Below are 57,671 nucleotides of genomic sequence, written 5' to 3'. Positions count from 1 at the left end.
AGCAGGGATTGCTTTTCCTTCGGATACAGCAAGCTTTGCTTGTTCTGCAAAATCAATCGCTTCTTCGATGACTTTTTCCATATCCATATACCTATAAGTAGCAAGTCGACCAAGGAAAGACACATTTGTGGTCTGTTTGGCTTTTTCAAGGTACATACTTAAAAGATCCATATCACTTTTCAGTCTCTTAGGATAATAGGGGATATCATTCTCTGACGTCTCTTTACTGAATTCATAGAAAACAGATGTTTTTTCATGCTCTTCCCAAGGTGCAAAGTGTTTATGCTCATGGACTCTGGTGTATTTCTTATCTATACCTGGGTAATTTATAACTGCATTACCCAAAAAGTCACCTTCGTGTGTTTCTTTTTCCCAGTATACGGTTCGATATCCTAATGAACCAAGTTCGAAATTAAAGAACGCATCCAGCGGACCGGTATAAACCATGTGGTCATACTCTTGCTCCATCCCTTCTGAGTACTTACAGCCAAGTTCCACGCTGATATTATCGTGCTGGAGTATATTCTCAACAACACTTGTATATCCGTGCCTAGGTATACCCTGATATTTTTTATTATAGTAGTTATCATTATAATTAAATCTGACAGGTAACCTTTTTAATATAGATGCAGGAAGGTATTTAGGCTCAGTTCCCCACTGTTTGATGGTATAGAATTTAAAGAAAGCTTCATAGAGCTCCTTACCGAGCATCTTGAGTGCCTGTTCTTCAAAATTCTGAGGTTCTATAATAGAGCTATCCCCCAACTGTTTAATAAACTCTTCAGCTTGAGATGGGCTCATAGCTTTATTAAAAAACTGATTAATAGTGTGCAGATTTATCGGCATGCTATAGACGCGCTCATTCACGCAGGCCTTAACTCTATTAATGAAAGGAACGAACTCACCAAATCTATTTACATAGTCCCAAACAAGTTCGTTTGATGTATTAAAAATATGTGGGCCATATACGTGCACCATTACATTGGTATCTGAATCTCGTTCAGTATGACAATTACCTGCAACATGATTTCGTTCATCAATGACCTTAACCTGATGCCCAGATTCGGCCATTTCACGGGCAAACACTGCACCAGAGAAACCAGCACCAATTACTAAAAACTTCTTATGACTAGCCATACCACTCACCACTAAATATAATTTGATTTTTTAATGTAAATAAACATTAATATAGTAACTAAAAATTCCGCACTAAGCGTGGTTAGTGCTGCACCGTTTGCACCGAAGTAATAACAAAAAGGATAAACAACCAACAAGGCTAAAATAGCACCCGATAATATAATGCGATTAAATGGCTGAACTTTCCCTTTGGCTATCATTACCTGCGTTCCCAAAACATTTGAGATACCCACAACCAAAGGTACAATTGATAAAATTTCTAAAACAGGCACTGCTGCCAAAAATGCTTCTCCAGCTAATAGAAGCACTAAATATTCAGATAGCAGGAATAAACTGAGGCTAGCACTTCCTCCTATCCCGATAACTAACATTAAAGAAATTTTTAAAAGCTTACCTGCCTCTGCTTCATTTGAATTTTGCAAGTGACTCATGCGAGGAAAAATAGCTGCTGCGAATGGCCGCAGAAGAGACTGTGCTGCAGTTCTAAAGCGCTCCGCAAGCTTATAAAAACCGACGGCTTCATGCCCTGCAACGACCCCAAGCAAGAAAGGCACACAATTGGTATACAACGCAATCCACACTTTTGAAAGAAATAAAGATGTGCCTTGCCTTAGTACTTGGTATACCGAGCTAAAAGATGGTTTAACCCAGATGACTATCTTTTTCTTATAAAAATAAGCAAACGTGAATATACCTGCAATAACACCTGAAACCGACTGAATGAACAGTGCCAATTTAGCGTCTTGTGGGCCAGAGACAAGTATAAAAACAGGGAGAATAAGGACACAACGAGAGGCCACCTGAATTACTGCCAGTGCTTTTAAATTCTCCAACCCCTGTAATAGCCACTGAGGAAACAACAATTGGCCTACCAAGCTTATGCTAGCCACCAACAAATATTGCGCATCTATGCTTTCCCAGTTAACAAAAGCACCAAGAGCAGCAACAATGATAAAAGATATCCCAAGCAACAAGAGCTGCGCAAAAAATGTGGACCAGAAAATACTGCTATATTGACTTTTGGAGTCTCGAGCAACAGCAACATCCCGAGTTGCTGACCATGAAAATGCATAATCAACCAAGATGGTCAAAAATTGAACAACCACTTGTGCAAAAGCAATTTTACCCCATTCATCAACGCCCAATACCCGAGTCAAATATGGTAACGTTACAAACGGGATTATATACGTTGCGATTTGCAGCCCTGTCATGGCTGCAATGTTTACTTTAAGGCTAACTGCTTTCATTACTTTAGCGTGCTAGAAAACGCTTGTACCAAGGCATCGCCTTGCTTATCCCCTGAAGGATGTTGTGAGAAGGAGCATATCCCAATTTTTCACTCGCTTTCGATATGTCGGCTTGTGAGTGCCTGACATCTCCAGCCCGAAAATCTCGGTAAACAGGCTCATCAGTTACTGAGATATCGTTCTCAGCAAGCGCAGCAACGATTGCTTGATACAGCGCATTCAATGTTGTTCTATCACCGACAGCCACATTGTAAACTTCATCCTTCGCGCTGTCTGGTGCTGTTGCAGCCAGGATATTCATTTGAATCGTATTTTCGATAAAACAAAAGTCACGACTAGTTTCACCATCGCCATTAATGAAAACGTCGTCACCCGTTATCATTGACGATGTCCATTTTGGTATTACCGCTGCATACGCACCATTTGGATCTTGACGTTGACCAAATACATTAAAGTATCTTAAGCCAATCGCTTTAAATTGATACGTTCTTGCGTATACACTCGCATATAGCTCGTTGACATACTTTGTTACAGCGTATGGAGATAAAGGGTTGCCAATATTTTCCTCTACCTTTGGTAGAGCTGGATGATCACCATAAGTTGAGCTGCTCGCAGCGTAGGTGAAACTTGCAACACCTTCATCTTTAGCTGCATTCAACATATTAAGAAAACCACTAATGTTGGTCTCATTTGAAGTTATAGGATCAGCGATTGATCTGGGGACAGAGCCGAGCGCAGCTTGGTGCAATACATAATCGACATCTTTAACGGCCGCCTCGCACGTCGCATGATTTCGAATATCGCCTTCTATGAAGGTAAACCGTGCCCACTGCTCTGATGACACAAGCCCTTTGACTTCATCTAAATTTCGCTGGTGACCTGTCGCAAAATTATCTAATCCAACAACAGTTTGATCTAGTTTTAGTAACGCTTCTAACAGGTTTGACCCTATGAAGCCTGCAACTCCAGTTACCAGCCATACTTTTGGAGATTTAATTAAGTCTTGCTTTACTTCTTCGAAACGGCTCACTTTTCTTTCCCATAAAAAATATAAGGGCTTACCGTAGGGAAGCCCATATCAATTCAAATCATGCAGTCTTGATGACTATAGCCTAAGGTCAACATCACTCTTATCGAGTACATATTTTAAATCATATAAAACATGCGACTCTTTTCCATATGCCCTTATTGCCTCAGCGCCCAGAGCTTTAAATTGGTTATGTCCCACCGCGATGATAATTGCATCATAACTGCCATCTTTAGGTGTGTCTGTCAACTGAATACCATATTCAGCTTCAGCATCTTTGCTGGCACACCATGGGTCTACTACGTCTACATCAATGCCATATTCATTTAACTCTGCAATGATATCGATCACTTTGGTATTTCGAAGATCAGGGCAGTTTTCCTTAAAGGTCAGTCCCATTACGAGTACCTTAGCTCCCTTAACATGGATTCGTTCCTTCAGCATTTTTTTAACTAACTGAGAAACGACAAACTCCCCCATACCATCATTCAGCCTTCTTCCGGCTAAAATCATTTCAGGGTGATAGCCAATAGACTGTGCTTTGTGGGTTAAATAGTAAGGATCTACTCCAATACAATGACCTCCCACCAAGCCAGGACGGAAAGGTAAGAAGTTCCATTTTGTACCAGCCGCTTCCAGCACTTCTAGCGTGTCAATTCCTAACTTATTAAAAATCACAGACAGTTCATTGATCAAAGCAATGTTGACATCCCGCTGAGTATTTTCTATCACTTTTGCAGCTTCAGCCACTTTTATACTAGAGGCTTTATAAGTGCCGGCAACAATAACAGACTTATATAATTGATCTACTTTCTCAGCTATCTCAGGTGTAGAACCACTGGTAACCTTCAGTATATTTGTAACTCTATGCTCTTTATCACCCGGATTAATACGCTCTGGAGAGTAGCCAACAAAAAAGTCTTTGTTAAAAGTAAGCCCTGAAACACTTTCAATCACAGGGACACAATCTTCCTCTGTAGCCCCTGGATACACTGTAGATTCAAATATCACGATAGCGCCAGGCTTGATAACCCTACCAAGCATTTCGCTTGACTTTTTCAGCGGTGTTAAATCTGGCATTTTATGCTTATCGATAGGTGTAGGCACAGTTACAATGAAAAAGTCACAATCGTTCAGTACTTTTTCATCGCTGTGATATTGCAGATGCTGCGATCCGCTTAGTTCCTCATCGCTTACTTCCAGAGTCGAATCATGACCAGCTTTTAGCTCGTCAATTCGTTTTTGGTTAATATCAAACCCAAGTGTTTGATACTGTTTACCAAACTCAACAGCTAACGGGAGGCCGACATAACCAAGCCCAATTATTGCTACTTTTGAATCTTTCATAACTTAATCTTTCGAATCCAACTTAAAACTTTCCAAATATGAATTAGTGTATAGCTGTATATTCCAAATATTGTTAAGAATATTAGAAGTGCTATCCACTCCGGACAATCGTACTGTTCAATTAAAAGCCCTAAAACCGCCATCGAACCAGAAGATAAACTGACAATAAATAAAGTGGCCTTTTTAGATAAGCCTAGCCTTTCAAATATATGATGCAAGTGATCTCTGTCTGGCTTGAATGGTGACTCACCTTTTCTTATTCTTCTTACCATGATCGCAGCCATGTCCATCAGTGGAACAGCCACAATAAACAGTGCTACAACGGGCTTCATTACTTCTTGAGCTACACATATAGCGATAAACCACATAACGCTGAAACCAATAAACATAGTTCCGGCGTCACCCAGAAAGACCTTACCTAATTTAGGGAAAAACAAATTATGGATCAGAAAGCCGATAATTGCCGGGATAAACAGGATACTTAGCAGATACCAGTCATTTTCAGCATGGTATAAAAGCCAGCTTAGACTCAAGAAAGCTGTTAGGCTCATCATACCAGCGAGGCCATCAATCCCATCAATCATGTTAAATGAGTTTACAGATGCAATGTAGGCAATTACCGTTAAAACAATGCCAAAACTGCCAAGTTCAACAATACCAAACCCAAATAAATTTCCAACACCATAAATATAAATGCCACTACCCAATGACAAAAACAATGCGCATGATGCTTGAACAAATAATCTGATTCTTACTGACAAATCAAATTTGTCATCTAAGCTTCCTAAGACCAAAATAACCAAAGATACGATAAAATACAGATTAATTAAATCAAGCTGAAGATTTAAGAATCTTGATACACTAAATAAAGCAGTAAAAATAACAATACCACCAACTAGAGGTACAGAACCTTTATGCGTCTTTCTTTTACATGGTTTATCTACTAACCCGACTGCTATAGCGCAATACCTAAAACTCTGAGTTAGTACCAACGTTAGGAAAAATAAAGATATTAATAGCTCAAAATTCACTTGCATCTGAATCACTTAACTCGGCAAAATAATAAAACATAGGCGATTGAGAATAAAAACCCAAGTATTCCACCCACCAAGCAGATAACAACCCTGTTTGGTGCTGCTTTTAATTCTGGTACTATTGCGGGGTCTAGTGTTTCAAAAATGTATTCCTTTCTTACATTTGCCAACATTACAGTCTCAATCTGCTTCTCAATAAGCTCATAAAGCTTTTCTTTGAGAGAAAGGACAGACGTGTTCTCTATTTGCCCTTCCAGATAAAAACGGTTACCCTCCGCTAACTCAATTGCCTTCTTTTTCATTTTTGTGTTAATTTCGTATATCACTTTATCAACTATGAATTTTGCAATCATGGGCGATTGGTGTAAAAAGGCAATTCTCACAACCCCTTTTTTCGTGTCTTCAAACACTGAAAACTGATTAATAAACTCCTGATACGCTTTTTGCCCTGAAGGTTCAGCACTTTCCCCATCAATTTCGGCCCACGTATCTTTTTCCTCTGAATAAATATCCTTATTAAAATACAGTTTTCCACTATTGTAATCATAGCGTTCAACTGCAAAGAGGTACTTCTTCAAACTATATTCGTCAATTATATCAGTAATAAACTGCCTTGACTTAAGAGTAGCCAGCGCTAATTTTGCCTCAGAGCTATCCCCACCAGATAAATTAACACCTGCAATAGCAGCTATTCCAGACAATCCACCCGATAATGAAGATAGTCCATCACCGGACTTATTGCTAACCGTTATCAAAGTAGCTTCAGACTTAAATATATTAGGAAGAGACAATGAATAAACAACTGCCAAAACAGAGAACAGAAATGAAATACCTATCAGTTTCCACTTATTACTCATGAACAACTGAAAAAGTAGCTCAAAGTCAAGGCTATCATTACTTAAGTTAGCTTCTGTGTTTCTAATCTTCTCATTCATGGGATAACTCACTTAATGTTTGCCACAGCTGCAACACCTACACCTAGCTGGTAAAATATTTGAGTTGCGGTGCTCCATAATGTCAAATTATCCATGTGAGAGGCATCCAAAGGTACAACTATCGTGTCGCCAGCTTCAAGCTGTACATCGTTATTAACCGCAAACCATGAGCCTCGATTCGGGATTGATACCGCACCGCTCGCCTTGATGACATATATCTTATCTACATCGGCCCTGTCTCTCATTCCCCCACTGAGGTCAATATATTGTTCAATAGAGGTACCGGCTCTAAACAAGTGTGAAGAGCTATAATTAACTTCGCCAATTATTGATATTGAATCACGTTTACCCGGAACATAAAGCGTATCTCCATCTTGCAGTACAAGCGAGTCGGTCCTCTCCATAATACTGGGCAAATCAATTACCAGTCGCCCTATAGCCTGTACACTTGCAAGGTCTCTAAGCAACTTATTTGTTTCGTCGTAACTCAGCGATGTATTTGTTCCGATTGACTTCTGGAAGCTCCTTGCTGCAATGTCTTTACGTAACTCATCAGATAAGCGTGCTAGTTGCTTTCGTTCCTGCTCTTTTATTGATTCGCGTGTAAATATTGCCGCTTTTGGATCAGCGAATTGTGTAAGTCCACCCGCTCGCTGCAGTAGACTCGACAACCCCTCTCCACGCTTCACGATGTATTCACCTGGAAATACGACTTCACCTCTGAGGTGAACTTTATAGTCATCTTGCCAGCTTGGTTTCATAAGGATATTAACCGTATCTCGCTCCTCAATAACAAAGGGCTTTTCTTTGTTATCCGTATGCAAAGAAGACTTAAAATGTTGAATTTCACCACTGTCAGTTATCCGGGTAATTTCAGCAAACTCCATATAGGCAGAAGACAACAAACCACCGGCGGCCTGAATAACATTATCTATATCCATCCCTTCTGAGATTGGATAATTACCAGGAAAGCGAACCTGTCCAACAATTTCAACAGTTTGCTTTTCAACGCCAGTAGAGGACTCGAATTTTAACTGAGCCATTATAGGTGACAGCAAGGCCTCTCGCCCAAACACAGATGGTGTATAGTCTTTTTTATTTTTTTTATCTTTTTTCTTTTTAGACCCTGACACTTGATCCATCGCTAAATCAAATGATACCTTTTTTTCAAATTGACGCCTCTCATATAGATGCCAAAGCTTTACCTTCCTTTGTAACTCTTGCTCCTCTGCAGTCATCGCTAAGTCTCTAAGCACTTCATCTTCTTTCTCTTGCGAGTTGAATCGGCTGAAGATGTAAACCTCGTCATTTTTGTGCAAAAGAATGCTTCTTGTGTTCAGCGCCTCTCGTAGTGAAAACTGAAGGATCTTTACTTCTCCCAACTCCTCAGCTTCTCTGACTATTATCGAGTAAGATAAATCTGATTGTGGCAGCAGGTCTGATTTTACATCAGTAATATATGAGTCAAGTGTTGCGCCTTCATACCATTGATAGTTTCCGGGCCTGGTGACAGCACCAATGAGTGAAATAGAGTCAACAATGTCACTATTGATTGCCTGAACTTTTATTGCATCCCCACCTTTTGGCGTATAATCGACCTGCTCTCCCCTGAAATCGACTGATATAACAGACTTGACTGCATTATCACGTACCCTGGTAACCTGAACGCGTTGTAGGAAGGCATCCTCTTTGAAACCACCAAACATTCTTGTTAGAGATTCAGCGGTGTCTCCTTCTTTCAACTCAAATATCGCTGAGCGTTTTACCAATCCTTCAACAGATACTTGCGGGCCTACAGTGGGTATAAATATGACATCGCCCGATTGCAGAGTCACATCAGAACGGGCATCTCCTTGTAACAACAGGTCATATAAATCGATCTTTGATACGGTTTCCCCCTGTCGCTTAACCTCAATATTGCGAAGTGATGCAAGTTTTGTCAGTCCACCACTAGCAAAAAGCGCATGTGTTACATTTGATAGCGGAGACAAAGTATAACTGCCAGGTCGATAAGCCTCACCAACAACTAACACTTGTATACTTCTTAGTTCAGCAATAGATACGTACACATCTGCACCAATGGCTTCGTTTTTAACTTTTTCGCCAATAATAGCTTTTAACTCAGCATACGTAAGACCAACAACCTGTATTGGCGAGAACCCTGGAATATGCAGGCGCCCCTCCATGTCTACGGAGACCTCATGAGTTGCAGTGTCTTTTCCATAGAAGCTAACAGCAATCACGTCACCGCTTGAAATAACGTAGTCATTTGGCACAGAGCGCATCTCGGAAGGCGCAAAACTACTGGGCTCACCGGCAAACAAGTCATATCCAAACGCTTCCAGCCTTTTCTCTTTTGGCGCCATAGGATCAACATTACCTTCCTGTACCTCACCCGAAACTTGGCGCTGAGAAACGCTCGGCTTGCTGCTGTTGGCCGCTTTACTGTTAGAATTCCCCATCGGCAAACTCGATAAATCAAAGCCATATTGCTTTGCCAGCGCTTGCTGCTGACTTTTTGGCAATTTTTTAAACTGTTCTATTTGTTGCGCGGTCGGTGTAAAGGCAATTGAAACCGCACTAAACACCAGCATGGTTGCTGCAAAAATACGTTTAAACGACATCCGGTTTTGATTCCTGTTTTACGATAAGCCAAAAAGATTGCGTATTTTACATAAAAATGACGCCATAAAAAAAGGGCTTATCGCCCTTTTTTTGATATATCTTTAGTTAATTATGTTAAAAGCTGTAAACTAGCGTAAGGGATGTTTCCGTATCGGTATTTTCCTTACCTTCGTCCACTGTTGAGTTATGGGTAATATTGTACGCCACTTTCATCTGTAATGAGCCGTTGATTTTCGTCATCAATGCTGACTCAGATGTCGTTTTCGTGTTGGTATCACCATACTCGACACCCACCACCTGAGTGAAACGTGCGTTATCCGACACTTGCCATTCAAAATCAACTTTAGCGACACCAATCACCTCATTTTCGGTTGTTCCAGCAAGCGGGTTACCATTTTCATCTATCTCAGTGCTGTCATCCTGATATTCAAAGCGCTTCATACCAGGACCGATTTCTGCGTCTAGGTACATAGTATCCAGGTTAAGCAGACGCAAGCCGTAACCGACTGAGACAACCGTTTCGCTGCGATAGGCGCCAAAGTAATCCGAATCGTAGGCACCATAGATAAACAGGTGGCTATGATCTTCGTTTAGCTTGTAGTTACCTTGCATCGACACTGAGTACTTCTCGTTGGTACGCTCACTGACTCGCTCACCATCGTCGTTTTCTATCTCGTCTTCTTTGTAGATCCCATCCAGCTTATACTCATTGCGCCAACTTTTAAGGTTGTGCTTGGCCTTAAGTGCGCCCTTGAGCGTCGTGGTTTCAGTATTACCACTGGTAATAATGGCCCCCACTTCACTGGTGATATCCCAGGTTTTTTGCTGTTTTGGCTTCTTTGCAGGAGCTTCTTGCGCAGCAACATTCGAGCTAATGGCTGCCAATACGCACAGAGATAAAAGTTGTAATTTCATTGCCTATAAACCTGTCATTAATTAGTCTTTGTGAAGGTGAACATCCATTTGCGGGAATGGAATTTCGATATTAGCATCGTCTAATGCTAATTTTATATTCTCAACAAGGTCAAAGTAAGTCGGCCAGTAGTCTGATGTTGCAACCCAGGGGCGCACAACAAAATTAACACTGGAGTCTGCCATTTCTAATACGGCGACCGTATAAGTCGGCTCTTTCAGGATCCGCGGTTCTTTGTCCAGCACGGATTTTAACACATTTTTCGCTTCCCGGAGATCCGCTTCATAACTCACCCCGATAACTAAATCGATACGACGTGTTTTTTCACGAGAGTAATTGACGATCGCGCCTGACATAATCGCCGAGTTAGGCATAATGATGACCTTGTTGTCTGGCGTTCTTAATTCAGTTGAAAAAATCTCGATGCGCTGTACGCTGCCCGCTTTCCCTCCGGCCTCGATATAATCACCAGACTTAAAGGGACGCAGAATAATGATCAAAACGCCTGAAGCGAAGTTTGATAAGGAGCCTTGTAAGGCCAGGCCTATTGCCAGACCGGCGGCACCCAGGATAGCCACAAAGGAGGTCGTTTCTATGCCAACCTGAGACAGTGCCATCAACAACGTCGCGGCAAACACAATGCTGTAAGCAATGTTACCAACAAACGCGCCAACCGCCTTGTCCACTTTGCGTTTACTAAACGCTTTTTCTGTCAGGTTTGCTGCAAGCTTTGCCAGCTTCATACCAATGAAGAATATGATGAGGGCCAGCAGCCCCTGAAAAAGGTGGTGTATGATAAGAGATGAGTTATCATCGACCCAATGAACAATCGTTTCCATAGTGACTCCTGTAAGCACTTGAGTGAGATAGCGGAGCGATTTTACCCAGCTAGTATGAATATTAGCTGTACAACTCGGGGATACTCAACGAACTTCTTTGAGATTTTTTTAATTTAACCCTTTGCAAAGCCCGCGTTTTTATGTATTATGCGCGCCACACCAACAAAGGTGTTCTTATCTATTGTGGCGGCTGTAGCTCAGTTGGTAGAGCCCCGGATTGTGATTCCGGTTGTCGCGAGTTCAAGCCTCGTCAGTCGCCCCACTTCTTTCTTATTCTATCTTCCCATTCATCAAGCTAAATTACAAAATCGTTTTATTTCTGTTTTTATATAATCAATGGTCATGCTATAACTGCGGCACTTAAAGAACTTCAACGACTACCGCAAGACTCGGGATATTGTCAGGTTAGTTGGTTACACAATTTGTCCCAACACTGTACACAGTATGCGTGGCACTCGCCGCCGCACCGGCTACCTTGATGGTTTCTTTCATATCCAACTCCGAGTTCACCAGAGACATCTTTTTAAGCGTTTTCTTTTTTACTTGAAGTTTCATATCTATTATTCCTTAAAAGTTAAGTTAGCGTTTATTTAACGCACACCCAAAGTAACATTTTTGTCACAGTAAGAATATTGAGAAATTTTCTACGCAATTTTCAGCATAACGGATAGACAGCGGAATACATCAGCAAACTCAAATGAAGGGTGGGAGAGGCATTTAACTTGTACGGAATGGCATAAAAAATGCCACCTTGCGGTGGCATTACACACGGGATTATTTCTACTTTACAGATAGAAATTCTTTTCGCTATTTCCAGCTTTTCATCTTATGGCCTTTCAGGGCATAGAATAAAATGAATACATAGCACGGAAACAGTATTAAATAAGCGTTCTGGCTGGATGCAACGGTAGCTTCGGCCCCTTTTGCTATTCCAAGGAAGAGTGGTCCAAAAGCACCGCCTGCAATTCCCATTACCAATAAGCCTGAGCCTACACTGGTTAGCTTACCAAGTCCAGACAAAGCCAAAGGCCAAATTGCGGGCCACATAATCGCATTTGCCAATCCACACACAGCTAGCAAGAACACGGCCAGAGGCATGCTACCCAGTCCGAATGGGTTCACTGTGCTACCAGGGTCAGAGAAAACAATGCCCAAGGTCAAAGCTAAGCCTAACAAAGCTGACACACTCAGTGCTGTTTGCTGCGAAATAAGTCGCGGTATCAGAATGATCCCCAAGATATAACCGATTACCATAAAGGTCATGGTATAAGAAGTCATAACACTATAGTTTTCCTGTCCATAGGCAAGCGCAAACGAGCCTATGGTATCACCAGCAATCACCTCAACCGCAACATATAAGAACAAAGCAACCACACCCAACGCCAAATTCGGGTGCGCTAAAGCCTCACGCACAGTACCGTGCGAATCAGACTCATCTTTTTCCTCTATCTCAGGGAGTGGAGAAAACTTAATGCCCAAGGCAAATAAACCGATAAAGGCCGCAAGCCCAAGGTAAGGCAGGATCAGGTTATTGGCCATGGTATCTTTTTCAGCTTGCGTTAGTGGACCTTCTGTCACATCGCTGAATCCACCGAGGACAAGAGCAGTAAACACAATCGGAGCGACTACACCGGCAGATTTATTCAGGATCCCCATCAGGCTGACCCTTGCCGCGGCCGACTCTTCCGGGCCAAGACGCACTATATAAGGGTTAACTGCGGTTTGTAGCAGGGTTTGTGCAATACCCATAGTGAACTGTGCAATAATGAAAATGAAAAACAACTGTGCTTTTGCAGCTGGAATGTACAGCAATGCACTAGCCATCATCATGGCAACAGCCATCGCCATGCCGTTTTTATATCCCACACGCCTGATCACTTTAGCTGATGGGATTGCAGTTACTGTAACTGAAATATAGAAAGAAAACAGGATCAATGAAGCCTGTATTGAGCTGAGCTCAAAGACCTGCTGAAGATAAGGCATTAATGAGCCATTGAGCCAGGTTACAAAGCCCAATATAAAAAACATAGCAGCAACAATTGCCAAAGGGATGGCGTTGCTTCGATTAGTGGTGTTCGACACAGTGGCTTCCATAAGCTTGTTCTCGTTGTTAAGGTTTAATTATGTCAGTTGAGCAAGTGTTCTGCCATCATGCTCGTCTCAACACAAAAATGACAGCGCTGACATTTAACTTTACGTTAAAATTTGGCCTTTTTCTAGTTAGTTTTGTAATCAAATGTCTTCACCTTGGGGAAGAGGTGCTCCCTCCCCAAGGTGGCACTATGGGGTGATTTAGTCTAACCCGGTAGTACGACTGAACTTTTCATCGCCTAAACGGGTACGTAATAATACGTCACCAGACTGGCTTACACTCATCGGAGCTGTGTAAGTTTGCCAGTTGTTACCATTATCAAGACTCACTTCAATGGTTAAGTACGGGAATGCACTGTTCGCATGAAGCTGACCATCAATGATCTTACCGCCCGGCACAGGGAGATTCACATTCACACCGGCTTTATCCAGCTTAGCCAGCTCTTTTAGTGCCAGAGCAACGGAGAATCCATGCCAGTCCTGCGCAAAGCGCTTCTTATCAAGGCGTTCCCCTTCCCAGCCGGCTTTATGCCAGGCGCGCTCTGCCATCGCGAGCAAGCGTGGAAAGACCATCGCCTGCATCTGGTCTTCAGTACGAATGGTCTCACTCCAGACCTGCCCCTGAATACCGAGAATATTTTCCGGCTTTTCCAGCTCGGGCAGCGGGCGCCCAACCAGAGCTTCTAAATTTTCAATGACCTCGCCACTGCGGGTAAAGTCAGCATTGGCATAAACATCATCCGGCATATAGCTGAAGGTTTTCTTGCTGTCTGTGTAGCGGGCAGCCCAATAATAGCCACGTTCAGCCGGGTGTGGCTCATAAGGGTGGTCAAAGTACAAATGCGTGCCATGAGACAGCACTACCTGGTAGCCATCATTGGCAAGTCGATGCGCCCTGTCAGCGACACCCCATTCCCAGATATTATCCCAGACATTGGCGGTAAAGACCTCATTGGGAAATGCATCGCGGTTAAATGGGTTAACCTTGTCGTACATCAGGCCATCTTCCCAGGCACCCGGCGCAATGCCCCGCTTTGCCAGCAAGGTGGCAACTCGCTGGGTAAAATAGGGCTTAAGATCGGTCGGACCGGCAATGCCATTGTTAGGATCGGCAAATAATGCCTGACATACAGGTGAATCAACCCAGGAGCCGGCCCCCACTTCGTCACCACCAAAGTGCAAGTTGGTCAGACGCGTACCCGCTTCTCGATACATGCCTTGCAACTCATAGGTCACCTTTTCAATGAATGCATAGGTCGAGTCCTGACACACATTCATTGAGTTATCGGTATAATTCTGTACTGTGATGTACTGTGAGGTATCCTGCGGATCGCTGAGCAAATAGGCTTTTGCCAGCTCCGGTTTGCCCGCTCCCATCAGTGTGTGATAGCGCGCTTCCATTGCCTTAATCGAGGCACGAGCATGACCCGGGCCTTCGATCTCTGGAATGATCTGAACATGACGCGCCTTGGCAAACTTGAGTAGTTCAACAAACTCATCCCGGGTCAGATAACCATTGCCCGAACCCGACTTATGCGGGCCGGTACCAAGCTGAGTTAGTAAACACTCTCGCTCCTGTAAATCAAAGCAACGATAACCACCAATATCTGTCAGCTCTGGTAAGCCTGGGATCTCAAGCCGCCAGCCTTCATCTTCAGAAAAGTGCCAGTGGAACTTGTTCAGCTTGTAACGGCCCATCTGTTCGACCAATTTGAACAGCGCCTCTTTGCCATGATAGTTACGGCCGTTGTCATAGTGCATGCCACGCCAGCCAAAACGCGGGGCATCTTTAATCTCTACGTTAGGCACCTGTATCTGGCCTTGTTGATCTGCCGGGAATAACGCAAGCAAACTCTGGATACCGTAAAATACGCCTGCATTGTCATGGCCTGTGATCACAATTTTGTTGTCGTCTACTTCCAGCTGATAGCCTTCGCTGCCCAAATCGCTCAGGTCCGCTACTTGCAGATAGATTGTTTTGGTTTTGCCGGCACTGATATGATCCGGCTGTGCTTTCAAAGTCAGACCATAATCGGCCAAATCTTCCTGAAATACGGCGACTTCACTTTTTAATCTGCCCGCGTAACGGATCTGCCACTGACTGGACAAGTCCGCATAACCTCGATTGAAATCAACATCCATCGGCTTAGGGATAATGCGTTTCAGCGCGTCTTCGCGAGACAGTTTGCCAGTCTGCTGGTTTTGTTCATAACGCCAAGCTGCGGTTGCACGCGGCGATAAGTCTTTTGGCTCGCCGTGACGATCCAGTTGGTTATCACGCACAATAGGCGCGACAAAGTCCAGCATGTTTTCGCTGTCTGTATTGGCGAACACGGCCGGTTTTGAATTACCACTGACCATAAATGCGCGCGGCATAAAATCGGTATAAGCGGCTATCCAGGCAGCAGCTTCATAGGGAATGGTCAGCGTTTCTCCTGGTTTTAATCCGGCAAACGCTTTAGTCGGCACTAAACGGTGTAAGTCGCCATTTACATGCTCAAACTTCAACCCACTTGCCTGCTCAGTGGCCACTTTTCGGATTGAATGAAAGTAGATCTGCCAGTCGCTTTCGCCAGCTGGTAGCGCTAACTTTGAGTCATTTTGTAAGGTGATAGAAGCCAGAAAGCTGCTGCTGCCATTGTGATGATTGCTTTCGACCGCAAATGTGAAGGTGGTGTTGTCAGTAAAGGTCTGCAGTTGAGCATTATCCCAGGCGGCCTTAGCCATCATCGGGACTAAAAGCGTGGCCGCGATGGCCCGGGTGAGCAGTTTTTTCTGTATTTTCATTCCGGCTCCTTAACCTGCGCTGAGCGCAAACTTCAAATTGTTGTAAATACCATCATATAGAAGAAAAAATGACAGCGCTATCAATTTTTCCTTACAAGATCTCTATCGTCTTTTTTATCAGAGAGTTAATACAAAAAAGCCGCCAGAAGCTGGCGGCCATGATAACAGTAAACACTTACCAGATTTTGACCCGCTCTTGCGGTTTAAGATACATTTTGTCGCCTTCTTTGACATCAAATGCATCGTAAAACGCCGGCATATTGGGCAACACACCAATAACACGGTAGTGACTGGGTGAGTGCGAATCCGTCATCAAACGATTACGCAGTTCTTCATCACGGTATTGTCGACGCCAGATCTGCGCCCATCCCATAAAGAAGCGTTGCTCACCGGTGTAACCATCAATTACCGGAGCCGGCTTACCTTGCAGAGACAGCTGATACGCTTTAAGCGCCACACTTAAACCGCCAAGGTCACCAATGTTTTCGCCTAATGTTAGCTCACCGTTTACACTGGCATCTTCAAAAGGCTGGTACTGATTATATTGCTCAACCAGTTTTTGGCTGCGCGCCTGAAACTGAGCCAGATCTTGCTCACTCCACCAGTTACGCAAGTTGCCATCACCGTCATACTTGGCACCCTGATCGTCAAACCCATGGCCCAGTTCATGACCTATAACGGCACCAATGGCACCATAGTTGACGGCATCGTCGGCTTCCAGGTTGAAAAATGGGGGTTGCAATATCGCTGCAGGGAAGACTATTTCGTTATTCACCGGGTTGTAGTAAGCGTTAACGGTTTGCGGTGTCATAAACCATTCACTGCGATCGACAGGCTTATCAACTTTACCCACCATATCCTGATAGGCCCACTCATTGTAGCGCACGTAGTTACCCACCAAGTCATCAGCATTGATCTGTAATCCTGAGTAGTCCCGCCACTTGTCCGGGTAACCAATCTTAGGCGTAAACTTACTGAGTTTTACCTTCGCAGCCTGCTTAGTTTCTGCGCTCATCCACTCCAGTTCATCAATAGACTGCTCAAACCCTTTGATCAAGTTATCGACCAGCTCTCCCATGCGTGCTTTCGCTTCTGGCGGAAAATACTCTTTGACATAAATCTTACCCAGCAGCTCGCCCAGCACATCGTTACTGGCATTCACAGCCTGCTTCCAAACCGGCGCTTGCTCTTCAAGGCCACGCAGCGTCTTGCCATAGAAGTTGAACTTCAAATCAACCGCCGTCTTGTGCAGCAGCTGCGCATAATCGCTGGCAAAGTGAAAGGTCAGGTAATCGCGCCAGGCGGCTACATCCGTTTTGCCAATCAGCTCCGACAGCCCTTCCAGATAGCTGGGCTGAGTCACGACAAGCTCTTTGGTATTGAGGCCAAACGCTTTCAGATACGCTGCCATGTCAAAATGTGGCAACTGTGCATTAAGCGTATCAACCTGAAACTTATTATAGGTTTTATCCGCATCGCGACTTTCAACCCGTGACCACTGAATTTCAGCTAAAGCGGTTTCAAGTGCCATAATATGCTTGGCCGCCTGTTCAGCACCGGGTTGATCATAGCCCATCACCTGCATCAGGCGCTCAATATATTGACGATACTCAGCGCGAATGCGGGTGAACTTTTCCGTATCCTGAAGGTAGAAATCCCGATCCGGCAGCCCCAAACCCGACTGCCACAAATAAAGCGTATTCATGGTGGAGTTTTTGGCATCATTATTTGCATACCAGCTCAATGGGGTGGTGCCACCCTGAGACAAGGCACGAGCAAATAAGGCAGGGAGTTCAGATTTACTTTGTAATGCCTGAAAAGGCGCCAGGTAAGATTGCAATGGTGCAGTGCCTAGCTCTTCACGTGCTAATTCATCGGTGTAGCTGCGATAAAAATCGCCCAGTTTGGCCTCGTCTGAACCTGGCTTGGCCTGTGTGTTACTGGCAGCCTGCTCGAGGGTTTTACGCAACGCTTTTTGTGATGCGTCGTACAGCTCAGTGAATGAACCATAATTTGATTTGTCTGCTGGTATTTCAGTGCGTGCTAACCATTTACCATTCACATGGTAATAGAAATCATCCTGCGCCCTTACCGCACTATCGATGTTGTCCAGTGCTACCCCTGAATTCAGGGTGCTCTTTGCTTGCATTACTTCGGCTTGCGAGTCTGTTTTCACCTGCTCGCTACACCCTGTCAGACCCAGTGCCAGCGCAACCGCTGCGGCAGTGACTGCTATTTTCTTCATTTTTATCATCCTTACTGGTAATTTTGCTCAACGGCCGTTGCTACTGATGCTCATCATACTGTTGCGCCAGTGCGTCCAGGATCGCCACGTTGGCGGCGGGAAAAGCCAGTTGCTTTAACTCACACCAGCTGATCCACTGGCTGGGCTGCCCTTCCAGCCCTGTCGCTTGTCCCGAAAAATCTTCGACCTTATGCACTTCCAGTTTAACCTGTTTGTCGCCATAGTCATGTTCAATTGTCAGTAAATATTCAGAGCCATGAACATCAATACCTATCTCTTCTTTCAACTCTCTGGCTAATGCCTGAGTGACGCTTTCCTGCGCTTCAATTTTGCCACCCGGAAACTCCCACAGGCCGCCCTGATGTTGCTCTTTAGCGCGTTTACAAACAAAAAACTGTGCATCCCGAATGATGACACCCACAGCTACATTCACCACTTTTTTTGTCATATCTAACTCAAATAATCTGTTTTTCTGAGATAAAAAAAGCGACACAAGGTCGCTTTTTAATAATGTCGCTGCAAACTTAAGACAGTTTACCGCAACACTGCTTATATTTTTTGCCCGATTTACATGGACATGGCTCATTACGGCCAACTTTAGGCTCAGTGCGCGCCGCGACCGCTGCCCCCTGAGGCGCTTCTCCACCTACCGGTGCAGACTCTTCATGCTGATACTGGCGCGGTGCCTGCTCGCTGCGACGATGTTGCTCTTCTACTTTCTCAACATCTTCTTCGGCACGTACCTGTACTTTGCTCAGCACACCAACCACGTCTACTTTGAGGTTTTCAAGCATTTCCGAGAACAGCTCAAACGACTCGCGCTTGTATTCCTGTTTCGGGTTTTTCTGTGCATAACCACGCAGGTGAATCCCCTGACGTAAGTGGTCCATCGCAGCAAGGTGATCTTTCCAGTGCTGATCCAAACTTTGCAGCATCACCGCCTTTTCGAACTGGCGCAGTACCTGAGCACCCACCATTTCTTCTTTTTGCTTGTAAGCTGCATCAATCTCTTCGCTGATACGCTCACGCAAACGCTCTTCATATAGTTTGTTGTCTTCCTCAAGCCATTTGGCAATTGGCAACTCAACCATAAAGTCATTCTTCAGACGCTCTTCCAGACCCGGGATATCCCACATTTCGGCCAGGCTCTGCGGCGGAATGTACTGATCAATGGCAGCATTGATCACATCACCACGGATAGCAGAAATAGTTTCTGAAATGTCGCCCTCTTCCAGCAGTTCGTTGCGCTGTTCATAGACCACGCGACGCTGATCGTTGGCTACATCATCGTACTCAAGCAGCTGCTTACGAATATCAAAGTTACGTGCCTCTACTTTGCGCTGTGCATTTTCAATGGCACGGTTGACCCAAGGGTGCTCAATGGCTTCGCCGCGTTGCATACCAAGCTTACGCATCATGTTAGTCATGCGTTCGCCAGCAAAGATACGCATGAGCGCATCGTCCATTGACAGGTAGAAACGGCTCGAACCAGCATCGCCCTGACGACCAGAACGACCACGTAGCTGGTTATCGATACGACGAGATTCATGACGCTCAGTACCGATGATGTGTAAACCACCCGCTTCAAGTACTTCATCATGGCGTTTCTGCCACTGCGCTTTAATTTCATCAATCTGCGCATCACTTGGGTTGTCCAGTTTAGACACATCGTTCTGCCAGTTACCGCCCAGCATAATGTCTGTACCACGACCCGCCATGTTAGTGGCAATCGTCACTTTACCCGGTAAACCCGCATCCGCAATGATATCCGCTTCCTGAGCGTGGAATTTCGCATTCAGTACGTTGTGCTCAATTTTTTCTTTGCGCAGGAAGTGTGACAAATACTCTGAGCTTTCGATTGAAATGGTACCGACCAGTACTGGCTGACCGCGTTTCTGACAGTCGCGGATATCGGCCAGAATGGCTTCAAACTTTTCGTCCTGCGTCAGGTAAACCAGATCAGCACGATCGTCACGGATCATTGGCTTGTTGGTCGGAATAACCACGGTATCCAGTCCGTAAATTGACTGGAATTCAAACGCTTCGGTATCAGCAGTACCTGTCATCCCCGCCAGTTTGTCGTACAAACGGAAATAGTTTTGGAAGGTGATGGAGGCCAGCGTCTGGTTCTCGTTTTGGATACGAACACCCTCTTTGGCTTCCACCGCCTGGTGCAGACCTTCTGACCAGCGACGCCCTTCCATCGTACGACCCGTGTGCTCATCAACAATGATAACTTCATTGTCTTTAACAACGTAGTCGACATCTTTTTGATATAGCTTATGTGCACGCAGGGCGGCATAAACATGGCTCAGAAGCGTGATGTTACCCGCAGAGTAAAGTGAATCGCCTTCTTCAATCAGGCCATTATTAACCAATAATTCTTCAACTTTAACCTGACCTCGCTCGGTTAGGTGTACCTGCTTGCTCTTTTCGTCGAGCGTGAAGTCGCCGTCGCCTTCAACCCCTTCTTCGTCTTCCTTCTCCTGCAGGATCAGCTCAGGCACTATAGTATTGATCTTAGTGTATAGCTCAGAGCTGTCTTCGGCAGGACCTGAAATAATCAGCGGCGTACGGGCTTCGTCGATCAGGATGGAGTCTACTTCATCCACCACGGCATAATGCAATGGACGCTGAACGCGCTCTTCAATGCTGAATGCCATGTTGTCGCGCAGGTAATCAAAGCCGAATTCGTTGTTGGTGCCGTAAGTGATATCGGCTGCATAGGCTTCTTTCTTCTGGGCTGGCATCATGCCTGGCACGTTGCAACCTACGGTGAGGCCTAAGAATTCAAACAGTGGGCGGTTATTCTCAGCATCCCGCTTTGCCAGATAATCATTCACGGTAATGACGTGTACGCCTTTACCTGTCAAACCATTTAAGTACGCAGGCAAGGTCGCCGTCAGTGTTTTACCTTCACCGGTACGCATTTCTGAAATACGCCCCTGGTGCAGCACAATACCGCCTATCATTTGCACGTCAAAGTGGCGCATGCCAAACACCCGTGTCGATGCTTCACGCACCGTGGCAAAGGCTTCTGGCAACATGTCATCCAGGCTGGTGCCTTGTTCAAATCTTTGTCTGAATTCCGCGGTTTTAGCTTGCAGTTGTTCGTCTGACAGCGCCTTGTATTGTTCTTCTAGGGCGTTGATCAGGGCGACCGATTTTCTCAGATTTTTAATCATTCGGTCGTTGCGGCTACCAAAAATCTTGGTAAAAATTTTCGTTATCATGTTTAAACCATTTCACTCATCTATTTGCGAGCACCTACTGGGGTAACGCGGTTATCACGCTCGCTCGTCCTGTTGGCGACAAAGTCGGACCTTGCTGTGTGCCGAGTTAAATTTGTGCCCTATCATACCAGACTATGCGCGTCTGCAAACCATCAAAAAGTAATCTGTTCCTATTTAACCATACAAGTTTGGGGAAACCCACCCAAACCATCCAATGACACACCGGCAGCGCCGTATTATCGGCTTCCAGATAAGAAAGTAGACAAGGTTTTCGAGGCATTGCTCGTATACATATGGGCGCCATTGAGGAATTTCAAGGTAGGCCTTAAACCAGGTGTGTAATCTGCTATCTGTAATGACGCGCTCGCGTTATACTGGTCGGTGAGATGGCGAAATGCTTGTTATAGCAGGCGTGAGTGAGTTGTTGCTATGAGTAAAAACCGATTTGACCCTAAACCCCTCGACGAGCTGGCCGGAAGCTGGTCAGACAAACTACATGGTTATATGCAAAAAGCCCAGGGCATCGCTGAGCTGCAGCAGCCCCTGAACAATGCACTGGGCCCGATTCTCAGTAAAAAATGCCGAGTTGCCAATTACCAGAATGGTACTTTGTACGTTGAAGCTGCGTCGGCAACGTTAGCGACGCGATTAAATTACCTGAAGATGGAGATCCTCAGTAGTTTTCGTGCCGCAGGCTTGCATGATTGTTGCCAGATTAAGATAGGCACCAACCCGGAAGCGCAACAGCGTCTGACACCGCAGCAAAACCAAGTCAAAACACCAGAAGCCAGTTATAGCGGACGACAAATGAGCGCGCAAACAGCGGGGGATCTGATGGCGCTTGCCGAGCATGCCCCGGCCGGCTTAAAAGAAAAACTGTTACGCCTTGCCAAACATGGCGGACAAAAAAAATGACGCTCTTTGGCGTCATTTTTTATCACATCTAACAACTCAGGCGGTTGCTAAACTGGTATCCACTTCCATGCCAGGTGCAGGCATAGTGACAGGCTCGTCGAAGGTCGCCCATTCCCACGCAGACTCAGTGGCAATGATCTGACGTAACAGCTTGTTGTTTAAGCCATGACCTGATTTGAAGCAAGTGATCTTGCCCAAAATGTTGTGTCCCGCCATAAACATATCGCCAACACAGTCCAGGATCTTATGCTTTACGAACTCGTCTTTGTAGCGCAGCCCATTTGGATTAAGCACTTTGAACTCATCCAGTACCACGGCATTGTCCATGCTACCACCTAAAGCCAGGTTGTTGGCGTGCATGTATTCAATGTCTTTCATAAAACCAAACGTACGCGCGCGGCTGATCTCTTCAGTAAAGCTCTGGGCTGTAATATCCAGGCCAATACGTTGGCGGCTGGCGTTAATCGCCGGGTGGTTAAACGCAATCTCAAAGTCGATGTGGAAGCCGTCGTAAGGCTCAATTTCAGCCCACTTGTCACCGTCTTCCACACGCACTTTTTCTTTAATGCGGATAAAACGCTTCGCCAGGTTCTGCTCTGCAATCCCACCTTTTTGCAGCAAGTAAATGAACGGTAATGCACTACCGTCCATAATCGGTACTTCTGCACTATCGAGCTCAACGACCAGGTTATCAATACCCAGTGCCGCAACGGCTGCAATTAAATGCTCCGTTGTTGACAGACGAACACCGTCTTTGTTGGTCAAACAAGTACACAATTGCGTGTCGCCCACAGCTTCAGGGGTTGTTTCAAAATCGACAACCGGGTCGAGATCTACGCGACGAAATACGATCCCCGTATTTACGCTCGCAGGTCGGAGAGTGATCGTGACCTTTTCACCTTTGTGTAATCCTACACCTGTGGCTTTAACGACTTCAGCAATCGTTCGTTGTTTTATCATAGGTTCGTCCGCTTCTGACTGGTTAATGACTAAATAAGACCGCAAATTCTATCACAGATAGAACCAGCTGCCAATCGTTTAATTTTTAACCTGACGTTAATCAGATTGTTTACGTAAAAACGCAGGGATATCAAAGTAATCCCCTTTTTCTTTACCACCAGCATTGCCAGATTGCGCAGATGTACTGGCCGGTTTAGGCTCAGAAGGCGCAACATTACTTTGCTCTGGCTCGCTGCTTTCGCTGGCAGTTTGGGTAAAGCTTGGGACAAACATATTCTGCCCTTTACCGCCGTCGCTGTCTGAGCCAACCGCTTTCTTAAGGCCGTTGTCAACGATACCGAATTGCGGCTTACGCTCACCACCAAGACCCGTTGCAACCACAGTCACACGCAGCTCTTCGCTCATTTCTGGGTCGATAACCGCACCAACCACCACAGTTGCATTTTCAGACGCCAATGCTTTCACATGGTTCCCCACAATCTCAAATTCTTCGATTGTGATGTCCATACCAGCCGTGATGTTAACCAGGATACCTTTAGCACCGGTTAAATCGACGTCTTCTAACAGTGGGCTGGAAATTGCCGCTTCAGCCGCTTCCTGTGCCCGGTCTGGACCACTGGCCGCAGCGGTACCCATCATGGCAGTACCCATCGCCGACATAACTGTACGTACGTCCGCAAAGTCGACATTGATCAAACCAGAACGGGTGATCAGCTCGGCAATGCCCTGCACCGCGCCGTATAATACGTCGTTTGCTTTAGCGAAGGCATCTAATAATGTAGTGCCTTTACCCAAAACTTTAAGTAACTTGTTGTTAGGAATTGTGATGAGTGAATCTACAATTTCTGACAATTCGCCAATCCCCTGATCGGCAGCCGCCATGCGCTTTTTGCCTTCCAGGTCGAATGGACGCGTTACAACCGCCACAGTCAGGATCCCCAACTCTTTGGCAACACGGGCCACAACCGGTGCAGCACCAGTCCCGGTTCCACCACCCATACCGGCAGCGATAAAGACCATGTCAGCCCCTTCCAGGCTTGCCTTGATGGCATCGACATCTTCTTCCGCAGCGCTACGACCCACTTCTGGATTCGCACCCGCACCCAGGCCTTGGGTGATCTGAGTACCCAGTTGCACAGTCACATCGGCAGAGGACTTACGCAGAGCCTGCGCATCGGTGTTCGCCACGATGAAGCGAACGCCTTCAATTTCCTGCTTTACCATGTGTTCTACAGCGTTACCGCCGCCGCCACCGACGCCGATGACTTTAATAACGGCTTCTTCGCCGTGTTGTTCCATAATATCAAACATCTTCACTCTCCGACTTGAGCTTAAAACTCACCTTGGAACCATTTTGTGACTCGGTTCCACCAACCATCTTCGGCATCCGCTTTCGTCCTGTGTGCATTCTTGACTTGCAGCGTTCGGCCATATTGTAACAAACCTACCGCTGTTGCGTATGCCGGATCATCAACATAATCGGTTAATCCTGTTATCCCTACAGGTTTACCAACACGAACGGGCATCTGGAAAATGTCTTCAGCCACTTCCAGTGCACCTTTCATTTTTGCACTGCCACCGGTTAGCACAATACCTGCGGCAATCTGATCTTCAAATCCAGAACGTCGGATCTCTTCAAGCACCAGCTCAAACAGTTCACGAAATCTGGGCTCAACTACCTCTGATAAAGTATGTCGAGACATAATGCGCGCAGGTCGTCCCCCTACGCTGGGTACTTCAATCGTTTCTTCGTTGCTGGCCATCTGGCTACTTGCATAGGCGTATTGTACCTTCAGCGATTCCGCGTGAGAAATAGGGGTGCGGAAAATTTTTGCAATATCCCCTGTAACCTGATTACCCGCAACCGGAATAACGGCGGTATGACGCAACGCACCATTGACGAAAATCGCAATATCCATGGTGCCGCCGCCAATATCGACAACCGCAACGCCCAGCTCTTTCTCGTCTTCCGTCAGCACCGAGTAACACGATGCCAACGCGGTAAAGGTCAACTGATCGACCTGCAAACCACAACGTTCAACACACTTTTCAATGTTTTTCGCCATGTCGTTTGAACAGGTGATAATGTGCGCTTTGGCTTCCATTCTGACGCCGCTCATACCCAGGGGGTTTTTAATCCCCTCCTGCATATCCACACTGTACTCCTGAGGCAACGAATGCAGCATTTTGCGCTCGGCAGACATAGGCACTGAACGAGCAATGTGGATCACATTGGCAATGTCATCATCGGTGATCTCTGCATTATTGTTGATGGCCACCACGCCGCTCTCGTTCTGGCACTGAATGTGTTTACCCGAAATACCGAGATAGACAGAGCTGATCCGGCAATCAGCCATCAGCTCCGCTTCGTCAACAGCGCGCTTGATGGAATCTGATACCAGGTTGAGGTCGTTGACGCCACCTTTGTCCATACCATGGGCAACCTGATTCCCGACTCCCACTATACTCAGCTGGTTGTCTGCGGTGATCTCCCCAACTGTTGCAACCACCTTAGAGGTGCCCACATCCAGTCCAATCACTAAGTTTCTCTCTGCCGACTTGGTCATGCTTTACTCTTATCTTTATTGTCTTCGTTCTGGCTGAACTTCCAGCTAACCGCCAGTCCCGTATCATATCTCAGGTCAACCACATCGACCTGAGCGCCCTCTGGCCTTTCCAGCCTCGGATAAACATCTATAAATCGTTGCACACGCTGTGCTTTATCTTCCCGGCCCAGATTGAGCCGAATACCATTATCCAGCCACAGTTGCCAGGCAAAGCGCTCTGACAGCGCCAAGCTGATCAGGTTAAACTGGTTCACAGCCAGCATTTCTTTTAGTTGTAAAAACGTCTGCCAGGCTTCAACTTCACTGCCCTCCGGGCCATACAGCTCAGGTAAAGTCTCCGGCAATCGCGTACTGCTTGCCTGAAACACCCCACCCGCACTATTGAGCAACAGGTCACTATTCCACACAGCAACCGGTTTATGCTCAACCACATACACCTGCAAGGCATCTGGCCACTGCTTCCTGACCGAAACGGTGGCAACCCAGGGCAATGCTTGTACCGCATCGTGCACCGCCTTAACGTCCAGTTCAAAAAAACTCGACAGATCTGTTTGCCTTATCGCACTTACTATGTCGTGCTCGGCGGTGTAATAGGGCTTGCCCAGCACGGTCAGGGTCTTGATCTGCGTGTCTCTGTGCTGAGTCAACCAGTCACGCGCCCATAGCCCACTTTGTATCAATCCTATTAATACAATCAGGAAAAAGCCCACACCAAATAGCAGTGACCAGTTGACACTGTGTCGCAGCGGGGCGATTTTTCCCAAAAGAGCACGCATATTAAAGGGTTTGCTCCAAAATGCGAATAACTAATTGCTTAAATGACAACCCATTTTGCTTTGCTGCCATCGGCACCAGTGATTTTTCTGTCATGCCCGGAACCGTATTCACTTCCAGCAAGTAAAACTGGCCATTGCTATCTTGCATGGCATCCACTCTGCCCCAGCCCGTTGCACCCACCAGCTCAAACGCATGTTTCGCCATCACCTGTAACTGCTCAGTGTAGGCAGTGCTGAGATCTGCCGGGCAATAGTACTCAGTGCTGTTGGCCTGGTACTTTGCCTGGTAATCATAAAAGCCCCGAGGCGTGCGCATTTCAATGACAGGTAAGGCCTCGTTTCCTAACATAGCAACAGTAAACTCTCTACCTTCAATCCACTGTTCAATGAGAATTTCATCGTCATATTTAAACGCTTCACTGAGGGCAGCTTGCAGCTCCTGTGCGGATGTTGCCTGAGTCATGCCGATGCTGGAGCCCTCGTGGCTGGGTTTAACCATCACTTTGCCAAAGTCCGCCATCAGCGCAGCGGCGTCTATATCCTGAGACGCTTTGACCACACAGTAACGTGCCGTGCTTAATTTGGCAGATTCAAATAGCTGTTTACAGCGAATTTTATCCATCGCCAGCGCACTGCCCAGTACACCACTGCCGGTATAGGGTAAGCCCATAAACTCCAGCGCCCCCTGTACGGTGCCATCTTCACCGCCGCGGCCATGCAGGGCAATAAACACCCGGTCAACCTCGAGTGCTTTAAGCTCCCACAAGTTACGCTCCGCCGGGTCAAATGCCACGACTTCTACACCCGCTTCTTGCAGTGCCTTGATGATCGCCTGACCCGACTTCAACGACACTTCGCGCTCGGCAGACAAGCCGCCCAGCAATACCGCAACTTTGCCAAACTCACTCATAGTGCACCTTGCTTTAACTTCTCGACCGACAGCTCAGTGGCCGCCAGTTGTTTAACGATTTGCCCAATATTACCGGCACCCTGGGTGATCACCAGATCGTTATCTCGCAATACATCCGCCAGAACCGCCTGTAAATCATGACCATCCGTGACATGGATGGGTTCAACACCACGCTGCCTTAAACTACGACATAAACTCTTACTGTCGGCGCCAACAATGGGGCTTTCTCCGGCACTATACACGTCTAATAACAACAATTGATCCACCTCACTGAGGACTTTCACAAAGTCTTCATAGAGGTCCCGGGTGCGCGTATAACGATGTGGCTGATACAACATAACCAGACGCTTATCAGGCCATCCGGCGCGTGCAGCACGAATAGTCACAGCCACTTCCGATGGGTGGTGACCATAATCATCAACCAGCATGACTTCGCCGCGTTCATTTTCAAACGCGCCATAATGCTGAAAACGCCGACCTATGCCCGCAAACTTTTCCAGCGCCGATAAGATCGCTTCGTTACCGATATCATGATCTTTTGCCACGGCGATGGCTGCGGTGGCGTTCAGTGCGTTATGTTTTCCTGGCATGCTGAGTGTTACCTCAAGCTGCTCACCAGATTTATGCACCACTTTAAAGCGACTACGGCTTTGCGTTTGCTCAAAATCCACCATGCGGTAATCCGCTTCTGGGTTTTCCCCATAGGTGATAGCGGGCCGGGCAAAGCGAGGTAACAGCTCTTTTGCCACATCAGAGTCGGTACACACCACAGCTAAACCATAGAAAGGCAGGTTGTGAATGAACTCAACATACGTGTCTTTCATCTTTTCAAAGTCGCCGTCATAGGTATCCATATGGTCGGCTTCAATGTTGGTGATCACCGACACCATGGGCTGCAAATGCAAGAATGACGCATCACTTTCATCCGCTTCCGCTATCAGATAATCGCTGCTGCCAACCTTGGCATTGCTGCCCGCACTGTTCAGCAGGCCACCGATGATAAAGGTCGGATCCAATTTGGCTTCAGCAAAGATACTGGCGATCAGGCTAGTCGTGGTGGTTTTACCATGGGTTCCGGCAACCGCAATACCATGGCGAAAGCGCATCAATTCAGCCAGCATTTCGGCACGTCTGACCACAGGTACCCGGGCGCGCTTGGCGGCCTGGATTTCTGGGTTGCTCATATCGATAGCACTGGATACCACTACAACGTCGGCATCTTTTATGTTGTTCTCGTCATGGCCAATAAAGACTTCCGCCCCTGCGCGAATTAAACGTTCTGTCATCGCATTCTGGGCAAGATCAGAGCCGGTAATACGATACCCTTCAAAGGCCAGTACCTCAGCAATCCCTCCCATGCCTGCACCACCTATCCCAATAAAGTGGATGGTGTTAATGCGTCTCATGGCTCTGCGTCTGTTAATTTCTTTCACTGTTTTCTCTTTTAATTCGTTACTTCTTCGCAAATGGCGACCACTGACTGGGTTGCAGACAGCTGCGCACAGGCTTTTGCTTTATTTGCTTTTTCCCAGATCAGTGCCCGGTCGCGACAATAAGGCACCAAAGTGTCGCACAGGTGCTGTGCCGATAATGCTGATTGTGGAACCAGCAACGCTGCTGATCCGTCTACTAAAAATCGTGCATTAGCCGTCTGATGATCATCCACCGCATGCGGTAAAGGCACAAAAATGGCCATCTTACCTGCGGCGGCAATCTCGCTCACCGTCAGTGCGCCCGCGCGGCAAATCACCATATCGGCCCAGTCATAAGCCTTGTCCATATCATCAATAAACTTGGCCACTTTGGCCTGCAATCCAAAGCGCTGGTAGTCACCTTCTAGTGCAACATGATTGCCTTTACCGCTTTGGTGCCAAACCTGTATGTCACAGGATGTTGCCTCTGTCAGTAATGCCATAGCCTCTGGGACCGTATCGTTGAGCACTTTCGCGCCCAAAGAGCCGCCCACAACCAGCACATTAACGGCACTCCCCGGCTGTTTTGGCTTAAGCTGTGCCACACTTGCACGCACAGGATTACCCACAACATCATGCGCACGCTCGGCAAAAGCCTGCGGAAATGCCGCCAATACTCTGCTGGCAATGCGCGCTAATAATTTATTACTTAAGCCGGCAACCGCATTTTGTTCATGGATCACCAAAGGCACGCCAGCCAGCTTGGCAGCCAGTCCAACAGGACCTGTGACATAGCCCCCCATCGCCAGGATCACGTCCGGACGGCGATGGCGAATAATGGCTCTGGCAGCAAAAATGGCCTTTATCACCATCCAGGGTGCGCTCAGCAAGCGTTTTACCCCGTTACCGCGCACCCCTTTTACTTCTATAAAGTCGATGTCTATACCATGTGCCGGTACGACTTGCGCTTCCATTCTGTCTGCGGTGCCGACCCAGGATATTTGCCAGCCCTGCGCCTCAAGTGCTTTGGCCACGGCGATACCCGGGAAAATATGTCCGCCGGTGCCACCGGCCACCACCAGTAATCGTTTGGTCATTTTTTTCCTCCCCGGGAGGTAGCCTGACGGGTCGACAGTTTAGTTTCAAAATCAATGCGCTGTAATAATCCCGCGGCAATGGTCATGATCAATAGACTCGACCCCCCGTAGGAGATAAACGGCAGTGTCAGACCTTTGGTTGGCAACATGCCCGCACTCGCACCGACATTGACCACAGTCTGAAAAGCAAACCAGATGCCGATCCCAAGCGCCAGGTAACCCTCATATTCTTTGCCCGATTTAAGCGCTTTTTGACCTATGAGCAAGGCCCTGAACACTAAAGTTGCCAGCGTCAACAGCACACAAATCACGCCGACAAAGCCCAGCTCTTCGGCCACCACGGCAAAAATAAAGTCGTTATGCGCTTCCGGTAAATACTGTAACTTCTGAACACTGTTGCCCAGACCCTGGCCGAACCAGCCGCCCTGACCATATGCCATAAGAGACTGGACCAGCTGATAGCCCTTGCCAAAGGGATCTTCCCAGGGCTCCAGGAAACCCACCACCCGGGCCATCCGGTATGGCTCAAAGATAATTAACATCACTACGAGCAACACCCCAGTCAGCATCAGAGCAAAAAACTGCCAGAGCTTTGCGCCCGCCAGAAATAACAGCCCAACGGTAGTAACAAACATCACCACCACAGTGCCCAGGTCCGGTTGCATCAGAATTAAAAAGGCATAAACCGCAAAGACAATAATAGGTTTTGCAAACCCCTTGAGGTTTTCCTGCACTTCATCGCGTTTGCGCACCAGATAACCGGCGATATAACTGAAGAAAAACAGTTTTGCGGCTTCTGCCACCTGAAAACCAATCGGGCCAACAGGTAACCAACGCTTCGAACCATTCACCTCTCGACCAACAACCAGCACCACAGCCAGCAGCACGAGTCCCAGCAATAAAAGATAGGGGTTGAAGCGTTTCCACCAGGTCATAGGGACGGAGGTGCTAAGCCAAAACAGCACCAGCGCCATCACCAGAAACATGCCGTGACGCGTCACAATATGGTAGGGGTTATCGTACAGGCGTTCAGCCACAGGCATAGAGGCACTGGTGACCATCACAAAACCAACGCCCACCAGACACAACATGGCGTACAACAGTGGCACGTCGAATAACGAGTCCGAAGGGGTTGGGGTGAAGGTGCGCCGCAGTGCGGTCATGCTCAGCATATTTGCCCCTCAACCAGGCGACAAAACTCCTCGCCACGCGCCATATAGTTGGCGTACATATCAATACTTGCACAAGCCGGCGCCAGCAACACCAGGTCGCCAGGCTTAGCCTGCTGCGCAGCCAGCGCAACAGCCTCACTCAAATTGTTGACCATCTGGCTGTGCGGGTGCAACGGCATAAAGTCGGCACCATCCTTACCGAAGCAAAATACGGTTTTACAATAACGCTGTAACGGTGTTTTGAGTGGCGACAAGTCGGCCCCTTTGGCATCGCCGCCCACGATCAATAAGATCTGGCCTTGTTCACCGGCCAGACTTTCCAACGCCGCCACCGTCGCGCCAACATTGGTTGCTTTGGAGTCATTGAAATAACGCACTCCCTGCACATCAGCAACCAGCTGGCAGCGATGCGGTAACCCTTTGAACGCCCCAAACGCCGCAATAAAGGCGCTGTCTGGCAGTGCCAGCGGCGACAACAATGCCATTACCGCCAGAGCGTTAAACTGGTTGTGTTTACCTGGCATCGCCAGCACATCGACCGGACACAACTTTTTGCCATGCAAAGAAAAATAGGTCTGCCCATGGTCTTGCGTTAAGCTGCAAGTCGCGCCTTCAAGCGCCACACTCAGTGCGTTATCATGCGGCAGGAAGGTACGCGGATCGTCGGCGTTATACACCAGGCAATCGACCTGCTGATAGATACGTAATTTTGCTTCGCAGTAGGCGGCAAAATCCGGATACCTGTCCATGTGATCTTCAGTGATATTGAGGATCATGGCACTCAAACAGTGCAAGCTATGCGTAGTTTCGAGCTGAAAACTCGACAGCTCCAGCACAAACACATCAAAGTCTCGCTCCAGCAGATCCAATACAGACGTGCCAATATTACCGCCCAGCCCGACCTTTAAACCCGCTTGCTGACACACCTCAGCCGCCAGGCTCACCACGGTTGATTTACCGTTTGAACCGGTTACAGCGATCACGGGTTTGTCATTCAGACGAGCAAACAATTCGACGTCACCAATGACCTCAACCCCGGCTGCGATTGCCTGAGCCACACAGGTCTCATACAAAGGCACACCGGGACTGATCACCACCAAGTCGGTTGCACTCAGTGCCGCCTCTGCAAGTGGGCCAAACACCGCTTCGCATTCAGGCAAGTTGTGGTTCATCCAGTCGGCACCAGGAGGTACAGGGCGAGAGTCGACCACCTTAGGCGTAATGCCATGGCGTACCAAAAAACGTACTATGCCCAGACCGGTGACACCCAGTCCGAGCACGGTAATGTGTTTATTTTTTAAGGTGTCCAAATAACCCATATCATAACCTTAGTGTACTGCTTTAGCGGATCTTTAAGGTTGCCAGCCCCGCCAGCACCAAAATGATCGAAATGATCCAGAATCGCACTATCACTCTGGGCTCCGGCCAGCCTTTCAATTCATAGTGATGATGTATCGGTGCCATACGGAAGATCCGCTGACCACGCAGCTTATAGGAACCAACCTGTAAGATCACCGATAGCGCTTCCATGACAAAGACACCGCCCATAATCAGTAACACCAGCTCCTGACGCACCAAAATAGCGATGATCCCCAATGCACCACCGAGTGCCAGCGAACCGACATCGCCCATAAACACTTGTGCCGGATAGGTATTGAACCATAAGAACCCAAGCCCGGCGCCAACAATTGCCGTACAGACCACCACCAGCTCACTGGCTGCGGCGATATGCGGAATATGCAGATAGTTGGCAAACACAGCATTACCGGTCACATAAGCGATGATAGCCAGCGCTGATGCCACCAGAATAGTCGGGACAATGGCCAGACCATCAAGCCCGTCAGTCAGGTTCACGGCATTCGACGTGCCAACCAGCACAAAGTAACTCATCACCAGATAAAACAGCCCAAGCTGAGGCAGGACGTCTTTGAAAAAGGGCACCACCAGAACGGTTTCAGAAGGATCTGTCGACGTGAAGTAGATAAAGGCTGCGACCGAAATGGCAATCACGGACTGCCAGAAATATTTCCACCGGGCTATCAAGCCTTTGCTGTCTTTGCGAATAACTTTACGGTAGTCATCCACAAACCCGACAATACCCAGAGAACCAATCACAAACAAAGTGATCCAGACGTATTTATTGCCCAGGTCACCCCACAGCAAAGTACTGGCAAAAATAGCCCCTAAGATCAGCAGTCCGCCCATCGTCGGCGTGCCTGATTTAGATAAATGAGATTCCGGACCGTCGTCTCTGACAGTCTGGCCAATTTGCATTCTCTGTAAGGCCCGGATCAGCTTTGGTCCGAAGTACAAAGAGATCATTAATGCGGTCAGGATCCCCAGGATCGCACGCAGCGTCAGATAGGAGAAAACATTAAAGCCACTGTAATATTGCGTCAGGTATTCCGCTAACCAGGCTAACATGAGCTGTCCTCTTCGCTATCTGCGTCGTTGTTGTGGGCTTTTGAGGCATCGACCAGATCCGCCACCAGCAGCTCCATACGCGCACTGCGCGAGCCCTTCACCAGCACAGTACACACTTCATCGTGCTGTGCTAAGAGTTGTACAATCGCCTGTAACATATGCTCGCGCTGCGAAAAGTGACGATTTGCAGTTTCAAACACATCGCTGGCATAGCGGCTCAATACACCCAGAGAAAACAGCGCATCAATGCCTTTTTCTTTGGCATACTCACCCACTTCCTCATGATATTGTCGCGCTTCTTCACCCAACTCGCTCATATCACCCAGCGCAAACACCCGATAGCCCGGCATACTGGCCAGTAGGTCGATGGCGGCTTTGACAGAGCGCACATTGGCATTGTAGCTGTCATCAATTACCCGCAGGGTGTCCGACACTTCAATCAGGTTAACGCGCCCTTTCACTTCAGCCATGCTTTGCAGCGCAACTTTGATATCTTCCAGGGTCGCACCCAGTTGTACCGTGCAAGACGCTGCGATCAGCGCATTCATGACATTATGCTCGCCTGGCAGAGGCAGTGTGATGGTGACGCGCTGCGTGCCCTGACACAGTGCAAAGGTGGCACGACCCAGCGTATCCAGGCTAATATCCTCTACCCATAAATCAAGCTGCTGTGCCATAGAGAAGCGGCTGGTGCGCTGCGTCGTTAAGCTTTGCTCCCACATAGGGGCAAAGCGACAGTCGCAGTTCAACACCGCAACGCCGTTGTCTTTGAGGCCCGAGAAAATTTCGCCTTTCGCCTGACCAACACCTTCTATCGAGCCAAAGCCCTCAATGTGCGCCGGTGCCACATTACATACAACCGCAACATCTGGCTTAACCAACGCGCTGGTATAGGCAATTTCGCCTATGTGGTTTGCGCCTAATTCAATGACCGCAAACTCATCATCTTCGCTCAGACGCAGCAAGGTCAGCGGAACGCCTATGTCATTATTAAAGTTGCCTGCCGTGGCCAGCACTTTACCCAGTCGGGATAGAATCGCCGCCGACATTTCTTTCACTGTGGTCTTGCCCACACTGCCGGTGATCGCCAGCGTTTTGGGTGATACCTGTCGGATCACGGCCTGACCGAGTTGCCCCAGTGCCAGTCGCGTATCTTTGACAATCAGCTGAGGAATATCCACGTCGACCGGATGGTCAACAATCGCCGCAATCGCGCCTTTTTGCTGCGCCTGGGCAACGAATTTATGACCGTCGAAATTAGGTCCTTTTAACGCCAGAAACACTTCGTTTTCGCTAATTGTACGTGTATCTGTATTTATATTTGAAACACTGCGGTTTTGCCCGTCAAAAGGGGCCTTCAGTACATCCGCAAGCCAAGCGAGATCCATCTTGATCATGCACTTTCCCCTGATAATATTTTCTGAGCCCAGCTAATATCGCTAAAAGCCAGGCGTTGGTTACCTATGATCTGATAGTCTTCATGCCCTTTACCGGCGATCAGGATCACGCTATGTTGATCAGCGCCCCGAATTGCCTCACGTATGGCACTCGCCCTATCAGGCTGACAAAGAGCATACTCGGGCTTACTGAGCCCAGCCTTAATGTCGTTAATAATGTCGAGTGGATCTTCACCACGCGGATTGTCGCTGGTGATCACCACAGTATCAGCATATCGCTCCGCCGCCTGAGCCATCAGCGCACGCTTACCTTTATCGCGCTCGCCGCCACAGCCAAATACACAGGTCACTTTGCCTGGTACATGCTGTTGTAGCGCCTGCAGTGCCAATGCCAGTGCATCCGGCGTGTGGGCATAGTCAACCACACAGGTTGGCTGCCCGGCTACTTCAATTGCCTGCATCCGACCGGTGACGGGCTTTAGTTGCGCAGCACCTTTAACCAGTTGTGACAACGCAACCCCCTGAGTCAGCAACACAGCAAATGCCGCACTCAGGTTATACAGGTTAAACTCGCCAAACAAAGGTGTGCTAACTTCGGTATCGCCCCAGCTAGTGTGTAATCTGACGTGTATGCCCTGGCTGTCAAAGCGTGCGTCACTAAAATAAACAAACTGCTGCACAGTCTCGCTTAGCGTGTCATCCGCAGGCATATGACCAAAGCCAACCGGACGCGTTATCTTGCCTTCTTTTAGCCAACGCTGTGCCCAGGGGTCATCAATATTGATCACCGAGTAATTTGGCTGACAGGTGCTAAAGAGCTGCAGCTTGGCCTCGGCATAGTTTTCCATGGTGCCATGGTAATCCAGATGATCACGGCTTAAGTTGGTAAATACCGCCGCCTCAAACTGGCACTGCGCAACCCGCCCCTGCACCAACCCATGGGATGATACTTCCATCGCAGCCAGCGGATAGCGGTCACGCAGCTCGCTTAAAATACGCTGCAGATCGACGTGAGACGGGGTGGTGTTATTCAAAGGCGTTAGCGAGTCTGGTGCCCCGTAACCGAGCGTGCCGATTACCGCACCGGGTACTCCACAGGCGCTGGCCAGATGCGCTATCATGGCCGTGGTGGTCGACTTACCGTTGGTGCCCGTTACGCCCACCAGCGTCATCGCGCGGCTTGGCTCGCCATAAAACGTCGCAGCCAGCATGGCCACTTTGTCGGCCAGTGCGCGGATCTTAATGACCCGCGAGACAACCCGTGAGTCTTGCACATCAACAACGCAGTTTTCATCGGCCAGTACCAGTGCCGCACCACGCTCAAGCGCAGAGCCTACATACTGGCCACCATCCTGCTGATGACCCCGTAGCGCAATAAAGCAATCGCCCGGACCCACTTCTCGGCTGTCCAGGCGCAACGCGTTAATCTCTATACTTGGGTGTGAAACCCCAATGTCAGCCAGTGCCTGGCTCAAATCACGAGTCATTATCCGGCCTCTTTAAATAAGCAACCCGATCTTTGTCCGGTGCCACATTTAAAATTCTCAGTGCGTTAGAAACAATTTCGGCAAACACCGGCCCCGCCGTGTGTCCGCCGTAATACACATCTCCGCCAGGTTCATTGATCATGACGACCACGGCCAGGCGAGGATCGCTGACCGGTGCAACGCCGGCAAAATAGCCCACATATTCGTCACCATATCCGCCTGCAATGGCCTTTTCCGAAGTACCGGTTTTCGCCGCGGCCCGGTAACCATCCACAATCACATTCGATGCCGTACCGCCTTTTTCAAAGACCGACTCCATCATTTCCACCACAGCCAGTGCATCTTCTTCACGGAACAAACGCTCACCCGGCACGGGGTCATTTTGCTTCATAATGGTCAGCGGACGAGAAATACCACCAGCGCCAAAGGTCGCATACAATCGGGCCACCTGAGCGGTACTGACCGACACAGCGTAGCCATAAGACAAAGTGGCGATTTCAAAATCTGACCAGCGGCGGTTAGGATAAAACAGGCCAGAGCTTTCGCCGATCATCATAGTGCCGGTGTCTTCGCCAAAACCAACTTGCTGATACAGGCCAACAAAATACTCTTTAGGCAGCATCTGGCTAATTTTAGCCACGCCCATGTTACTGGAGATCTTTAGAATTTCGCGCAAGGTCATTTCACCATGGTTGCGCTCGTCTTTAACCAGCCCGCCATTGAGACGCATCCAGCCTGGGTAGGTATTTATGGTGTCATCTGCCTGAATAACGCCATGATCCAGTCCAGCTAACACAGCCAGCGGTTTCAAAGTTGATCCCGGCTCGAATAGATCGGTAATGGCCCGATTACGACGTTTATAAGGTGCCGCATCGCTCATATCATTGGGGTTAAAGCTCGGACTGTTGACCATAGCGAGGATCTCACCGCTGTGAACATCCACCACCATGGCCGACCCTGAGGTTGCCTGATAAGTCAGCACCGCCGACTTTAACGCCTGATAAGCAATCGCCTGGATCCGCAAATCGATACTCAGATGGACGTCTTCCGGCTCAACCCGCTCTTCCTCTGCCAACACCTGAACCTCACGCCCCTGAGCATCTTTGCGAATGGTGCGGCGTCCCTCGGTGCCTGTGAGCGCCTTGTCATAGAGTTTTTCAATGCCTTCGATGCCAATGCCATCAATGTTGGTCACACCCAGCACATGGGCCGTCACCTCCCCATTGGGGTAATAACGTTTGGACTCGTCGAGCAAATGGATCCCAGGCAGGCGCATCTGACGAATATAATTGGCCACCGCGGGCGTTACCTGGCGCTTTAAATACACAAAACGACGCGCGGGATTGTCGCGCAGGCGCTTGTCTATTTTTTGTTGTTTGATTTGCAGCACATCGGCCAGCTCACGCCAGCGTACTTCATCCTGATAAAAAGCCTGTTTACGGGCATTCAGCTCGGCGGCATTATCGGCCAGCGCCTGAGTATCCTCCCCATTACGACGCGCCTTTCTCAGCACTTTTTTAGTCAATGCTTTATCTAGTGCCTTGGGGTCGGCATAGACGCTGACCACAGGAACACTGACTGCCAGTTCTTTGCCATTACGGTCAAAGATCATACCGCGCTGCACCCGCACGGTTTCAACCCGCACTGTGCGCTTGGCATTTTCAGAGCGGGCTTTGTCGGGCTCAATCACCTGTAAATAGGCAGCACGGGCGATCAGTGCGGCAAAAACCAGCACCAGCATCACGCTGACCAGCGCAAAGCGCCAGCTGATTAAGTTAACTGAAGTCTTCTTAGCCGAGCTCATGGTAGTACGATCACCTGCTCTTCTTTACTGGTTGGCCGCTTCATCTGTAACTGGGTTCTGGCCACTTCTTCAATGCGTGCATGCTGAGAATAAAACTCTTCTTCAACCAGCAAGTAGCGCCACTCCAGGTCCAGTTCATCTCGTTTTTGTAATAGCTTGTCTTGCTCTATCAACTGCTGGCGGGTCAGGTGTGTTACCTGCACCACCGCAAGCGCCGACCCTAAGGTCAACGCCAGCAACACAAACGTCAGCTTATTGGCCAGTAGTAACTGGCATATTTCTAAAAATAATTTGGGCTGACGCTGATGCTTTTTCATTACAGTTTCTCGGCAATTCTTAGCACCGAGCTGCGTGCGCGCGGATTGGCATCGATTTCAGCCTGACTGGGCTTAATAGCCTTACCCACCGCCTTCAGTGTCAGGTTTTGCTTAAGCTGCGCGTCTGTCAGCGGTAACCCGCGTGGCACAGCCTCACCTTTACTTTGTTTTTTAATGAACTGTTTAACAATGCGATCTTCCAGTGAATGGAAGGAGATCACCACCAGGCGACCACCCGGCTTTAATACCGCCAGTGCGGCCTGCAATGCTGTTTGGATCTCTTCAAGCTCACTGTTGATGTAAATGCGAATGGCCTGGAAGGTGCGCGTGGCCGGGTGCTTATGCTTGTCTTTGACCGGCACTGCTTCATCGATCAGCTCTGCCAATTGCTTGGTCGAAGTGATCTCTGTGTGCTCGCGGGTTTCAATGATCTTGGTCGCAATACGGCGGGCAAATTTTTCTTCACCGTATTTTTTGATCACAAACACCATATCTTCGAGCTCTGCTTCTGCCAGCCACTGTGCGGCACTGCGACCAGCCGTCGGGTTCATGCGCATATCCAGCGGGCCATCTTTCATAAAGCTAAAACCACGCTCGGCGTCATCAAGCTGAGGTGAAGACACGCCGATATCCAGCAAGATACCATCAACCTTGCCAAGCAGATCGGCATCACGGGCGACACTCTCAATGTGCGAAAAGCGATTGTGGGCAATACTAAAACGCGGATCATCGGCGAACTTCTGTGCCGCCGCAATCGCTTGCGGATCCTGATCTATCGCCTGTAAGCGGCCCTGCTCATTGAGCCGCTTGAGTATTTCACCCGAGTGACCACCGCGGCCGAATGTACCGTCGATATAAGTGCCATCGGGTTGGATATTCAATGCATCCAGCGTTTCAGCCATCAACACTGAAATATGTTGCCATTCTGTCGCCATAAAATTTGGTTTTCACCCCAGTTATAAAGAAAAGTCATCCAGCTCAGGGCACGCTTCTACGTCACCACTGCGCTCAATCTCGGTATCGGCCTGCATTTGCTCATACCAGCGTGCTTCGTCCCAGATCTCAAATTTATTGAGTAATCCGACCAGCATCAGCTTTTTGCCAAGGCCAGCATGGGCACGCAACGTGGGCGCCAGTAAAATTCGACCATTTTTGTCGAGCTGGTACTCTTCCGCATGTCCTAAAAGCATGCGTTGCCAGCGTCTGACTCTGGGGTTGGTGTTGGATAGTCGTTGTAATCTGGATTCAATTTCGCGCCACTCAGACAATGGATAAAGCCACAGGCATGGTTCATTGATCGCAATAGTGCAGATCACGGCCCCCTGTTCTTCAGACAGCAGCGGCTGGCGATACCGGGTTGGTATCGAAAAACGCCCTTTGTCATCGAGGCTCAATGAGCTTGCGCCGCGGAACATAACTATCCGCTCGGCCTGATACGATTAGCCAGTCTTTGATCCAATTTGATCCACTCTAACCCACATTTTCCCACAGGATGACAGTCTAGGGCTTGACAAGCCTTTTTGTCAAGTTGGATCACACGGCTTGACTCGCCTACAGGCCAGAAAAATCGCGGGTTTTGCGGAACTCCATGAATTCGGTGGGAAAATGTGGGCAGACAAATAATGTGGGATCTTTTTACGTAAAAGCGTCCCTTTTTTGATAACTGTGGAATATTTCATTCATGAAATTTTTACGCGCCGGGGTGTTACCAAAAAGCCGAAAAATTAATAACTCTCGACTAGTATTTAGCTTAAACGGGTTGGTTAAAGCGCGCTGCGCTTGTATCATGCCGCCACCTTAAACCCAGGCGAGTTTTTATTATTAAAGAAATATCAATAAAACAGCGATTTTACCGATTGATGCTCATACTCAGTCTGCCTGGCTTTTTGCTGATCCTGGCCCTGTTGTTCGCGCAGCGCAGCAACATGCTGCAACTACAGGAGCAACAGGCCCTGATGTATGCCAATCAGGTTGCCACATTACAACATGCCGAAGTGGCCGCCACACAAACGTTGCTGCAACAACTGGCCTACCAGCCCGACAATTTGCAACACCATGATGGTCGCTGCCCACAACTGCTGTCCAATGCACAGCATCTGTCGCCCAGCTTTGCCAACTTTGGCCTGGCCACGCCTGATGGTAACGTCACTTGCTCTTTATCTAAGATATCGGGCCCTATCTCCATTGCCGATCGTCCCTACTTTCAGCAGGCAATTGACGAGGGTACTTTTAGTATTGGTGAATATCAGCATGACAGAAGTATCGACAGTGCCACGCTCAACTTTGCCCATCCGGTTTATCAGCATGGTCAGCTGGTGATGGTGATCATTGCCGTTAAACGCTTGTCACACTGGAGCCGTTCACTGTCCAGACTCACGCTGCCTCAGGGCACCCGCGTGATGATTGCCGATCACACCCGTGCGATTGTCGCCGAATACCCTTACAGTACCGAGCCTTTGGGCAGAGCTGTCAGCTCAGACTGGCCAGCGAGTCTGAGCGAGCAGGCGGTATTGCTTAATGATGCCAATGGTCACCACTATGTGTATATTCGCCTGCCCTTACTGGCCGCGCGCGGCGAGTTGAGCATCTATTTCGCTTTCCCATTTGAAGCGGCCTGGCAACAAACGCAGCGCCATTTCGCACTGGTTTTAGGCAGCTTTTTTATCTTGCTGTGCCTGCTGATCTGGCTGGCCCGTTATCGTCTCAACAAAACCCTGTTGCTACCCTTAACGCAATTCAGGCAAGCCATTGCGGCGCTGGCACAGGGACGCACACTGGATCTCACCCGCCACACCATGCCACAGGAGCTGGCCGTGCTGGGTGAACATTTTGAAAACATGGCCAAAGTGCGGCTGCAAACCGAGCAACAGTTAACCCATAAACACACTGAACTGCAAACCCTGCTGTCGGCACTGCCAGACAGCTACCTGCGCGTCGATTCTCAAGGGCAGGTGCTGGCTAAACACGGCAACCTGGTGCAACAAGGCAGCACGCTGAGCGAGCTATTTCCACACCATATTCATAAACGGATCCGGGTTGCACTGACACTCCTTAAAGAGCAGCCCCAGCTGCTGCTGGAATATACCCAGGGCGAGAATCAGCAGGGCTATGAAGTGCGTGTTCAGGGCATGAGCCACGGCGAAGAAGCCGTGATAGTGATCCGAGATATCAGCCATCGCAAGCGCCAGGAAGAAGCATTGAATCTGGCGGCGCTGGTATATAACAACTCCAGTGAGGGCATGGTCATTACCGATGCCCATGGCTATATCCTGGATGTTAACCTTGCATTTGTTGAAGTGACCGGGTTCAGTGCGCAGGAGGCCATTGGCAAAACCACCGCCATTCTCAACTCAGGCAAACACGACCGCGACTTTTACCGCCAGATGTGGCATGCACTCAACGACACCGGACGCTGGCAAGGCGAGATAGTTAACCAGCGCAAAAATGGTGAGCTGTATACCGAATGGCTGACCATAGATACGGTTTATGACGAGCAAGGGGCACCTTACCGCAGAGTGGCCATTTTTACGGACATTACCGACAATAAACGCAAAGATGAGCAACTTTGGCGACAAAGCCACTATGACTCACTGACCGATCTGCCTAACCGTACCAGCTTGAAAAAGCATCTCAACGCCTTGCTTGAGACACCAGGCACATCGCTGGCCATTCTGCTGCTGGATCTCGACCATTTTAAGGATATTAACGACACCTTAGGGCATTATTATGGCGATCAGCTGCTGGCCCAGGTTGCCAAAGCGCTGCAGTCTCTGGAACAACCCGGCCTGACGTTATCGCGGATCGGTGGCGATGAGTTTGTGATTATCTGCGAGCACTGCCGCACACAAGCGCACGCCATTTCGCTGGCGGAGCGTGTCCTGAAGGTATTTAAGCAGGACTTTATCCTCGAAGGGGAACACTGTCAGATAGGCGCCAGCATTGGCATTGCGCTCAGCCCCAGAGACGGTGATAGCAGCGAGCTGTTACTGAAGGCTGCCGATCAAGCCATGTACCAGGCAAAAAGCCTGGGCCGCAATGGGTATGCCTGCTTTGACTCGGCTCTGCGCCAGCAAAATGAACAGCGGCTTGTTATGCTAAGAGACATGCGCCAGGCATTAACCGACGCACAATTTGTGATGTACTATCAGCCGATAGTGACCATGAAAACCCGGCAGATCCACAAAGCCGAAGCCCTGATCCGCTGGCAGCACCCAGACAAGGGGATGATCAGCCCGGGCCACTTTATACCCCTTGCTGAGGAGACCCAGCTGATCCATCAACTGGGAGAGTTTGCCTTCCAGCAAACGCTGCAAACACTCAGACACCTGCAACAACGCAATGGTGCATTCCAGATCAGTCTGAACGTATCGCCGGTGCAGTTTAACGCCAAACACACCAGCCTGCTGAAGTGGCAAGAACAGCTCCACGACGCCAATTTGCACCCCGAAGACGTGGTCATTGAAATCACCGAAGGCCTGATGATGCAAGGAGAAGGCCGCAGTCAGGCACGCCTTGGTCAGCTCATCCAGCAAGGGTTTTCAATTGCGCTGGATGATTTTGGTACCGGTTACTCCTCCCTGGCTTATCTTAAGCAAATGGACACCGACTTTATCAAAATAGACAAACGCTTTGTTGATGGCATTGAACACAACGAAGACGACCTGGTACTGTGCGAAACCATGATCATGATGGCACATCAGCTGGGGCTTAAGGTCATTGCTGAGGGCATTGAAACCGCCACGCAGCATGAGCTGCTCAAACAAGCTGGCTGTGATTATGGTCAGGGGTATTTTTATGCCAAGCCTATGAGCCTGGCAGATTTAGAGACGTTGCTGTTAGACAAATCACAGCAACGATAAAGAGGCGCGACTATGACCCTCTTTAATGCGTATCCGCGAGAATTAATGGGGAAGGGATATGAGTATGCCTCGTGGCGTAACACAGCCTAAAGCATGGAGTTTTATTGACAGCAGATCCTGCAAAATTCAACCACTGCACGGGCTCTCATCCATCAAACATTGTGGACTGTTCTCCGTCATGAAGCACAGTCCACAACCTGACGATAGAGCGAAGCATCACACACCCGCTCTGTGACAGTAGTCAGTGACTGACTTATCTTTTAGTCATCTTGTCCGTTTCTAATTCCCTTAAGAAGGGGCCCATATACATCACTCAAAAGCGCATTATCAATAAAGTGGTCATAACCAATATTTCCACTCAGTTTATCCCCTTCTTTCTTCCAATATGCACTCGACAGTTTTTCACTCTTTTTATAAATCCCTTTTTCAATGAAGTAGGCAATCAAATAAGTGGCCTGAGCGGAGCCCGCTTTCCAGGCATCCACTAGATTCTTAAGCGCCAGCTTCCTGTTTCTCCTTTCAAATTTTCCCTGTAATAATACCAGCGCTCGAAGAACATGGTATCGATTCATCACCTGAGCACTACGCTCAGCGGTTTGGCGCAACAAGGCGACACCGGAATGCATCTGAAGCGCATTTTCTGCATGTACAATTAAAAACACGCCACCAAGCTCACCTCCCGAAGTCGAGCCATATGAAGACGCGAGCAGCCAAAACTCTATCGCAAGTTTAGAACGGCCCCTCTTATACAAACAACGTGCAACAGTATCTAGCTGGCTTACAAAAAGCGAATCGGCATAAGGCCTGGATAAATCTGGTTCTCTTTGCTTAACTCCCTCTTCAATGAACTTATCACACACCTCTTTTGTGGGTGTAAAAATATCCCCCTCGAAACTGGTTGCACTTGCAGCTTTCGATGTAACTACAAGGAATAAAAACAAAACAGCATAAATGAGTTTCATATCTCAATTCCTAATAACTTATCCAGTAAGCTCCTCCAGGGTCCCAAAACATATCAGTTATGCAGGCACAGTCGTACTATATCTAACGCAGACTTCGACAAGGACATCAAGGTGCACCATTCAGATACTGACTTTTAGCTGTTCTGCCTGAACTTCTTAAATTTTGATTGCAAATAGATGGAAAAAGGTAAGATAAGTATCGACTTAACAAACTGACCTGAGAACAAGTATATCCCGAAAAAACTCACCGAAATCAATATGCCGGCAATTTGGATGCCTTCAAAACTGCGCTGAATTAAGTTAAAGCGTGTAACATCCACAAACCAGAGTGTTGTACAAGAGACTAAGTACAGAAAGATAAAAACGTCTAACATCATTTCACCGCTTTTAGCTACCCGGCTCCCGCTTTCACTTTACAGAGCTTTACACAAAATAATAAAGTAAACATCAGCGCCATAAGCGCGATTGCTAGTTTGGTTCGTTCAACTTCCTTTTCTCCCTGCGCTTGAGATATCACATCCTCAAAGAAAACAATGTTCGATGCTCCCTGTAACCTCTCAAAATAAGAAAAGCGATATTGATTTCCAACTACAGGCCTGGAAAATTTTTCACAAGCTGCTTTGGACGTAAAGGTATATTCATCCCCTTCTATAAGAAATTCATGTATAAACTCTTTACCCTTCCCCCCAAAATATCTGCACTCATATTGCTGCAGCGTACCAGTGGCAGAAACAGGCTCTCTACTTTCTATAAAGCCCCAATATACAAACATAGCAATTGCCCCGAATGCCAGGCCTATCAGCGTTAATTTATCTTTTAAATACATTGCAAGCGGCCTTTGTCCTATTTCTCTATTAGCTGCCTTAGTGACGCCCCATACAAATCACTCACCTACCAGCCACCAGCCTCTGCGAGCATTACGAAAAGTGTGCAAGAAAATATAACAACCACGGCCAACCTAGTGTTTTTTATACAAGAGCGGTATAAAGCCAGTTTTTTGCTACTATCAAGCTCGAGGAATGATTGCTTGGATTTCCCCATTGCTTCTGAGTTAATCAAATAATAAAGCTCCATTGTGCCCTTTTCTATATCCAGCTCATCCCTCAGCTTGCTCACTAGGAAATAGCCCCTTATCGACATACCCATTACAAAAAAGAAAATTATAAAAAACACTAAAGCTACCAAACTTTAACTCCTGTACCACCTTTAACAAGCCCCCAGGGACTTTTAGTATAATTTAGATATAGTTTTAAAGTGGCATCCTCCTAGGATGCAAAACATAGCGTACAATCCGCACGCCAATTTTAGGTGACTGTCCATATAACTCTTACCTTCACGCGATACAGTCTAGTTTCGCCCCTTAAAGAACATTAAATACAAATTGAGAATAGTAAGTAGGAACCCTATACATCCCAGGATAAAGTGTTCCTCATTTTCACTCAAGAAACGTTCAGCAACAGAAAAACTTGTAAAAAACGCGCCAAGCTGAATCATGTAGATATAACGATAACTTTGAACCCTGTCGTAAAACTCAACAGCACTGTGGCAGACTGTTAAAATTACAGAAACCATAAAAAGAACACCCACATCAGTCATCTTTACTTGAATTCACTATGTACTCGAGATTTTACTGATTTGAGTACAAATCAGCTCAGGTCGCGCCTGATTGCTCTAAATCAAAGCAGAGTGAGGGGGCGTTTGCCTCTACGGTGAAACTAGCGTACTGAGAAAACCCTCGCCATAGGTTCTTAACGCTTTGTCTTTGGTATTCCAGCGCCATACTTCACTAGCACTAGCAGTGAAAGCATGCAATGCTGTTAGCTATAACAGTACTTTTTCATATTTGATCCGATCCTTAGAAATTACGAAATAACCTCAATGAATATTGTACCTGATATCAATAAAATAGAGTATTGCAGGAGAGGTTAAATCATGATTGCTACCTGAAAGTAGCTCATGACATCCAGACACTAGACAAACAAAAAAGGCCACAGTTTGGCTGTGGCCTAAATAAGATCGGCAGATCTTTTATGTTAGTTATTATGGATTATCCTTAAAAACCTGTCTTACTCAGCCTCTGCCAGGCCCAGCGCTTTAATCATCTTAGTGCCGATGTCGACATGGTGTTGCAGTGTTGAGAACTGCTCAGTGACACCCGCCGGACCAAACGCGTAGACAGGAACCGGTGCTGCTGTGTGCGTACCTGTGCCCCACACTACGTTTTGCTGTTTCGCCACGATACGGCCAACTTTGGCGGTATAGTCTTCAGTGCCGTACACATAGAAGTCAGAGAAGTCATCAAACTTAGGTAGCGGCACGTTGTCGCTATTGAAGCCTTTAAATTCATTCATGCGAGCGGCTTCGTCAATGCTGACCTCATACGGCGTGTACATTTTGATGGCATCTTGCCAGTCCTGATCCGTCGAGTTGCTGAAGTCATAGTCGCCATTTACATGGCCAATCACATCGTAGAAGGTGCCTTTTTGCGCGTACAGTGTATCCAGTATCTCAAGTCCGCCGAAATTGAACTTAGGCTTATACTGCTTACCCTGCATGCCGTCACCCGGCAGGTCAACACCTTCTGGCTTGTTGTGGCTTGAGTAGCTGAAGCCAAAGCTGCCTGTTTCGTGGTCAGCGGTTACAACAACCAAAGTATCGGTGCGCTCTTTTGCCCATTCGTGGACTGCTTCTACCGCTTCGTCAAATTTCAGTAGCTCATTGAGCATCCAGCCCGCGTCGTTCGCGTGACCTGCCCAGTCAATCTGACCACCTTCAATCATCAGGAAGAAACCGTCTTCATCTTTAGACAGAATATCCAGCGCTTTCAGTGTCATTTCTTTCAAAGAAGGTTGAGTACAGCTGTTATCCGCTTTACATGCTTTATAGGCAATCCCATCTGCCATACCAGAGTTGGCGAACAGACCCAGTAGTTTAGTCGCATCGGCATCAGCCAGCTGCGCTTTGTCAAATGCCAGTTCATAACCGTGTTTCTCTTTTGCTTCAACGACGACGTTACGGTCATCACCACGCTTAGATTTCTTGTAAACACTGGCTGGCATGCCCAGGTTGGCCAGCACTTCCTGCTCAGCCGTATCCTCTTTAATATCATCAGGAATGAATACACGCGCACCGCCAGAAAGCATGACATCGACCATGCCACTTTCAACCATTTCAACGGCAATTTCCGGCTCGTAAGAGCGGTGAGGCTGGTGTGCAGCAAAGGCAGCTGGCGTAGCATGAGTCAGGCGCGTGTCAGAGACCAGACCTGTCGCTTTGCCTGCTTTCTTAGCTTTCTCCAGAATGGTTTCAATCACATAACCCTGGTCATCCAGACCAATCATTTCAGAGCCTGCGGCTTTACCCGTTGCCAGCTGAGTTGCTGAACAGGCTGAGTCAACGACCAGCTTGCCATTTTCGCCATGCGGTGCGTTTAGTGATAAACCCAGATGACCACCGGCAGCAAGTTTAGACAGCGCGGTTTCATTGTTTTTATTGTTGTACGTAGAATTAGGTGCACGGCGTGCATACTCTTCAAGTAAACCGACCTGCTGTGCGCCCATGCCGTCACCAATCATCAGGATAACATTCTTCACCTGAGTAACAGGCTTAGGCGCAACTTCAACCTCCTTGACGACCTCAACTTCCTTAACAACTTCAACTTCTTTTACGACCTCTACCGTTTTGGTATCGTCATCGTTACATGCGGTCAATAAGACGGCAGATACCGCCACTGCTAATAGCTTTTTTTTCATTGTAGTGTTCCTAAAACGTAATCATCTGAGCCGCGGCACAGTTTAGGGACACTTGATGACTCTTTTATTTCAGCCGGGTTACACTTTGTGTTATTGCACTATTGTTTTTTCATCAAAAAAGCACCAGCCAGATGACCACTCACCCCAAAGATAAAGATACTCAGTAAGACTGTGGCTGCCGTGATCTTAGTGATCAGCAGGCTATGTGGCAGCTCAGAGCCCAGCAGCATCAGACTTAACACCACCGACGCCAGTCCTTTTGGCCCAAACCAGGCCAGCACCACTCGTTCATACCAATTTAGCCGGGTGCCCAGTAACAGTAAAATCACCGGAAAGAAGCGGAACACAGCCACTGCCAGCAGGGCATAGGCCCAAACCAGCCAGTCAAATGTTGTGAACAGCAGCACACTGGTGCTGATCCCGAAGATCACCCACAGAATATACGCCGCCAGCTCGGCAATCTGCTCACTTTCTTCGATGAGTTTGTCCTTCAGGGCGTCGCGAAAACCATAGTCAAACAACAAGCCACTGATAAACACCGCGATAAAGCCGCTGCCGCCAGCTAATTGCGTAACGGAAAACACCGCAATGGCAATCCCGATAAATAAAAACGGACTGCTCTTGGCGGCAAAAAAGTGATGACGATAAGTCAACTTTATCAGGTAAATGGCAGCAACAGTTAACACCAATGCAACAATCAGTGCAAGGCCGACCTCCCGCAAAAAAAGCGCCCCCAGAGAGCGCTGCGCAGGCTGTTGGGTATACAGGCTGCAGCTGAGTAAAAACAGAAAAACCGGCACACATAAACCATCGTTCAGGCCACTTTCCACATTAATGGCCTCGCGAAGCTTAGCCGGTACCTGCTTTTGCTGAATAAAGCTCTGACATAAGGCCGCATCGGTGGGTGTCAGCATAATCGCCAGAATAAAACAGCTCAGCCAGGGCAAAGCCAACAGCGCATGTGCCCCAAGAGCTGCAAACCCCATGGTTAAGGGCAGCGCAAGTAACAGTAACAACGGCAGTTGATAGGAGTGCAGCAGCACTCTGAGACGGGTTTTTGCCGCATCAGAGAACAAAAAAATGGCCAGGATCAATTCTACCAGCGGCAAAAACTCGCGCAGCGTCTCCAACCTTAGCGCCAGTGAATCCTGAAAATACCAGCCCAGAGCACATCCAAACAGCACAAACCACATCGGCCCGGTAAATTCCGCCCGCTGCAGCTGACGAATGGCAATAGAATATAAAAAAATGGCAAGCCCAAGCCAGGCCAGCACCAAATAGATTTTTTCCACTTAACGCCTCCTTGGCTAAGTTAAATAAAGACCGCTTTATACTACGCTTGCAGTATTAACAGAGCAAAGGAAATACCCGGATAGCTTGCAGTTGTCTTCGGGATAACAACCCAGAGCGCAAGCCGATGCGATACGGCACATGAAAAAGCTGCGATTAGCCCAGCTTATGCTGTTTTCTTGTGGTTAATTTTTGCTAGAATGGCGACAAATTTTTTTGGAGAACCGTCAATGGCAATGTATGTAGTGGGACACAAGATCCCAGACTCAGATTCAATTTGTGGTGCAATTGCACTGGCTTACCTGAAGAACCAGATCGGTGAAGAAGCAATTCCAACACGTTTGGGCGATGTTTCTCCCGAGACCCAGTTTATTCTGGAGCGCTTTGGCTTTGAAGCCCCGGAGCTCAAGCTTAGCTATGCCGGTGAAGAAGTCTATATCGTTGACCATACAGAGAAAACACAAGCGCCAGACGACATCGACGAAGCCACTGTTGTTGGCGTGGTTGACCACCACAAACTGGGCGACCTGACTACCTCAACGCCGCTTGAGTGTTGGATCCGTCCGGTAGGGTGTAGCAATACCATCATCAAAATGATGTACGATTTTTACGGTGTAGAAATCCCACAAGGGATTGCAGGCCTGATGATGTGCGCCATCCTGAGCGATACGGTGATCTTCAAATCACCAACTTGCACCACAGCAGACATTAAATGTGTAGAAGCGCTGGCTGAAATTGCAGGCATCGAAGACTTTAAAGCGCTGGGCATGGAAATGTTCAAAGTCAAATCCGCGGTTGAAGGCACACCGGCACGCGACCTGGTAATGCGTGACTTTAAAGACTTCAACATGAACGGCAATCTGGTTGGTATCGGCCAGCTGGAAGTGATCGACCTGTCTGTATTCGACGACATCAAAGCCGACTTGGAAGCCGACATTGCTAAGCTGAAAGAAGAAGGTGGTCGCCACTCAGTGTTGCTGCTGCTCACCGACATCATGCAAGAAGGCTCACAAATGCTGATCGCTTCTGACGACGAGAGCATTGTCGCAAAAGCCTATCAGGTTACCCCTGAAAATAGCCGAGTATGGCTGGATGGCGTACTAAGCCGTAAAAAGCAGGTTGTTCCGCCACTGCAAGATGCATTCGCATAAACCTGGCTGATAAACTTCAAAAAAAGCCCTGATCCTGTCAGGGCTTTTTTGTTTTTAGCTGCTCTGCAAGGCAGACGATACACTGCCTTTTGTACTGCCGCGTCTACCCTGATACTGGTAAACAAAAATGGCACACATGATGATGCCCAGGCTAACCGGGAGCCGCGCGTCAAATACCTGATCGCTGATGAGATAAGATAATAGCACCCCCACGGTTGGCACCAGATAATTACTGAATGAGGCAAAAGCCGGCCCTTTGCTCATGATCAGCTGCATAAACAAGATATACACGACTCCACCACAGAACACCCCGAGGTAACTACTGGCGAGTACTGCTTCTAGTTTGATCTGTGCCACATCCAGTGGCGAAAATAACACAGCCAGGGGCAGTAACTGCACAGCAGAAATCGCAATCACATCACGGGCCACAACCACAGGGTGCAGATGTGCAAGCTTTCTGACCAGGATTAGACTCAGGGCAAAGCTCAGCGCCGCAATAAAAATTGCCGCAGCGCCCACAAACTGAGAGGTCGATTGCGTTTGCAGCTGGGGTAAAAATAAATACAACAAGCCGCCAAATCCAATCAGGCCACACACAACCCCTTTAACGCTGAACTCACTGTCTTTGAGCAATAAGGGGGCAAGTAAAATCGTCAGCAGAGGATTCATGCCAGTAATGACCGCGGCATGCGCAGCTGCCGTTGTTTGCTGCCCCCAGGCCACGAGCAGAAATGGTAAAGTGGCTTCCAGCAAGCCAATGACAATCAACAAACGCCAGTGTCCGGGTTCACGCTTTAAACCCAGAAAATAACAGGCAACAATCAGTACCAGCGCACCGATACCAGAACGCAACGCGGCTATCCACAGTGCCGGGATACTTTCCAGCGCAATGGCGTTGAAGATATACTGGGATCCCCATAGCAATCCGCACGCTATCAACATCATTATAGACTTCATCAAACACTCCTTTTATTGGTTGGAGTACCCAACCAGGCTTATTATATTCGAATAACAATCTTGCCCCGGACATGCTCCGTTTCTGAGCGAGCATGGGCTTGTGCGATTTGAGCAAAGGGCATTTCAACAATCTCGGGAAGTTTAATCGCGCCACTGTCAATTAAGGTGCCGATGTGTGCAAGCTGATCACCATCTGGCATGACCAATACCCGTTCATGGGCGAAGCGATATCGGCTGGGTAACGCGTGCGTCTTCAGCGTTGAAATGTACAGGCCGGATGCGTTTAGCGCATCATAAATCCCCGGCGTATCGTTATCGACAACATCAAACACCACATCAAACTGTCCCAACGCTTTCAGATAATCCGGGGTGCGATAGTCTGCCACCTGATCTGCGCCCAGCGCGCGCAGATAATCATGATTGGCGGCCGATGCAACCGCACTCACGCGCGCCCCCTGGCGCTTTGCAAATTGCACAGCAAAACTACCAACTCCGCCACTGGCACCATGGATCAGGACCTCTGTACCCGGCCCAATCTCTGCCAGCTGATGCATTGCCTGCCAGGCCGTAAGCGCAGTCAGCGGCACTGAGGCAGCCTCGGCAAAACTCAAAGAGCGCGGTTTTTTTGCCACCAGCGCGGCATTCACGCTGATGTATTGCGCATAAGCCCCGTCCCTGCTCAAATCGCCAAAGGCATAAACGGGGCTGCCAATCTGTAAGCCACTCACCTGCTTACCCATTTGCACGACCCTGCCAGCCACATCCCAGCCCAAGATCAAAGGCAATTGATGCAGCCCCTCTGCTGCTAACCAGCCCTCCCGCACTTTCCAGTCAACCGGATTAACACTGGTACAGACCACCTCAATTAAGACATCATCTTCAGCGACATGGGGTAATGGCACTTGCTCTTCAAGCAATACCTGCCGATTGCCATAGGTATGAATTCGAAGGGCCTGCATTGTTGTACTGTTCATTGTTTTTACTCCTGATTAGTTAGCGTGCTTTAACCCCTGCTATGCTAGTATCTTTACCCGGTTTTACACCTGTACAGGTGGTCAGGTCATGGCGCAAAGATGCTTGATAAGCCAGTTAAAGGGTCCTATTTGCGCCAAAGCAAACCAAACTAAAGAGGCGCCATACTCCCTCCTTTTTTCGCACTACTATATTGAGAGAAATTAGGCTTCAAAAATAAACACTTGACTAACCATGTCCCCATAATAATATCGTTACTCATAATGGAAAATAACTGTGCTTCATTGCTATGATTAACAAGGATAAGCTGTTCCAGACACTGGATTTTATTGACCACTGCGTAAAATCAGATAATGACCATCATTCAGTCCATCTGCTGTTTAATAAACTGGATAAAATTATTCCCATCAAAAGCGCCATTTTAGCCATTGATATACATGAGCAGTTTCAACTTACCAGTCCCTCGCAACTATTTACCTACAATTTAAATAGTGAGTGGCAACAACTCTACTTTCAGCGCAAGTTCTATCAACAAGATCCGGTCCTTAACGCAGCCTCACACAGCAGCCGGGTCATTGACTGGCAAAGCGCCTTTCAACTCTCACCTGCCAAACAGCCTTATTCCAGTGACTTTCAGCTGCTGTCTCAGAAATATGTGGGCAGTCACGGCCTGTCAGTTGTGGTCAATAATCACAGTGGCTCTACCTTGTTGTCGATTGCGACACAAGCTATGCCAGATCAAGATGGTGAACAGCTCCTCTCATATATTGCGCCACATTTTCATGAGTTATTTTCACGCGATGGTGAAAATACCCGACGCAAAATGGGAATGCCACAATTATCCGCTCGCGAGCTTGAAGTATTAAAATGGGCAAAGGAAGGCAAAGCCAACGGCGATATTGCGCAGATCCTCAGTATATCTGAGCGCACCATCAAGTTTCATTTATCGAATATATTTACCAAGCTCAATGTGATTAACCGTACTCAGGCCATCGCCAAAGCCATGCACTTTGGTATTATTCAGTAGCTTGAAATGCCCCCAGTAATAGCCCGGCCTCTTAGTCATAACCTCTGAATAAAACGCTAGTTTTTAGCACGATACCTGCCCGCGATCCGAACGATGAAGAAGCCGAACGATGAAGAAGCGACTATATTCGGCTGTGCAGATCTGTGGTCTCGCTGGGCATGTTGGCAAATAAGCGCGCATGATCATGTCATCATGCTCGGTTATGTCGCGACAGATATATGGATAAACGTTAAAACAGGGTAAGCACCATCTGCATAGTGTGATTAGACACCAAAAAAGCAGCTCAGACTTGGCAGAATGCTAAAACAGGCTAAACGCAGGCAATAAAAAACCCGGCCTGAGCCGGGTTTTTCGAATCTAAAAGCGAATTACTTGATTTTCGCTTCTTTGAAGATCACGTGCTTACGTACTTTAGGATCGTACTTTTTGATCTCCATTTTTTCAGGCATGTTACGCTTGTTCTTGTCGGTAGTGTAGAAATAACCAGTACCAGCAGTAGAAACTAGACGGATCTTATCACGCATGATTTAAGCTCCTTATACTTTTTCGCCGCGAGCACGGATATCAGTCAATACCGCGTCGATGCCTTTTTTATCGATGATACGCATACCTTTAGTAGTAGTGCGTAGAGTAACAAAGCGCTTTTCGCTTTCAACCCAGAAACGGTGTGTTTGCAGGTTAGGTAGGAAACGACGCTTAGTTGCGTTGCGCGCGTGTGAACGGTTGTTACCAACAACCGGGCGCTTACCTGTAACTTGACAGACTTTAGACATGTCTATATATCTCCAATAACTTCGCTCGAGCTTAACTTCCCCTTAGGCCTTCAAACTGCTTGCCCTGGGTAAAATCAAAGGGCGCTCTTTATACAGTATTTACAGGCAGAGTTCAAGGATCTGATGATATCCTAATCAGCTCATGGGTAAATTTGATAGCGGCCAATTATAATGATCCATGGCCGCTTAGGAAAGTAAAAACTGCATTTAAATTAAACTATTTTTAATTTATGCTAGGAAAGCGCCCTGAAACACGCCATATCTGGGCCAATCCCCTGCTACAACAGCCCCCTTTGGGCAAATGAAAGGCAACAACTCCCCGCCACAATTAAGTGATCAAGTACCTGAATATCTACCAATGCGAGGGCGCGCTGCAATTTATTGGTGATCAGCTTGTCTGCTTCACTGGGTTCAGCCACCCCCGAAGGATGGTTGTGGGCAAAGATCACGGCGGCCGCATTGTATTTTAGTGCCGCTTTTACCACTTCTCTGGGATACACACTGGCGGCATTAATAGTGCCCGAAAACAGCACCTCATCTCGGATCAGGCGATTCTGGTTATCTAAAAACAGCGCCATAAACACCTCATGGTGCAATCCCTTAAGCTGAATTTTTAGATAGTCACTGACCGCCTGAGGCGAGCCAAACTGCGCATCGCGCACCATGTCTTCCAGCAAATAGCGGCGGCTCAGCTCCAGTACCGCCTGTAACTGCACGTACTTGGCTTCACCCACCCCTTTGAACTGACAAAACTCGCCGCACGACACATTCATCAAAGCCTGTAACGAGCCACTTTGCTCAATCAGCGACTGAGCCAGCTCTATGGCATTCATACCTGCCACCCCGGTACGTAAAAAAATAGCCAGTAGTTCGGCATCACTGAGCGCACTGGCGCCACTGGTTAACAGGCGCTCTCTCGGGCGCTGCGCTTTGGGCATGGCCAATAGTTGCATGTTTGCATCCTCCTTGTGGGTATTCATCACTTCACTGTGATTCTCTGAGTGTAGTCACCGGGCAGAATAATTCAAAACCCGGGGTAGGCTATGCTATCTTAGCGCTAGTTTTTATTTGCAGGGGCCGAGCATGAGCCAAACACACAAGCGTATTCTTCTAGGGATCAGCGGTGGGATCGCCGCCTATAAATGTGCCGAACTGGTACGACGGTTAAAAGAGCAACATTGTGAAGTCAAAGTGGTGATGACTGAATCGGCTAAGCAATTTATTACCCCATTGACCATGCAGGCAGTATCGGGCGAGCCCGTTGCTGACTCTCTGCTCGACCCGGCTGCCGAAGCCGCCATGGGCCATATCGAGCTGGCAAAGTGGGCTGACCTGGTTTTAGTGGCTCCGGCCAGTAGCAATATCATCGCCAAGATGGCCGCAGGTATTGCCGACGATCTGCTTACTACCTTATTGCTGGCAACGCCGGCCAAAGTGGCCATAGCACCGGCCATGAATCAGCAAATGTATGCACACCCGGCAACTCAGGCCAACCTCAGCACACTGGCAAACCGAGAAGTGGCTGTCTGGGGACCCGGTCAGGGCGAGCAGGCTTGTGGCGATGTGGGTAAAGGCCGCATGTTGGAGCCGCATGAGCTGGTCGCGCTGGCACTGGATGCACTGACACCCGAAGCCCCGCTGCTGGCGGGTAAAACCGTCACTATCACTGCGGGCCCCACGCGCGAAGCACTCGATCCGGTGCGCTATATCAGTAACCACAGCTCAGGAAAAATGGGTTACGCACTGGCAGAAGCTGCGCTTGCATTGGGCGCTCATGTTCATTTGATCTCCGGCCCGGTCACGCTCACGCCACCACCAGGTTGTGAAGTACATGCGGTGAGCAGTGCGCTCGATATGCATCAGGCAGCCATGAAATTAGCGCCTAATTCAGATGTGTTCATAGGCTGCGCGGCCGTGGCGGATTACCGCGCCGCAGACATCGCCGAACAAAAAATCAAAAAGCAGGGCGATGAGATGACCCTGACGCTGGTGAAAAACCCGGATATCATCGCCGACGTTGCCGCACTGACCGCGCAGCGCCCTTACACAGTGGGGTTTGCCGCTGAAACCCAGGATGTCGCGCAATATGCGCAAGGCAAATTGAAAAACAAAGGGTTAGATATGATCTGCGCCAACGATGTCAGTCAGGCTGGGATAGGCTTTAATGCTAATGATAACGCGCTGACCCTATTTTGGGACAATGCGCAACAATCTTTACCCCTGGCAAGCAAGTCAGAGTTAGCGCTTACTGTCGTTAAAGCAATTGCCGGTAAACTTAATTAAGTTCATGTTAAAAGACTGGAAAGAAGCTGAATAAAGCATTAACATGGCCAAATAATTGAGTTTTGGGCTCCGCAGTTAGTCGTTCAGGTGAGCATAACGACCAGCCAGTATGGAGCCCACTCCTACTAAAATAATGATAATGATAAAGGAAACCTCATGCCAGCGACTAAACGCAGTAATCGCAAAGAGCAAATACTTCAATCCCTTGCGCAGATGCTTGAAACCAGTCCAGGGCAGCGTATTACCACCGCCAAGCTGGCAACTGAAGTAGGCGTCTCTGAAGCCGCACTGTATCGCCACTTTCCCAGTAAGGCACGGATGTTCGAAGGCCTGATTGAGTTTATAGAAGATACCTTGCTGTCGCGCATCAATTTGATCCTGGAAAACGAAAAAGAAACGCAAAGCCGTATCTACAATATTCTGATGCTGTTACTGACCTTCTCGGAAAAGAATCCAGGGATCACCCGCATCCTGACCGGTGATGCACTACAGGGTGAGCAGGAGCGACTGCGCGAGCGTGTACAGGGTCTGTTTGAGAAACTCGAAACCCAGTTTAAACAAGTGCTGCGAGAGCGCAAACTGCGTGAAGGTAAGACCTTTGCCAGTGATGAAGCCGCTTTAGCAAACTTTTTCCTCGCGTATGTTGAAGGTAAAATGAACCAGTTTGTACGCAGCGACTTTAAAGCCAAGCCGGCGGCCAACTTCGCCAGCCACTGGCAAGAGCTACAGCGTATCTGGCTGGCCTAGCAACAAGCAGGCGGACCCGCTCCGCCTGATTTTATCCAGTTTTTCCTAATACCCAACGCAGTACAGTTTAGTCTCTCAGATAAAAGTGTTACAAAGTTACAACTCCTATCGAACAAGAAACATATTATGACGTTTGCCAAATCTTTACTCACGGCCGCCCTGTTTTGCACATCCGCCCTCGCCGCTAAACCCAGCCTGGA

Annotated in this window: 48 protein-coding genes and 1 tRNA gene (2 of these 49 only partly in view); 8 read left to right on the top strand and 41 right to left on the bottom strand. The window is 48.0% G+C overall.

Translation table 11 applies throughout. The features are described from left to right. From L1285_RS10895 to L1285_RS10855, 9 genes are all read right to left on the bottom strand, one after another. Window positions 1–1,137, bottom strand: the 5' portion of a protein-coding gene (locus L1285_RS10895) for a UDP-galactopyranose/dTDP-fucopyranose mutase family protein (protein WP_235412349.1). 21 nt of this gene lie to the left of the window's left edge; 1,137 of the gene's 1,158 nt are visible here — the first part of the coding sequence; its start codon is at window positions 1,135–1,137; the stop codon falls past the left edge of the window. Window positions 1,138–1,148: 11 nt separating this feature from the next. Beyond that, on the bottom strand, window positions 1,149–2,384 hold the full coding sequence (locus tag L1285_RS10890) for a flippase (protein WP_235412348.1): 1,236 nt from the start codon (window positions 2,382–2,384) through the stop codon (window positions 1,149–1,151). A gap of 4 nt (window positions 2,385–2,388) precedes the next feature. After that, window positions 2,389–3,414, bottom strand: coding sequence for an NAD-dependent epimerase/dehydratase family protein (locus L1285_RS10885; RefSeq protein WP_235412347.1), 1,026 nt, complete (start codon window positions 3,412–3,414; stop codon window positions 2,389–2,391). Between the two features lie 75 nt (window positions 3,415–3,489). Further along, window positions 3,490–4,758: a Vi polysaccharide biosynthesis UDP-N-acetylglucosamine C-6 dehydrogenase TviB gene (tviB, locus tag L1285_RS10880; RefSeq protein WP_235412346.1), complete on the bottom strand. Its 1,269-nt coding sequence runs from the start codon at window positions 4,756–4,758 to the stop codon at window positions 3,490–3,492. Next, complete coding sequence (gene wecA, locus L1285_RS10875) at window positions 4,755–5,795, bottom strand: UDP-N-acetylglucosamine--undecaprenyl-phosphate N-acetylglucosaminephosphotransferase (protein ID WP_235412345.1); 1,041 nt, start codon at window positions 5,793–5,795, stop codon at window positions 4,755–4,757. The genes tviB and wecA overlap by 4 nt, the downstream gene beginning before the upstream one ends. 5 nt (window positions 5,796–5,800) lie before the next feature. Further along, window positions 5,801–6,727: a Wzz/FepE/Etk N-terminal domain-containing protein gene (locus tag L1285_RS10870; protein ID WP_235412344.1), complete on the bottom strand. Its 927-nt coding sequence runs from the start codon at window positions 6,725–6,727 to the stop codon at window positions 5,801–5,803. Window positions 6,728–6,735: 8 nt separating this feature from the next. Continuing rightward, window positions 6,736–9,351, bottom strand: coding sequence for a polysaccharide biosynthesis/export family protein (locus L1285_RS10865; RefSeq protein ID WP_235412343.1), 2,616 nt, complete (start codon window positions 9,349–9,351; stop codon window positions 6,736–6,738). A 115-nt stretch (window positions 9,352–9,466) separates the two neighbouring features. Continuing rightward, window positions 9,467–10,267 (bottom strand): DUF481 domain-containing protein, encoded by an 801-nt coding sequence (locus L1285_RS10860; protein WP_235412342.1) that lies wholly within the window; start codon window positions 10,265–10,267, stop codon window positions 9,467–9,469. 21 nt (window positions 10,268–10,288) lie between these two features. After that, window positions 10,289–11,104, bottom strand: coding sequence for a mechanosensitive ion channel family protein (locus tag L1285_RS10855; RefSeq protein WP_235412341.1), 816 nt, complete (start codon window positions 11,102–11,104; stop codon window positions 10,289–10,291). A 186-nt stretch (window positions 11,105–11,290) separates the two neighbouring features. Here L1285_RS10855 and L1285_RS10850 point away from each other — a divergent pair. Beyond that, window positions 11,291–11,366, top strand: a tRNA-His gene (locus L1285_RS10850). A 143-nt stretch (window positions 11,367–11,509) separates the two neighbouring features. On the opposite strand, the gene L1285_RS10845 is transcribed toward L1285_RS10850, so the two are convergent. The 6 genes from L1285_RS10845 to secA all read right to left on the bottom strand — a co-directional run bounded on the left by L1285_RS10845 (window position 11,510) and on the right by secA (window position 21,460). Beyond that, window positions 11,510–11,659 (bottom strand): hypothetical protein, encoded by a 150-nt coding sequence (locus tag L1285_RS10845; protein WP_235412340.1) that lies wholly within the window; start codon window positions 11,657–11,659, stop codon window positions 11,510–11,512. A 252-nt stretch (window positions 11,660–11,911) separates the two neighbouring features. Next, on the bottom strand, window positions 11,912–13,198 hold the full coding sequence (gene nagP, locus L1285_RS10840) for an N-acetylglucosamine MFS transporter NagP (RefSeq protein ID WP_235412339.1): 1,287 nt from the start codon (window positions 13,196–13,198) through the stop codon (window positions 11,912–11,914). A 198-nt stretch (window positions 13,199–13,396) separates the two neighbouring features. Further along, window positions 13,397–15,982 carry a family 20 glycosylhydrolase gene (locus tag L1285_RS10835; protein WP_235412338.1) on the bottom strand — a complete coding sequence of 862 codons (2,586 nt, stop codon included), beginning with the start codon at window positions 15,980–15,982 and terminating at the stop codon, window positions 13,397–13,399. Window positions 15,983–16,157: 175 nt separating this feature from the next. Then, window positions 16,158–18,227 (bottom strand): M13 family metallopeptidase, encoded by a 2,070-nt coding sequence (locus tag L1285_RS10830; protein WP_235412337.1) that lies wholly within the window; start codon window positions 18,225–18,227, stop codon window positions 16,158–16,160. Window positions 18,228–18,267: 40 nt separating this feature from the next. Then, window positions 18,268–18,675 carry an 8-oxo-dGTP diphosphatase MutT gene (mutT, locus tag L1285_RS10825; RefSeq protein ID WP_235412336.1) on the bottom strand — a complete coding sequence of 136 codons (408 nt, stop codon included), beginning with the start codon at window positions 18,673–18,675 and terminating at the stop codon, window positions 18,268–18,270. A gap of 76 nt (window positions 18,676–18,751) precedes the next feature. After that, a complete protein-coding gene (gene secA, locus L1285_RS10820; protein ID WP_235412335.1) occupies window positions 18,752–21,460 on the bottom strand; it encodes a preprotein translocase subunit SecA in 2,709 nt (902 codons plus the stop codon). A 429-nt stretch (window positions 21,461–21,889) separates the two neighbouring features. Here secA and L1285_RS10815 point away from each other — a divergent pair, with 429 nt between their 5' ends. After that, the gene (locus L1285_RS10815; RefSeq protein WP_235412334.1) at window positions 21,890–22,375 is read left to right on the top strand and encodes a DUF721 domain-containing protein; all 486 of its coding nucleotides are present in this window, start codon (window positions 21,890–21,892) and stop codon (window positions 22,373–22,375) included. Between the two features lie 36 nt (window positions 22,376–22,411). Here the strand turns inward: L1285_RS10815 and lpxC are convergent, their stop codons facing one another. The 16 genes from lpxC to mraZ all read right to left on the bottom strand — a co-directional run bounded on the left by lpxC (window position 22,412) and on the right by mraZ (window position 40,113). Further along, complete coding sequence (lpxC, locus tag L1285_RS10810) at window positions 22,412–23,335, bottom strand: UDP-3-O-acyl-N-acetylglucosamine deacetylase (RefSeq protein WP_046004799.1); 924 nt, start codon at window positions 23,333–23,335, stop codon at window positions 22,412–22,414. Between the two features lie 96 nt (window positions 23,336–23,431). Further along, window positions 23,432–24,646, bottom strand: a complete 1,215-nt coding sequence (gene ftsZ / locus L1285_RS10805) for a cell division protein FtsZ (RefSeq protein WP_125780822.1) — start codon at window positions 24,644–24,646, stop codon at window positions 23,432–23,434. A 20-nt stretch (window positions 24,647–24,666) separates the two neighbouring features. Next, window positions 24,667–25,902 carry a cell division protein FtsA gene (ftsA, locus tag L1285_RS10800; protein WP_046004801.1) on the bottom strand — a complete coding sequence of 412 codons (1,236 nt, stop codon included), beginning with the start codon at window positions 25,900–25,902 and terminating at the stop codon, window positions 24,667–24,669. Next, window positions 25,899–26,678, bottom strand: coding sequence for a cell division protein FtsQ/DivIB (locus tag L1285_RS10795; RefSeq protein WP_235412333.1), 780 nt, complete (start codon window positions 26,676–26,678; stop codon window positions 25,899–25,901). Before L1285_RS10795 ends, ftsA begins: the two co-directional genes overlap by 4 nt. Window position 26,679: 1 nt before the next feature. Beyond that, window positions 26,680–27,588, bottom strand: coding sequence for a D-alanine--D-alanine ligase (locus L1285_RS10790; protein WP_235412332.1), 909 nt, complete (start codon window positions 27,586–27,588; stop codon window positions 26,680–26,682). Continuing rightward, on the bottom strand, window positions 27,585–28,994 hold the full coding sequence (murC, locus tag L1285_RS10785) for a UDP-N-acetylmuramate--L-alanine ligase (RefSeq protein WP_235412455.1): 1,410 nt from the start codon (window positions 28,992–28,994) through the stop codon (window positions 27,585–27,587). The genes L1285_RS10790 and murC overlap by 4 nt, the downstream gene beginning before the upstream one ends. 38 nt (window positions 28,995–29,032) lie before the next feature. Continuing rightward, window positions 29,033–30,097, bottom strand: coding sequence for an undecaprenyldiphospho-muramoylpentapeptide beta-N-acetylglucosaminyltransferase (gene murG, locus L1285_RS10780; protein WP_235412331.1), 1,065 nt, complete (start codon window positions 30,095–30,097; stop codon window positions 29,033–29,035). Next, window positions 30,094–31,269: a cell division protein FtsW gene (gene ftsW, locus L1285_RS10775; RefSeq protein ID WP_046004805.1), complete on the bottom strand. Its 1,176-nt coding sequence runs from the start codon at window positions 31,267–31,269 to the stop codon at window positions 30,094–30,096. Before ftsW ends, murG begins: the two co-directional genes overlap by 4 nt. Then, on the bottom strand, window positions 31,263–32,588 hold the full coding sequence (gene murD, locus L1285_RS10770) for a UDP-N-acetylmuramoyl-L-alanine--D-glutamate ligase (protein ID WP_235412330.1): 1,326 nt from the start codon (window positions 32,586–32,588) through the stop codon (window positions 31,263–31,265). The genes ftsW and murD overlap by 7 nt, the downstream gene beginning before the upstream one ends. 22 nt (window positions 32,589–32,610) lie before the next feature. Continuing rightward, complete coding sequence (gene mraY, locus L1285_RS10765) at window positions 32,611–33,693, bottom strand: phospho-N-acetylmuramoyl-pentapeptide-transferase (RefSeq protein ID WP_046004807.1); 1,083 nt, start codon at window positions 33,691–33,693, stop codon at window positions 32,611–32,613. Then, window positions 33,687–35,090 (bottom strand): UDP-N-acetylmuramoyl-tripeptide--D-alanyl-D-alanine ligase, encoded by a 1,404-nt coding sequence (locus L1285_RS10760; protein ID WP_235412329.1) that lies wholly within the window; start codon window positions 35,088–35,090, stop codon window positions 33,687–33,689. The genes mraY and L1285_RS10760 overlap by 7 nt, the downstream gene beginning before the upstream one ends. Next, entirely contained in the window at window positions 35,087–36,577 is a 1,491-nt protein-coding gene (locus L1285_RS10755; protein ID WP_235412328.1) for a UDP-N-acetylmuramoyl-L-alanyl-D-glutamate--2,6-diaminopimelate ligase, read from the bottom strand. Before L1285_RS10755 ends, L1285_RS10760 begins: the two co-directional genes overlap by 4 nt. Next, entirely contained in the window at window positions 36,567–38,381 is a 1,815-nt protein-coding gene (locus L1285_RS10750) for a penicillin-binding transpeptidase domain-containing protein (RefSeq protein ID WP_235412327.1), read from the bottom strand. Before L1285_RS10750 ends, L1285_RS10755 begins: the two co-directional genes overlap by 11 nt. Further along, entirely contained in the window at window positions 38,378–38,698 is a 321-nt protein-coding gene (gene ftsL / locus L1285_RS10745) for a cell division protein FtsL (RefSeq protein WP_046004811.1), read from the bottom strand. The genes L1285_RS10750 and ftsL overlap by 4 nt, the downstream gene beginning before the upstream one ends. Further along, on the bottom strand, window positions 38,698–39,633 hold the full coding sequence (gene rsmH / locus L1285_RS10740; RefSeq protein WP_235412325.1) for a 16S rRNA (cytosine(1402)-N(4))-methyltransferase RsmH: 936 nt from the start codon (window positions 39,631–39,633) through the stop codon (window positions 38,698–38,700). Before rsmH ends, ftsL begins: the two co-directional genes overlap by 1 nt. 21 nt (window positions 39,634–39,654) lie before the next feature. Next, window positions 39,655–40,113: a division/cell wall cluster transcriptional repressor MraZ gene (gene mraZ, locus L1285_RS10735; protein ID WP_046004813.1), complete on the bottom strand. Its 459-nt coding sequence runs from the start codon at window positions 40,111–40,113 to the stop codon at window positions 39,655–39,657. 444 nt (window positions 40,114–40,557) lie between these two features. On the opposite strand from mraZ, the gene L1285_RS10730 reads away from it, so the two are divergent. Next, complete coding sequence (locus L1285_RS10730) at window positions 40,558–43,557, top strand: bifunctional diguanylate cyclase/phosphodiesterase (protein WP_235412324.1); 3,000 nt, start codon at window positions 40,558–40,560, stop codon at window positions 43,555–43,557. A gap of 260 nt (window positions 43,558–43,817) precedes the next feature. On the opposite strand, the gene L1285_RS10725 is transcribed toward L1285_RS10730, so the two are convergent. The 5 genes from L1285_RS10725 to L1285_RS10705 form a co-directional block, all read right to left on the bottom strand. Next, a complete protein-coding gene (locus tag L1285_RS10725; RefSeq protein ID WP_235412323.1) occupies window positions 43,818–44,519 on the bottom strand; it encodes a hypothetical protein in 702 nt (233 codons plus the stop codon). A 391-nt stretch (window positions 44,520–44,910) separates the two neighbouring features. Further along, the gene (locus L1285_RS10720; protein WP_235412322.1) at window positions 44,911–45,345 is read right to left on the bottom strand and encodes a hypothetical protein; all 435 of its coding nucleotides are present in this window, start codon (window positions 45,343–45,345) and stop codon (window positions 44,911–44,913) included. 65 nt (window positions 45,346–45,410) lie between these two features. Beyond that, window positions 45,411–45,704: a hypothetical protein gene (locus L1285_RS10715; protein ID WP_235412321.1), complete on the bottom strand. Its 294-nt coding sequence runs from the start codon at window positions 45,702–45,704 to the stop codon at window positions 45,411–45,413. An 881-nt stretch (window positions 45,705–46,585) separates the two neighbouring features. Further along, window positions 46,586–48,271 (bottom strand): alkaline phosphatase, encoded by a 1,686-nt coding sequence (locus L1285_RS10710; protein WP_235412320.1) that lies wholly within the window; start codon window positions 48,269–48,271, stop codon window positions 46,586–46,588. A gap of 98 nt (window positions 48,272–48,369) precedes the next feature. Next, window positions 48,370–49,563 carry a cation:proton antiporter domain-containing protein gene (locus L1285_RS10705; RefSeq protein WP_235412319.1) on the bottom strand — a complete coding sequence of 398 codons (1,194 nt, stop codon included), beginning with the start codon at window positions 49,561–49,563 and terminating at the stop codon, window positions 48,370–48,372. A 228-nt stretch (window positions 49,564–49,791) separates the two neighbouring features. Here L1285_RS10705 and L1285_RS10700 point away from each other — a divergent pair, with 228 nt between their 5' ends. Then, a complete protein-coding gene (locus tag L1285_RS10700; protein ID WP_125784319.1) occupies window positions 49,792–50,712 on the top strand; it encodes a manganese-dependent inorganic pyrophosphatase in 921 nt (306 codons plus the stop codon). Between the two features lie 54 nt (window positions 50,713–50,766). On the opposite strand, the gene L1285_RS10695 is transcribed toward L1285_RS10700, so the two are convergent. After that, window positions 50,767–51,669 (bottom strand): DMT family transporter, encoded by a 903-nt coding sequence (locus L1285_RS10695; protein WP_235412318.1) that lies wholly within the window; start codon window positions 51,667–51,669, stop codon window positions 50,767–50,769. A 41-nt stretch (window positions 51,670–51,710) separates the two neighbouring features. Continuing rightward, window positions 51,711–52,643, bottom strand: coding sequence for an NADP-dependent oxidoreductase (locus L1285_RS10690; protein WP_235412317.1), 933 nt, complete (start codon window positions 52,641–52,643; stop codon window positions 51,711–51,713). Window positions 52,644–52,930: 287 nt separating this feature from the next. On the opposite strand from L1285_RS10690, the gene L1285_RS10685 reads away from it, so the two are divergent. Continuing rightward, entirely contained in the window at window positions 52,931–53,668 is a 738-nt protein-coding gene (locus tag L1285_RS10685; protein ID WP_235412316.1) for a helix-turn-helix transcriptional regulator, read from the top strand. Between the two features lie 368 nt (window positions 53,669–54,036). Here L1285_RS10685 and rpmG read toward each other — a convergent pair whose 3' ends face one another. The 3 genes from rpmG to radC form a co-directional block, all read right to left on the bottom strand. Beyond that, window positions 54,037–54,192, bottom strand: coding sequence for a 50S ribosomal protein L33 (gene rpmG, locus L1285_RS10680; RefSeq protein WP_005493124.1), 156 nt, complete (start codon window positions 54,190–54,192; stop codon window positions 54,037–54,039). Between the two features lie 12 nt (window positions 54,193–54,204). Further along, entirely contained in the window at window positions 54,205–54,441 is a 237-nt protein-coding gene (gene rpmB, locus L1285_RS10675) for a 50S ribosomal protein L28 (protein WP_010383680.1), read from the bottom strand. 278 nt (window positions 54,442–54,719) lie between these two features. Next, complete coding sequence (gene radC / locus L1285_RS10670) at window positions 54,720–55,394, bottom strand: RadC family protein (RefSeq protein WP_235412315.1); 675 nt, start codon at window positions 55,392–55,394, stop codon at window positions 54,720–54,722. Window positions 55,395–55,524: 130 nt separating this feature from the next. On the opposite strand from radC, the gene coaBC reads away from it, so the two are divergent. From coaBC to L1285_RS10655, 3 genes are all read left to right on the top strand, one after another. Beyond that, complete coding sequence (gene coaBC / locus L1285_RS10665) at window positions 55,525–56,724, top strand: bifunctional phosphopantothenoylcysteine decarboxylase/phosphopantothenate--cysteine ligase CoaBC (RefSeq protein WP_046004820.1); 1,200 nt, start codon at window positions 55,525–55,527, stop codon at window positions 56,722–56,724. Between the two features lie 156 nt (window positions 56,725–56,880). Further along, window positions 56,881–57,471 (top strand): nucleoid occlusion factor SlmA, encoded by a 591-nt coding sequence (gene slmA, locus L1285_RS10660; RefSeq protein WP_010383685.1) that lies wholly within the window; start codon window positions 56,881–56,883, stop codon window positions 57,469–57,471. Window positions 57,472–57,597: 126 nt separating this feature from the next. Further along, window positions 57,598–57,671, top strand: partial view of an alpha/beta hydrolase family protein gene (locus tag L1285_RS10655; RefSeq protein ID WP_235412314.1) — the beginning only. Its footprint extends 2,686 nt past the window's final position; 74 of the gene's 2,760 nt are visible here — the first part of the coding sequence; the start codon lies at window positions 57,598–57,600; the stop codon falls past the right edge of the window.

The organism is Pseudoalteromonas sp. DL2-H2.2, from assembly GCF_021532535.1.
GTDB lineage: Bacteria > Pseudomonadota > Gammaproteobacteria > Enterobacterales > Alteromonadaceae > Pseudoalteromonas > Pseudoalteromonas rubra_A.
This window is presented reverse-complemented; position numbering and strand designations above follow the sequence as displayed.

Coding starts and splice junctions, on each gene's coding strand:
- L1285_RS10890 (WP_235412348.1), bottom strand. CDS start 2,384: ATGAAAGCAGTTAGCCTTAAAGTAAACATTGCAGCCATGACAGGGCTG.
- tviB (WP_235412346.1), bottom strand. CDS start 4,758: ATGAAAGATTCAAAAGTAGCAATAATTGGGCTTGGTTATGTCGGCCTC.
- wecA (WP_235412345.1), bottom strand. CDS start 5,795: ATGCAAGTGAATTTTGAGCTATTAATATCTTTATTTTTCCTAACGTTG.
- L1285_RS10870 (WP_235412344.1), bottom strand. CDS start 6,727: ATGAATGAGAAGATTAGAAACACAGAAGCTAACTTAAGTAATGATAGC.
- L1285_RS10865 (WP_235412343.1), bottom strand. CDS start 9,351: ATGTCGTTTAAACGTATTTTTGCAGCAACCATGCTGGTGTTTAGTGCG.
- L1285_RS10860 (WP_235412342.1), bottom strand. CDS start 10,267: ATGAAATTACAACTTTTATCTCTGTGCGTATTGGCAGCCATTAGCTCG.
- L1285_RS10855 (WP_235412341.1), bottom strand. CDS start 11,104: ATGGAAACGATTGTTCATTGGGTCGATGATAACTCATCTCTTATCATA.
- L1285_RS10845 (WP_235412340.1), bottom strand. CDS start 11,659: ATGAAACTTCAAGTAAAAAAGAAAACGCTTAAAAAGATGTCTCTGGTG.
- nagP (WP_235412339.1), bottom strand. CDS start 13,198: ATGGAAGCCACTGTGTCGAACACCACTAATCGAAGCAACGCCATCCCT.
- L1285_RS10835 (WP_235412338.1), bottom strand. CDS start 15,982: ATGAAAATACAGAAAAAACTGCTCACCCGGGCCATCGCGGCCACGCTT.
- L1285_RS10830 (WP_235412337.1), bottom strand. CDS start 18,227: ATGAAGAAAATAGCAGTCACTGCCGCAGCGGTTGCGCTGGCACTGGGT.
- mutT (WP_235412336.1), bottom strand. CDS start 18,675: ATGACAAAAAAAGTGGTGAATGTAGCTGTGGGTGTCATCATTCGGGAT.
- secA (WP_235412335.1), bottom strand. CDS start 21,460: ATGATAACGAAAATTTTTACCAAGATTTTTGGTAGCCGCAACGACCGA.
- L1285_RS10815 (WP_235412334.1), top strand. CDS start 21,890: ATGAGTAAAAACCGATTTGACCCTAAACCCCTCGACGAGCTGGCCGGA.
- lpxC (WP_046004799.1), bottom strand. CDS start 23,335: ATGATAAAACAACGAACGATTGCTGAAGTCGTTAAAGCCACAGGTGTA.
- ftsZ (WP_125780822.1), bottom strand. CDS start 24,646: ATGTTTGATATTATGGAACAACACGGCGAAGAAGCCGTTATTAAAGTC.
- ftsA (WP_046004801.1), bottom strand. CDS start 25,902: ATGACCAAGTCGGCAGAGAGAAACTTAGTGATTGGACTGGATGTGGGC.
- L1285_RS10795 (WP_235412333.1), bottom strand. CDS start 26,678: ATGCGTGCTCTTTTGGGAAAAATCGCCCCGCTGCGACACAGTGTCAAC.
- L1285_RS10790 (WP_235412332.1), bottom strand. CDS start 27,588: ATGAGTGAGTTTGGCAAAGTTGCGGTATTGCTGGGCGGCTTGTCTGCC.
- murC (WP_235412455.1), bottom strand. CDS start 28,994: ATGAGACGCATTAACACCATCCACTTTATTGGGATAGGTGGTGCAGGC.
- murG (WP_235412331.1), bottom strand. CDS start 30,097: ATGACCAAACGATTACTGGTGGTGGCCGGTGGCACCGGCGGACATATT.
- ftsW (WP_046004805.1), bottom strand. CDS start 31,269: ATGCTGAGCATGACCGCACTGCGGCGCACCTTCACCCCAACCCCTTCG.
- murD (WP_235412330.1), bottom strand. CDS start 32,588: ATGGGTTATTTGGACACCTTAAAAAATAAACACATTACCGTGCTCGGA.
- mraY (WP_046004807.1), bottom strand. CDS start 33,693: ATGTTAGCCTGGTTAGCGGAATACCTGACGCAATATTACAGTGGCTTT.
- L1285_RS10760 (WP_235412329.1), bottom strand. CDS start 35,090: ATGATCAAGATGGATCTCGCTTGGCTTGCGGATGTACTGAAGGCCCCT.
- L1285_RS10755 (WP_235412328.1), bottom strand. CDS start 36,577: ATGACTCGTGATTTGAGCCAGGCACTGGCTGACATTGGGGTTTCACAC.
- L1285_RS10750 (WP_235412327.1), bottom strand. CDS start 38,381: ATGAGCTCGGCTAAGAAGACTTCAGTTAACTTAATCAGCTGGCGCTTT.
- ftsL (WP_046004811.1), bottom strand. CDS start 38,698: ATGAAAAAGCATCAGCGTCAGCCCAAATTATTTTTAGAAATATGCCAG.
- rsmH (WP_235412325.1), bottom strand. CDS start 39,633: ATGGCGACAGAATGGCAACATATTTCAGTGTTGATGGCTGAAACGCTG.
- mraZ (WP_046004813.1), bottom strand. CDS start 40,113: ATGTTCCGCGGCGCAAGCTCATTGAGCCTCGATGACAAAGGGCGTTTT.
- L1285_RS10730 (WP_235412324.1), top strand. CDS start 40,558: ATGCTCATACTCAGTCTGCCTGGCTTTTTGCTGATCCTGGCCCTGTTG.
- L1285_RS10725 (WP_235412323.1), bottom strand. CDS start 44,519: ATGAAACTCATTTATGCTGTTTTGTTTTTATTCCTTGTAGTTACATCG.
- L1285_RS10720 (WP_235412322.1), bottom strand. CDS start 45,345: ATGTATTTAAAAGATAAATTAACGCTGATAGGCCTGGCATTCGGGGCA.
- L1285_RS10710 (WP_235412320.1), bottom strand. CDS start 48,271: ATGAAAAAAAAGCTATTAGCAGTGGCGGTATCTGCCGTCTTATTGACC.
- L1285_RS10700 (WP_125784319.1), top strand. CDS start 49,792: ATGGCAATGTATGTAGTGGGACACAAGATCCCAGACTCAGATTCAATT.
- L1285_RS10695 (WP_235412318.1), bottom strand. CDS start 51,669: ATGAAGTCTATAATGATGTTGATAGCGTGCGGATTGCTATGGGGATCC.
- L1285_RS10690 (WP_235412317.1), bottom strand. CDS start 52,643: ATGAACAGTACAACAATGCAGGCCCTTCGAATTCATACCTATGGCAAT.
- L1285_RS10685 (WP_235412316.1), top strand. CDS start 52,931: ATGATTAACAAGGATAAGCTGTTCCAGACACTGGATTTTATTGACCAC.
- rpmG (WP_005493124.1), bottom strand. CDS start 54,192: ATGCGTGATAAGATCCGTCTAGTTTCTACTGCTGGTACTGGTTATTTC.
- rpmB (WP_010383680.1), bottom strand. CDS start 54,441: ATGTCTAAAGTCTGTCAAGTTACAGGTAAGCGCCCGGTTGTTGGTAAC.
- radC (WP_235412315.1), bottom strand. CDS start 55,394: ATGCAACTATTGGCCATGCCCAAAGCGCAGCGCCCGAGAGAGCGCCTG.
- coaBC (WP_046004820.1), top strand. CDS start 55,525: ATGAGCCAAACACACAAGCGTATTCTTCTAGGGATCAGCGGTGGGATC.
- slmA (WP_010383685.1), top strand. CDS start 56,881: ATGCCAGCGACTAAACGCAGTAATCGCAAAGAGCAAATACTTCAATCC.